Annotated in this window: 39 protein-coding genes and 2 pseudogenes (2 of these 41 running past the window's edge); 20 read left to right on the top strand and 21 right to left on the bottom strand. The window is 72.2% G+C overall.

Going from position 1 to position 57,671, the window contains the following annotated elements:
- Positions 1 to 601: the beginning of a dTDP-4-dehydro-6-deoxyglucose aminotransferase gene (locus AB0L74_RS21540; RefSeq protein ID WP_365654530.1), read on the bottom strand. Its footprint begins 653 nt before the window's first position; only the first 601 of its 1,254 coding nucleotides appear in the window; the start codon lies at positions 599 to 601; its stop codon lies beyond the left edge, outside the window.
- 421 nt (positions 602 to 1,022) lie between these two features.
- Between AB0L74_RS21540 and AB0L74_RS21535 the strand changes: the two genes are divergently transcribed.
- The 4 genes from AB0L74_RS21535 (at position 1,023) to AB0L74_RS21520 (ending at position 7,318) form a co-directional block, all read left to right on the top strand.
- A complete protein-coding gene (locus tag AB0L74_RS21535; RefSeq protein ID WP_365654577.1) occupies positions 1,023 to 2,240 on the top strand; it encodes a cytochrome P450 in 1,218 nt (405 codons plus the stop codon).
- A complete protein-coding gene (locus AB0L74_RS21530) occupies positions 2,237 to 3,247 on the top strand; it encodes a thiamine pyrophosphate-dependent dehydrogenase E1 component subunit alpha (protein ID WP_365654527.1) in 1,011 nt (336 codons plus the stop codon). Before AB0L74_RS21535 ends, AB0L74_RS21530 begins: the two co-directional genes overlap by 4 nt.
- Before the next feature lie 17 nt (positions 3,248 to 3,264).
- A complete protein-coding gene (locus AB0L74_RS21525) occupies positions 3,265 to 4,299 on the top strand; it encodes a transketolase C-terminal domain-containing protein (protein ID WP_365654524.1) in 1,035 nt (344 codons plus the stop codon).
- Positions 4,300 to 4,531: 232 nt separating this feature from the next.
- Positions 4,532 to 7,318, top strand: a complete 2,787-nt coding sequence (locus AB0L74_RS21520) for an AAA family ATPase (RefSeq protein ID WP_365654521.1) — start codon at positions 4,532 to 4,534, stop codon at positions 7,316 to 7,318.
- Between the two features lie 476 nt (positions 7,319 to 7,794).
- Here AB0L74_RS21520 and AB0L74_RS21515 read toward each other — a convergent pair whose 3' ends face one another.
- Positions 7,795 to 8,391: a hypothetical protein gene (locus AB0L74_RS21515; protein ID WP_365654518.1), complete on the bottom strand. Its 597-nt coding sequence runs from the start codon at positions 8,389 to 8,391 to the stop codon at positions 7,795 to 7,797.
- A 217-nt stretch (positions 8,392 to 8,608) separates the two neighbouring features.
- Here AB0L74_RS21515 and AB0L74_RS21510 point away from each other — a divergent pair, with 217 nt between their 5' ends.
- The 3 genes from AB0L74_RS21510 (at position 8,609) to AB0L74_RS21500 (ending at position 10,047) form a co-directional block, all read left to right on the top strand.
- Entirely contained in the window at positions 8,609 to 9,274 is a 666-nt protein-coding gene (locus AB0L74_RS21510; protein ID WP_365654515.1) for a hypothetical protein, read from the top strand.
- Between the two features lie 16 nt (positions 9,275 to 9,290).
- Entirely contained in the window at positions 9,291 to 9,737 is a 447-nt protein-coding gene (locus AB0L74_RS21505) for a hypothetical protein (protein ID WP_365654513.1), read from the top strand.
- 70 nt (positions 9,738 to 9,807) lie between these two features.
- On the top strand, positions 9,808 to 10,047 hold the full coding sequence (locus AB0L74_RS21500; protein ID WP_365654510.1) for a hypothetical protein: 240 nt from the start codon (positions 9,808 to 9,810) through the stop codon (positions 10,045 to 10,047).
- A gap of 79 nt (positions 10,048 to 10,126) precedes the next feature.
- On the opposite strand, the gene AB0L74_RS21495 is transcribed toward AB0L74_RS21500, so the two are convergent.
- From AB0L74_RS21495 to AB0L74_RS21485, 3 genes are all read right to left on the bottom strand, one after another.
- A complete protein-coding gene (locus AB0L74_RS21495) occupies positions 10,127 to 11,662 on the bottom strand; it encodes a non-reducing end alpha-L-arabinofuranosidase family hydrolase (RefSeq protein ID WP_365654574.1) in 1,536 nt (511 codons plus the stop codon).
- Positions 11,663 to 11,888: 226 nt separating this feature from the next.
- On the bottom strand, positions 11,889 to 13,163 hold the full coding sequence (locus AB0L74_RS21490) for a glycoside hydrolase family 6 protein (RefSeq protein ID WP_365654507.1): 1,275 nt from the start codon (positions 13,161 to 13,163) through the stop codon (positions 11,889 to 11,891).
- A gap of 87 nt (positions 13,164 to 13,250) precedes the next feature.
- The gene (locus tag AB0L74_RS21485; protein WP_365654505.1) at positions 13,251 to 14,216 is read right to left on the bottom strand and encodes a glycoside hydrolase family 6 protein; all 966 of its coding nucleotides are present in this window, start codon (positions 14,214 to 14,216) and stop codon (positions 13,251 to 13,253) included.
- A 372-nt stretch (positions 14,217 to 14,588) separates the two neighbouring features.
- Between AB0L74_RS21485 and AB0L74_RS21480 the strand changes: the two genes are divergently transcribed.
- Positions 14,589 to 15,602 carry a LacI family DNA-binding transcriptional regulator gene (locus tag AB0L74_RS21480; protein ID WP_365654502.1) on the top strand — a complete coding sequence of 338 codons (1,014 nt, stop codon included), beginning with the start codon at positions 14,589 to 14,591 and terminating at the stop codon, positions 15,600 to 15,602.
- 50 nt (positions 15,603 to 15,652) lie between these two features.
- Here AB0L74_RS21480 and AB0L74_RS21475 read toward each other — a convergent pair.
- Both AB0L74_RS21475 and AB0L74_RS21470 read right to left on the bottom strand, forming a co-directional pair.
- Positions 15,653 to 15,807: pseudogene (locus AB0L74_RS21475) on the bottom strand (endo-1,4-beta-xylanase); the annotation flags it as partial.
- Positions 15,806 to 17,416 carry a glycoside hydrolase 43 family protein gene (locus AB0L74_RS21470; protein WP_365654571.1) on the bottom strand — a complete coding sequence of 537 codons (1,611 nt, stop codon included), beginning with the start codon at positions 17,414 to 17,416 and terminating at the stop codon, positions 15,806 to 15,808. The pseudogene AB0L74_RS21475 and the gene AB0L74_RS21470, both read right to left, overlap by 2 nt.
- A gap of 367 nt (positions 17,417 to 17,783) precedes the next feature.
- Between AB0L74_RS21470 and AB0L74_RS21465 the strand changes: the two genes are divergently transcribed.
- On the top strand, positions 17,784 to 19,430 hold the full coding sequence (locus AB0L74_RS21465) for an RICIN domain-containing protein (RefSeq protein ID WP_365654499.1): 1,647 nt from the start codon (positions 17,784 to 17,786) through the stop codon (positions 19,428 to 19,430).
- 24 nt (positions 19,431 to 19,454) lie between these two features.
- Positions 19,455 to 19,630 (top strand): annotated as a pseudogene (locus tag AB0L74_RS21460) (response regulator transcription factor); the annotation flags it as partial.
- A 101-nt stretch (positions 19,631 to 19,731) separates the two neighbouring features.
- On the opposite strand, the gene AB0L74_RS21455 reads toward AB0L74_RS21460, so the two are convergent.
- The 7 genes from AB0L74_RS21455 to AB0L74_RS21425 all read right to left on the bottom strand — a co-directional run bounded on the left by AB0L74_RS21455 (position 19,732) and on the right by AB0L74_RS21425 (position 29,856).
- Positions 19,732 to 19,938, bottom strand: coding sequence for a hypothetical protein (locus AB0L74_RS21455; RefSeq protein ID WP_365654580.1), 207 nt, complete (start codon positions 19,936 to 19,938; stop codon positions 19,732 to 19,734).
- 436 nt (positions 19,939 to 20,374) lie between these two features.
- Positions 20,375 to 20,902, bottom strand: a complete 528-nt coding sequence (locus AB0L74_RS21450) for a hypothetical protein (RefSeq protein WP_365654496.1) — start codon at positions 20,900 to 20,902, stop codon at positions 20,375 to 20,377.
- Between the two features lie 60 nt (positions 20,903 to 20,962).
- Positions 20,963 to 22,594 carry a hypothetical protein gene (locus AB0L74_RS21445; RefSeq protein ID WP_365654493.1) on the bottom strand — a complete coding sequence of 544 codons (1,632 nt, stop codon included), beginning with the start codon at positions 22,592 to 22,594 and terminating at the stop codon, positions 20,963 to 20,965.
- Positions 22,595 to 22,992: 398 nt separating this feature from the next.
- Positions 22,993 to 25,695 carry a molybdopterin-dependent oxidoreductase gene (locus tag AB0L74_RS21440; protein ID WP_365654491.1) on the bottom strand — a complete coding sequence of 901 codons (2,703 nt, stop codon included), beginning with the start codon at positions 25,693 to 25,695 and terminating at the stop codon, positions 22,993 to 22,995.
- A gap of 4 nt (positions 25,696 to 25,699) precedes the next feature.
- A complete protein-coding gene (locus AB0L74_RS21435) occupies positions 25,700 to 25,978 on the bottom strand; it encodes a hypothetical protein (protein ID WP_365654488.1) in 279 nt (92 codons plus the stop codon).
- Positions 25,975 to 26,523 carry an FAD binding domain-containing protein gene (locus AB0L74_RS21430; protein WP_365654485.1) on the bottom strand — a complete coding sequence of 183 codons (549 nt, stop codon included), beginning with the start codon at positions 26,521 to 26,523 and terminating at the stop codon, positions 25,975 to 25,977. Before AB0L74_RS21430 ends, AB0L74_RS21435 begins: the two co-directional genes overlap by 4 nt.
- A gap of 174 nt (positions 26,524 to 26,697) precedes the next feature.
- The gene (locus AB0L74_RS21425) at positions 26,698 to 29,856 is read right to left on the bottom strand and encodes an amidohydrolase family protein (protein WP_365654482.1); all 3,159 of its coding nucleotides are present in this window, start codon (positions 29,854 to 29,856) and stop codon (positions 26,698 to 26,700) included.
- A 547-nt stretch (positions 29,857 to 30,403) separates the two neighbouring features.
- On the opposite strand from AB0L74_RS21425, the gene AB0L74_RS21420 reads away from it, so the two are divergent.
- The 4 genes from AB0L74_RS21420 to AB0L74_RS21405 all read left to right on the top strand — a co-directional run bounded on the left by AB0L74_RS21420 (position 30,404) and on the right by AB0L74_RS21405 (position 41,810).
- On the top strand, positions 30,404 to 31,411 hold the full coding sequence (locus AB0L74_RS21420; RefSeq protein WP_365654479.1) for a short-chain dehydrogenase/reductase: 1,008 nt from the start codon (positions 30,404 to 30,406) through the stop codon (positions 31,409 to 31,411).
- Between the two features lie 367 nt (positions 31,412 to 31,778).
- Positions 31,779 to 39,311 carry an SDR family NAD(P)-dependent oxidoreductase gene (locus AB0L74_RS21415; protein WP_365654474.1) on the top strand — a complete coding sequence of 2,511 codons (7,533 nt, stop codon included), beginning with the start codon at positions 31,779 to 31,781 and terminating at the stop codon, positions 39,309 to 39,311.
- The gene (locus AB0L74_RS21410; protein WP_365654471.1) at positions 39,308 to 40,681 is read left to right on the top strand and encodes a hypothetical protein; all 1,374 of its coding nucleotides are present in this window, start codon (positions 39,308 to 39,310) and stop codon (positions 40,679 to 40,681) included. Before AB0L74_RS21415 ends, AB0L74_RS21410 begins: the two co-directional genes overlap by 4 nt.
- A gap of 22 nt (positions 40,682 to 40,703) precedes the next feature.
- Complete coding sequence (locus AB0L74_RS21405) at positions 40,704 to 41,810, top strand: diiron oxygenase (protein WP_365654468.1); 1,107 nt, start codon at positions 40,704 to 40,706, stop codon at positions 41,808 to 41,810.
- Between the two features lie 197 nt (positions 41,811 to 42,007).
- Here the strand turns inward: AB0L74_RS21405 and AB0L74_RS21400 are convergent, their stop codons facing one another.
- Positions 42,008 to 43,462, bottom strand: coding sequence for an amino acid permease (locus AB0L74_RS21400; protein ID WP_365654464.1), 1,455 nt, complete (start codon positions 43,460 to 43,462; stop codon positions 42,008 to 42,010).
- Between the two features lie 147 nt (positions 43,463 to 43,609).
- Here AB0L74_RS21400 and AB0L74_RS21395 point away from each other — a divergent pair, with 147 nt between their 5' ends.
- The gene (locus AB0L74_RS21395; protein ID WP_365654462.1) at positions 43,610 to 44,455 is read left to right on the top strand and encodes an IclR family transcriptional regulator; all 846 of its coding nucleotides are present in this window, start codon (positions 43,610 to 43,612) and stop codon (positions 44,453 to 44,455) included.
- A gap of 2 nt (positions 44,456 to 44,457) precedes the next feature.
- On the opposite strand, the gene hutC is transcribed toward AB0L74_RS21395, so the two are convergent.
- On the bottom strand, positions 44,458 to 45,207 hold the full coding sequence (gene hutC / locus AB0L74_RS21390) for a histidine utilization repressor (RefSeq protein ID WP_365654568.1): 750 nt from the start codon (positions 45,205 to 45,207) through the stop codon (positions 44,458 to 44,460).
- A gap of 224 nt (positions 45,208 to 45,431) precedes the next feature.
- Between hutC and hutU the strand changes: the two genes are divergently transcribed.
- A complete protein-coding gene (hutU, locus tag AB0L74_RS21385) occupies positions 45,432 to 47,114 on the top strand; it encodes a urocanate hydratase (protein WP_365654459.1) in 1,683 nt (560 codons plus the stop codon).
- The gene (gene hutG / locus AB0L74_RS21380) at positions 47,111 to 48,097 is read left to right on the top strand and encodes a formimidoylglutamase (RefSeq protein ID WP_365654456.1); all 987 of its coding nucleotides are present in this window, start codon (positions 47,111 to 47,113) and stop codon (positions 48,095 to 48,097) included. Before hutU ends, hutG begins: the two co-directional genes overlap by 4 nt.
- Before the next feature lie 390 nt (positions 48,098 to 48,487).
- On the opposite strand, the gene hutH is transcribed toward hutG, so the two are convergent.
- The gene (hutH, locus tag AB0L74_RS21375; RefSeq protein WP_365654453.1) at positions 48,488 to 50,023 is read right to left on the bottom strand and encodes a histidine ammonia-lyase; all 1,536 of its coding nucleotides are present in this window, start codon (positions 50,021 to 50,023) and stop codon (positions 48,488 to 48,490) included.
- A gap of 128 nt (positions 50,024 to 50,151) precedes the next feature.
- On the opposite strand from hutH, the gene AB0L74_RS21370 reads away from it, so the two are divergent.
- From AB0L74_RS21370 to AB0L74_RS21360, 3 genes are all read left to right on the top strand, one after another.
- A complete protein-coding gene (locus tag AB0L74_RS21370; protein WP_365654450.1) occupies positions 50,152 to 50,925 on the top strand; it encodes an IclR family transcriptional regulator in 774 nt (257 codons plus the stop codon).
- Between the two features lie 182 nt (positions 50,926 to 51,107).
- Complete coding sequence (locus tag AB0L74_RS21365; RefSeq protein WP_365654447.1) at positions 51,108 to 51,689, top strand: sugar O-acetyltransferase; 582 nt, start codon at positions 51,108 to 51,110, stop codon at positions 51,687 to 51,689.
- 10 nt (positions 51,690 to 51,699) lie between these two features.
- Entirely contained in the window at positions 51,700 to 52,251 is a 552-nt protein-coding gene (locus AB0L74_RS21360) for a TetR family transcriptional regulator (RefSeq protein WP_365654444.1), read from the top strand.
- Positions 52,252 to 52,477: 226 nt separating this feature from the next.
- On the opposite strand, the gene AB0L74_RS21355 is transcribed toward AB0L74_RS21360, so the two are convergent.
- The 4 genes from AB0L74_RS21355 to AB0L74_RS21340 form a co-directional block, all read right to left on the bottom strand.
- Entirely contained in the window at positions 52,478 to 53,065 is a 588-nt protein-coding gene (locus AB0L74_RS21355; protein WP_365654442.1) for a hypothetical protein, read from the bottom strand.
- A gap of 158 nt (positions 53,066 to 53,223) precedes the next feature.
- Positions 53,224 to 54,858 carry a ribosomal protection-like ABC-F family protein gene (gene abc-f, locus AB0L74_RS21350; RefSeq protein WP_365654439.1) on the bottom strand — a complete coding sequence of 545 codons (1,635 nt, stop codon included), beginning with the start codon at positions 54,856 to 54,858 and terminating at the stop codon, positions 53,224 to 53,226.
- Positions 54,859 to 55,305: 447 nt separating this feature from the next.
- On the bottom strand, positions 55,306 to 56,538 hold the full coding sequence (locus tag AB0L74_RS21345; RefSeq protein WP_365654436.1) for a cytochrome P450: 1,233 nt from the start codon (positions 56,536 to 56,538) through the stop codon (positions 55,306 to 55,308).
- Positions 56,539 to 56,801: 263 nt separating this feature from the next.
- Positions 56,802 to 57,671, bottom strand: the 3' portion of a protein-coding gene (locus AB0L74_RS21340; protein WP_365654433.1) for a family 43 glycosylhydrolase. The gene runs 624 nt beyond the window's last position; 870 of the gene's 1,494 nt are visible here — the last part of the coding sequence; the start codon falls outside the window, past its right edge; the stop codon is at positions 56,802 to 56,804.

The raw sequence follows: 57,671 nt of genomic DNA, 5'->3' as shown, positions 1-57,671 counted from the left end.
GTTTGGTGGCGTGGAAGCTGAAGACCTCGGCGTCGCCCAGGCTGCCCAGGGGTCTGCCGTCCACCGAGCAGCCCACGGCGTGCGCGGCGTCGAAGAACAGCGGCAGCCCGTGCGTGTCGGCGACCTTCCGCAGTGCGTCGGCCGCGCAGGGACGGCCCCACAGATGGACGCCGAGCAGTGCGGAGGTACGTGGAGTCACGGCGCCGGCGGCGCACTCCGGGTCGAGATTGCCGGTGTCCGGGTCGATGTCCGCGAAGACCGGGGTGAGGCCGAGCCACCTGACCGCGTGCGGGGTGGCGACGAAGGTCATCGACGGCATGATCACTTCACCGGCCAGGCCCGCGGCGTGCATCAGCAGCTGGAACCCCACCGTGGCGTTGCAGGTGGCCACGGCATGCCGTACGCCTGCCAGCTCGGCCACCCGCTGCTCGAACTCCTGCACCAACGGGCCGCCGTTGGACAGCCACTGGTTGTCCAGGGCCCGGCCGAGCCGCTCGAAGAGCTTCTGCCGGTCGATGTGGTTGGGCCGCCCCACTTGGAGCGGCCGGGGGAAAGCGGCAGGACCACCGAAGAACGCGAGGTCGTCTAATGCGGTTTTCACGGAAGTTCCCTCCGGGCCACCGTCACGAATCCATTCACCGCTCCGGGAAACCCGAATGAGGTCGCCGTGCTCCACCGTGACGTCATGACGTGGTGGTCGATTTCGGTGGGACTCTAATCCGCCTCCAACGGACCGACAAGAGAGCGAAGTGTGCTCTAGGTCACACCTTGTCTTGAGGTATTCCCTCGAAGGTCAACTTGTGGTGATGCTTGAAAGCCCCGGGTAATACGAGAGTTACCGGCCGAACTTCTGGGACTTCCCCGTCGAACGAGTGCCGGGCCCCGCGGGAAGTTTCGCACCGGTTCCCCTGCGCAGCCGCACCGGTTCCTCATCCGTGGCCGCCGGTTCCCCCGACAGGAGTGTGCAAGTGAAAGATCGTGAGGGTGTGGTGACGCCCGCCCCGCTGCTCGATCTGGCCGCCATGGGCCACGAGTTCCTGGCCGACCCCTATCCGACGTACGCACGGTTGCGCGCCGAGGGCCCGGTGCACCGGGTGCGCACCACGGACGGCGAGGAGGTATGGCTGGTCGTCGGCTACGAGCAGGCGCGCGCCGTGCTCACCGACCCCCGATTCAGCAAGGACTGGCGGAACTCCACGGCCTCGCTGACCGCAGCCGAGGACATGGTCAACAGCAGCATGCTGGATTCCGACCCGCCCCGGCACACACGACTGCGCAAGCTGGTGGCACGTGCCTTCACGATGCGGCGGATAGAGGGCATGCGCCCGCGTGTCCAGCAGATCGTCGACGGACTCATGGACGCCATGCTGGCCAGTCCGGACGGCCGCGCCGATCTGGTGAAGGCCCTGGCCTGGCCCCTCCCGATCACCGTGATCTGTGAACTCCTCGGCGTACCCGAGCAGGACCGCTCCGCCTTCCGCGGCTGGACCGACTCGTTCGTCTCCCCCGAGGGCCCTGGCGAGGCGGACAAGGCCCTGGCGGAGATGGCCGGCTACCTCAGCGCGCTCATCGAGGCCAAGCGCGGGGCGCCCGGCGGCGACCTGCTCAGCGCGCTGGTCCGCACCAGCGACGAGGACGGCTCCGTGCTCTCCCCCGATGAGCTGCTCAGCATGGCCTTCGTCCTGCTGATCGCCGGACACGAGACCACGGTCAACCTGATCAGCAACGGTATGCAGGCCCTGCTGCGCAACCCGGAGCAACTCGCCGCCCTGCGCGAGGACATGACACTGCTCGACGGCGCGGTGGAGGAGATGCTGCGCTACGACGGCCCGGTGGAGAGCGCGACCCTCCGGTTCCCGACCGAGCCCGTGGACCTGGGCGGGACCGTCGTCCCGGCCGGTGTCTCGGTCATGGTCGTCCTCGCCGACGCCGACCGTGATCCGGCGCGCTTCCCCGACCCGCACCGCTTCGACATCCGCCGGGACGCCCGCGGCCACGTCGCCTTCGGCTACGGCATCCACTACTGCATCGGCGCCCCGCTGGCCCGGATGGAGGCCAAGATCGCCGTCCGGGCGGTCCTGGAACGCTGCCCGGACCTCGCCCTGGACGTCGCCCCGGAGGAGCTGACCTGGTTCCCCAACATGATGATCCGCGGCACCAAGACGCTGCCCGTCCGCTGGACCCCGGCGTATGCCGCCGGCGAACCGGCGCTGACGGCCGTCGCGCAGGGAACCGCATGAACCGCGCGCGGCTGCTGCACGACATGGTGCGCATCAGGTGTGCCGAGGAGATCATCGGCGACGTATACCGTGACGAACAGGAGATGCGTACCCCCGTGCACTTCTCCATCGGCCAGGAGGCCACTGCCGTCGGGGTGTGCGCGGCGCTGCGGCGCGAGGACGTCGTCTACGGCGGCCACCGGTGTCACGCTCAGTACCTGGCGAAGGGCGGCGACCTCACCGCCATGGTCGCCGAACTGTACGGTCGGCGGACCGGCTGTGCGGCGGGCCGGGGCGGCTCGGTCCATCTCACCGATCCCGAGGCGGGGTTCGCCGCCTCGTCGGCCATCCTCGGTGAGATGATCGCGGTGGCCACCGGTGCCGCCTGGGCGTTCGCGGAAGCCGTCGGCCGGGCCGGCCGGCAGCCGGCCGGCGAGCGCCCGGACGCCGAGGGCGGGCCGCGGGTGGCGGTCACCTTCTTCGGCGACGGTGCCTCGGAGGAAGGCGTCTTCCACGAGTCGCTGAACTTCGCGGCCCTGCACCGCCTCCCGGTGATCTACGTGTGCGAGAACAACCGGTACTCCCTCTCCTCCGACCTGACCAGCCGCCAGCCGGCCGGACACAGCATCACCGAGCGCGCCCGGGGCTACGGCATCACAGCCCGGCGCCTCGACGGCAACGACGTGTTCGCCGTACACGAGGCCGCGCTGGAGGCGGTCCGCCACTGCCGCGCGGGCGACGGGCCGTACTTCCTGGAACTGGACACCTACCGCTGGCGCGAACACGTCGGGCCGAACCGGGACCACGAGCAGGGCGTCCGCCCCGCCGACGAGGTGGAGTCCTGGATGCGGCGCTGCCCTGTCCGCCGCGCCGCCGAGGCCCTGCGCGCCACCGACCCCGGCATCGACGCCCGTGTCGAGGACTGGCGGCACCGGGCACGCCGCGAGACGTACGCGGCGATCGACGCGGCGAAGGCCGCCCCGTTCCCCGACGTGGCGGACCTGCTCACCGGAACGTACGGAACCTGACGGAAAGTGACCGCGGCATGCGCAAGCTCACGTATCACCAGGCCATCAGCGAAGCGACGGTCCAGGCGATGGAGGCCGACCCTTCCATAGTGGTCGCCGGCCAGAGTGTGGATGACCACAAGGGTGTGTACGGAACCACCAGGGAGGCGTACGCCCGCTTCGGGGCCGGCCGGGTGCGTGACATCCCCAACGGCGAGAACGCCTTCGCGGGCATCGCCGTCGGCGCCGCGACCATGGGTATGCGCCCCCTGGTGGTGCACACCCGCGCCGACTTCATGTTCCTGGCCATGGACGGCATCTTCAACCTGGCCGCCAAGTGGCGCTACATGTACGGCAACCGGGGCGGCGCCCCCGTCGTCATGCGGGGCGTCGTCGGCCGTGGCTGGGGCCAGGGCGCCACCCACTCGCAGAGCCTTCAGTCCCTGTTCGGGCACTTCCCCGGCCTGTACGTCGCCACCCCCGCCTCGCCCGTGGACGCCAAGGGGCTCCTGATCAGCGCGCTGCGCTCGGACGACCCGGTCGTCCTGCTGGAGAACCGCGGTCTGTACGAGGTGACGGGCGAGGTCCCCGAGGAACCCTTCACCGTGCCCTTCGGCAAGGGCCGGATCGTCCGCCCAGGGACGGACGTCACCGTCGTCGCCTCCTCGCTGATGGTCCACGAGGCCGAGCGCGCCGCCGACCTGCTGGCGGTGAGGGGAGTGAACATCGAGGTGGTGGACGTCCGCAGCATCCGGCCACTGGACGACGCGCTGATCCTCGAATCGGTCGCCCGCACCGGACGCCTCGTGGTCGCGGACACCAGCTGGGCACGGTACGGTCTGGCCGCCGAGGTCGCGGCCGTGGTGGCGGAGCATGATCCCGGCATGCTCAAGGCCCCGGTCCGCCGGGTCGCCCTCGCCGACTGCCCGGCCCCGGTCTCCTGGCCGCTGGAGGAGGCGTTCAACCCCCAAGCCGGGGCCGTCGCCGGGGCCTGCCTGGAACTTCTCGGCCAGGCCTCCGCGGCGGCGCCGGACCTGCCCAGTGCCTTGGAGGGATTCATCGGCCCGTACTGAAGCCCTCACCGGTCCCCCGACCCCGCAGCAGCACCGCCCCGAACCGGCGCGCACCCCCTGTTCCCGATCTTCCGGAAAACTCCCCATCGGCCGGAAAGCGCATGAGCCAGTCACGTTGAGTGCCTGCCCCCTCGCGCGCCGAAGCGGCCGGACCAGCCTCCTCCGGGTTAGTTAGAGTGATCACAGGGACACCGAAGGGACCGTTACCCGAATGAGTGGGGGGTGCGCTGAAGTGGATCTGGTCGAGCGCGATGAGGAACTGGCCCGCGTGGGGGCCTTACTTGACGCGTCCGCCGCCGGTTGCGGGCCACTGGTCCTGATCTCGGGACCGGCCGGCACCGGCAAGACAGAACTCCTGCGGGAGATACGGAGACTCGCGGCCGACCGGGAAGTCACCGTGTGGACGGCCCACGCGCCGCCGCATGAGAGCAACCCGCCACTGGGCGTGCTGGGCCAGCTGCTGAGAAGCGCCGAACGGCGCGGGACCGACACCTCGGCCGTGAGCGGCCTGCTGGACGCCGCCGCACAGCGGACCGAGGCCGGGGGCTCACCGCTGCGGGCCGACGAGACGCACGCACTGCACGACTGGCTGAGAGCCGCCGCCCGCCATACGCCTCTGCTCATCGCGGTGGACGACCTGACGCAGGCCGACACCGCTTCCCTGCGGTTCCTCCAGGAATGTGCCGCCCACGCCGACCACGACGGAGTGGGCTTCGTCTTCACCGAGCGCCCCTCGCGGCGCGCCGACTACCGGGCCTTCCGCGCCGAGTTGCTGCGCCAGCCACGCTGCCTGAACATGTGGCTCGCCGGACTGCCTCCCAGCGGGGTCGAGCGCATCCTCACCGGCCACTACGGACCCGAGAACGCCAGGCGGCTGGCACCCTCGTACCACGCGGCGACCGGCGGCAATCCCTTACTCGTCCGCGCCCTCGTCCAGGACCGGCAAGCGGCCAGCATCATCACCGATTCCCTCCCACTCCTGTCAGGGGACGGGCCGGCGCCGGGGGACTCCTTCGCCCAGGCCGTCCTCGACTGTCTGCGTCGCAGCGACGACGGCACCCTGGAGATCGCCCGCTGGCTCGCTGTCCTCCAGCAGGCGGACCGCTCCCTGCTGGAGCGGCTGGCCGGTGCGAGCGCGCAGGCCGTCGAACGCAAGCTCCAGGAACTGGCCGCCATAGGTCTGCTGAGCGGCGACGGCACTCTTCGCCACCCCGCGATGGGCGAGGCCGCTCTCCAGGACCTGACGACGGCGGACCGCAACGAGATGCACCGGCGCGCCGCCGAGCAACTGCACCACGACGGGGCGGACGGCGAGACCGTGGCCCGGCACCTGCTCGCGGGCGACACCACCAGCGAGCCCTGGATGCTGCCCCTGCTCGAACGCAGCGCCCAGCAGGCCCTGTTCGACGACCGTCTCGAGGACGCCTTCCGGTTCCTGGAACTCGCCGTGCGCTCGAGCACCGACAACGGTCAGCTGACCCGCCTCGTGCCGCACCTGGTGGCGGCCTCCTGGCGGATGGACCCGGACACGACCACGCGGGCGCTCGCCCTCTTCGACGGGCTGCTCAACAGCGACATGGTCCCGAGCCACCCCGCGCTGGCCCTGATCCGCTGTCTGGTCTGGTACGGGCGGCTGCCGGAGGCCGCCGAGGCACTGTCCAAACTCCGCGCAGGCAACGACGCCGAGGACATCGAACTGCGCATGACCCGCATGTGGCTCGCGGGCCTGTGCCCCCCGCTGCTCGAGTCGCTCCCGCCCGAGCCCGAGGCGACGGGCAGCGGGCCGGTCCCGGTACGGCTCGTCGCACGCCTCACCGCGCTCCAGGCGCAGTCCAGGGTGCTTCAGCACGGTCCCGATCAGGCATCCGTCTCCCAGGCCGAACAAATCCTCCAGGGCAGCAGGCTGTCGGAGGAGACATACGAGGCGGTGGAAGCGGCCCTGCTCACCCTCGTCTACGCCGACCGCCTCGACCGCGCCCTCGTCTGGGCGGACGGCCTGCTGGCCAGTGCCGCGGAACGGCGGTCCCCGGGCTGGGAGGCGGTCTTCGCCTCCGTCCGCGCCGTGATCGCGTACCGCTGCGGAGACCTTCCCACCGCACGGGAGCGGGCCGAATTCGCGCTGTCCCACGCGCAGCCGGAGAGCTGGGGGCTGACCGTGGGCATGCCACTCTCGGTACTGCTGCTCGCCTGCACCGAGGCGGGCACGTACGAACAGGCGGAACGGGTACTGAGGCAGCCCGTGCCGGACACCATGTTCGAGTCCCGCCCCGGCATGGAATACATGCACGCACGAGGCCGCTACTGGCTGGCGACGGGACGGTTGCACGCGGCGCTCGGGGAGTTCATGCTCTGCGGCGAGGTGCTGGGCAGCTGGCACCTGGACCAGCCCGCGATCGTTCCCTGGCGGACCTCCGCCGCCGAGGTCTACCTCCGGCTCGGCAACCGCCAGAAGGCCCGGGCGCTGGCCGAGGCCCAGCTCGCCCTGCTCCGGCCCGGGCGCTCCCGCACCCAGGGCCTGACGCTCCGCGTGCTGGCCGCCGCGGTGGGCGGACAACAGGCGGAACGTTTCCTCGCCGAGGCCGTCGACATACTGCACGAGAGCGGCGACCGGCTGGAGCACGCCCGTGCGCTGGCCGCGATGAGCCGCCACCAACAGGCCCAGGGGGATAACGACCGGGCGAGAATGACCGCGCGGCTGGCCAGCGACATGGCCTGGGCCTGCGGGGCGTACCCGCTGGCCGAGGAGAGCCTGCCCGGCCTCGGCCAGCACAAGGTCAAGGCCGTGCCGCCCGATCTGGAGCTGCCCGGCGGGGGAGCCGTCGCCCTGCTGTCGGACTCCGAGCGCAGGGTCGCCGCACTGGCGGTGCGAGGTCTGACCAACCGGCAGATAGCGCGTCGGCTGTGCGTCACGGTGAGCACGGTCGAGCAGCATCTCACCCGTGTCTACCGGAAGTTGAATGTGACCCGGCGGGCGGATCTCCCGGTGAGCCTCGCGCAGGACCAGTCCGACACCGCGTGACCGGCCGGGGCCCGGCGGCCGGTCAGGGTCCTCGGGTCCCGCCGGCCGGACTGCCGGCAGGCGCGGCTGACTCCACCAGGACAGGTGGGCCTGCTCCTGCGGGCCGGTGTGGCGGCCTCGGTTCCACGTGACACCGAAGCCCGGGCCTTCCAGGCCACCATGCGCCACGCCCGCCTGGAGCCGGAGGCCCACAAGGCCGTTCCCGGAGCACGGGAGCGGCTGAGAACGCCGGTGACCGCAGCCGCGGTCCTGCTCCACTGGACGGGATGTGCGGGGACGGCCGGACACGGCGGGGCGGGCTGCGTTCGACCCGGCCTGGTCTCGCGTCCGGAGCCCCCTGTCTGGCGGCACGGGGCGCTACGCCGCGGACCGAGAAAGCTTCCGAACGCGGCCACCCGCCCGCCGCCGCGCCCTCGGACGGCCCCGATGCGCGGAAGCCGCGGTCCACCGTGAGGCGACCCTACTGATCGCGGTCCTCAGGGAGCCGCCGGGAAGCGGTGCGGACGGGAACGCCTCAGGGCCTGGCAGGCGTCGATCCCGCGCTGGACTCCCGCTCGCCAGATCTCACCGGTGGTGGTGACGCGGGCGGCGAGCAGGCGGTATGTCTCCAGGGCGCACTCGTGCCCGGCAGGCGCCCGGTGGTGACGCGATACGCCCCGCGGGTGCCGGTCCCGCCAGTCCAGGAGGGCGGCGAGGGCGTCGGCCGACGTGTGCCAGCACGCGGCCCGGACCTGGTGCACCAGATCGGCCGGAAGCCGCAACGACAGCTTCTCGGGAAAGCCTCCGTCCGGTGAACCGGGCCACCGCCCCGGGCCGCGGGCCTCTTCCGGGTAGTCCGGCCAGGAGTGGTCCCACCCCCGCGCTTGCAGTTCCCGCCGCACACCGAGGGTCACCAACCGGTCCGCGGAGTCCAGGAGCTCTCCGCGTTCACGGGCCCGGGACACCTCACGGCGCCGCGTGGCGCGCACGGCCGCGGCTTCACGGGGGCCGAGGCCGGCCAGGTCCCACCGCTCGTCGTCGGCGAGCTCCCGGTACCGGCACTTCTCGTCGCTCAGCAGCTGACGAATCCTCACCCGAGTGCCGTACGGCAAACGCACCGTCACAGGGACAGTTCCCTCTCCACGCACAGGGCTCATTATGGCGCACTTAGCTTGCAATTTATTGATGACCAAGGCGGGTGCGCCGGGCGGACGTTGCTACGAGATGCCGACTCCTCGCGGCGCGGTGACGATATAGAAGCGGCCGTCCTTCCGGGCGCCGCGAGGTCCACAGGAAAGCGAGGACGGAGAGATGACGAGACCTCCTCTGGTCGTGCGGGAGCGGACGGAGCTTCTGCTCGATGAAGACGCGCGGGCACAGTGGCAAGAGCTGGAAAACGACCCGCAGCTGCGACTGGCCGAGCTGCGGAGCGCCAGTGCGGCGTCCGTGGAGTTCGACGCGCCGGTGACAATCGAGAGTGCCTTCGGCCTGGTTTATGAGGCCGACTTCGAGCGCCCGGTGACCGATCCGGACAGCGGGCAGAGCGTGTCGCAGTATTCCGCGCGCATGCTGTTCGCCGGTCTGTCGAGTCCCGACGAGAGGCCGATGGGTCTCATATTCGCCGACGCCTCTCCCTATCCCGCGGCGGAGGCCACCGCCTCGGGGCGGGGGAGGAAGGTGCGGTCCCTTGTCGTACCCGAGGGAGGGGACTGGCAGCTCGCCGAGGAGAGCGTTCTCGACGAGAGCGGGAACCTCGTGGACGCGGACGGCTTCTGGGACGCGTTCAGGAGCTGTATCGGCGGCTGCGGCACCACCTGCCTGGCCTCGCTGGGAGGGTGCCTCCCCCTGGGCGCCCTGCCCGCGATCGTCGCGTGCCTCGCGGCCACCTGCGGGTACTGCGCGGCCAAGTGCGCGGCCTGCGTGGCGTGCGACTGCGGATGGCTCTGCAGACCCATCGTCGGCTGCTGTCACCAGTGACACGGGAGGCCGTGACGTGAAAGCCGTCGTCCACTGGCTGGCCGTGCCGGTCGTACAGCGGGCGGAAAGCGACAGACCGCCCGTGCTGAAGTACGAGGCACCCGAGGGGGTCGTCGTCCGCGACCGTGGGACCGCGTACGTCGGGACCATCGACGAGGAGGCCGCCCAGCGACTCCTCGCACACCCGGATGTCGAGATCCTGAGCGCGGAGGAAAAGCGGCGCGTCGAACTCGTTCCGGGGATGCCCGTGCCCTGGGAAAGCCTCGAACGTCAGATCCTTTCTCTCGGCACCGACCATTGGCGCAGAGGAGTGATCGGCCTGGGCGACGTGGTATCCGCCCTTACGCGCCGAGCACGCATTCCCGAGTGCGGAGGCTGTGCCCGGCGGCGGAAGGGACTCAACCGGATCACCGTGTGGGGCTGGTGGCGCAACCGAAAGCTCCGCTTCCAGCCCGAAGGGTGACCTTTTCGAGCGGCGCCTCGCTGAGAAAGGGCGAGGCGCCACTCTCTCACACTGGTGAAGGAGTACCACCATGACCTCCGACTACGAAGCGCAGATTCCCGCCGACACAGTCATGACCCTTGAAGAAGGGATCGCGCTCAAGGAACGGACCGCGACTTTGGAGGACGCGAGCCGGTGGCGCTGGATGGGCAATTACGCCGATGCGGTCACCGCCGCCGCGGTCGCGAACCAGAACCCGCCCCAGGGAGCTGGAGAAGCCGTGTTCTCCGTCAACAACAGCGGCCAGATCGCCACGTGGCTTTTCTTCTAGCCGCGACGCCCGGAAAGTGACGAGCCCCGCCGGTGTCGAGTCCACCGGCGGGGCGGGCGATTTCTCGGCCAGGATTCGGTCAGCAGGTGGAGTTGGTCTGGGTGAGCAGGCCCATGCGCCAGGGCAGGCGGAGGTAGTCTCCGCCGGCGCTGGGGTCCATGCCCTGGTAGACGTACTGCATCCGGCACGGGTTGATGGTCAGGGTCTGGTCGTTGGAGGCGCGGACGAGTTCCCCGTGGCTGATGTCCTGGGTCCAGGCGCCGCCGGGGAAGGTGACGTTGGCGCGGCCGGCGAAGGGTTCGTTCTCCGTGGCGGCCAGGGGTGTCCAGGTGCCGGTGAGACTGGTGGAGGTGTAGGAGCGGAAGTAGCGCCGGCCGGTGGAGCCGATGGACTCCTGGATGAGCAGGTACTGGTTCTGGCCCGCGACCTTGTAGACGTTGGTCGCCTCGAAGAGGTTGAACTTGGTGTCCGACAGCACTATTCGCGTGTTCCCGAAGCCGTTCGGGAAGTTCGCCAGGCTGGTCTGGGCGCGGTAGATGTGGCCGTTGTCGTCGCTGAAGAACAGGTGGCAGTCGGCCGTGTCGCAGATGACCCAGAAGTCGATCCAGGTGCCGTCGCCCTTGTTCTGGGTGACGATGGGCGGCTCCTGGGAGATGAAGGTGCGCGGCGCGGACCAGGAGCGCGGGTCTGCCGGGTTGGTGCTGGTCGAGTAGGTGGGCGGACCGGTCTGGTAGACCATGTACCACAGGTTCTGCGGCGCGAAGTAGAACACCTGCGGGGCGGCCCGGTAGCCGGGGCCGATGGCCGAGGCGGTGTCGAGGTAGGTGTGCGGCGCGGCGGCGGCCTGGGACCAGTCGGAGAAGTTGAACTGGACCAGGCCCCAGCCGGAGGGGCTGGCGGTCGTCGCGTACGTCAGCCACTGGTTGTTGTGCCGCACCACGGAGAAGTCCTTGATCGCCAGCGCCTGCGGGTGCTGGGCGTCGGGCTTGGGGCCGGCCAGGACGCCACTGGACGACCAGCGGAACGTCGACGGCAGTGAACCGCTGCCGGAACCGCTGCCGACGCGGACCAGCCGCCACTGCTGGTTGGCCCCGCCCCAGTCGGCGTACTGCACGATCTTGGCGCCGTCCGCGGTGGAGGCGCCCTGCACCTCGACGGCCTTGCCGCTGTTGCGGTTGACCAGCCGGACGTGACCGTCCGGTGAATCGGCCAGCCGGAACTGCTGGTTGGTGCCGTTGAGATCACTCCACTGCACGATGTCCGCTCCGTCGGCGGTGGAGTAGTTGTAGACGTCCAGTACCTTGCCGGAGTGCTGCGCCTTGAGCCGGTAGTAGCCGCCGCCCGAGTCGACGAACTGGAACTTCTGGTGGGCGCTGTCGGTGCGGGTCCACTGCTGGACGGCCGCGCCGTTGCCGGTGTCCGCGCCCGAGACGTCGAGTGCCTTGCCGCTGTCCCGGTTGACCAGCACGTACCACGCGTTGGGATCCACGGTGGCCGCCTGCGCCGTCCCGGCGGCACCGAGCGCGGACAAGAGCGCCGCCAGCAGAGCGGTCACCGCGGAGAGCACCGCTGTTCGTCTGCCGTGTCTCCACCCTCGTGCGTATGTCATGGGCATGCCAGTCATGGACTCTCCCTCGCTGAGTGCTGTGTGAGCGGTCGGGCGACAGGCCCGTGGTGCGGAGCCGACCCGTGGACGCTGTCGGGGGCGCTCCTCTTGAACGAGATATCGAACGATGGTCGAAAGGCGGGGGATGCGAGGCCCAGGGTGATCACGTGCACCACGGCCGCGATGTCGTGGGCCGGTCCCGGTATGGCGGGACCGGCCCATCCCCCGGCTGAGGTCAGCGGTTGAATGTCAGGCGGGGCGACGCGTTGCGGGCCAGCGTGTGGGCCTGCTGGGGCCACCAGGTACCGGCCGGCGGGTCGACGACGCCGTACTCGGGGTCGATCGTCCCGCCGGTGTTGCGTGTGCAGCTGCCGTCGGACTCACCGGGAATCTTGATCCACAGGTAGGCGTCGACGAGGGGGACGCCGGTGCCGGCGGTGGGGCGCGGGCCGAGACCACGGCCGGGCGCGTTGCACCAGGCCTCCGGATCCCCGCTGTACTTGCCCGGCTCCGGGGTCCAGGCGCCCAGACCGTTGCGGCTGGTGTCGATCACGAAGTGATGCAGCGCCTCGGCCGGCGGGGTGCCCACGTTCTGGTCGAACCAGGCGTCGGTCCACCGCCAGGTGGCGGGGTCGGCGGAGGAGACAGCGTTGCCGGGGGCGCCGTCGTTGGGAGCGGCGGACGAGTAGTACTGGCCGGCGCACCGCTCGGCGTGACCGCGCGCCTCCTCAGGCCCCCGGGTGGCGAACCACATGCACTTCGCCACCCAGGTGCCGTACCTGGTGTTGTGGTCGGTGGGGTGGGTGTTGGACACGTTCAGGGCGAAGCCGTCGCCGTACCGGATCCCGGCGTCCAGCAGCCGCCGCGCCATCTCGCCGACGGGGCGCCACTGGACGTTCCCCGCGTCCAGGTAGACCGCCGTGCGGGGCTGGGCCTTCAGGGTCCTGACGGCGTATGCGAGGTCGGCGATCCGGGCGGCCGTGAGTTCACCGCCCGGATCCACGGCGGGCCCGCAGTCCCTGGGGAGGAGGGCCGTGCCGTCCGGTTCGACGACGACCACCGCCTTGCCCTTCCCGATGCCGGCGGCGAAGGCGTCGATCCACTGCCGGTAGGCGGCGGAGGACGCGGCTCCGCCGCTGGAGTACTGCGTGCAGTCCCGGCCCGGGACGTTGTAGGCGACCAGGACGGGCGTGCGGTTGACGGCCCCGGCCCGCTGGACGAGCCTGCTCACCTTGGAGCGCACCTCGCCGGGCGTGCCCTCGGTGAACCACGCGGCCTGCGGCCAGCTCGCGAGCTTGGCCATGCGCGTGGCGTTCTCTGTGTCGCCGTTCCCGAGGTCCACGAGAGCCTGCTTCGCGGCCTTGCTGTGCGGATCCACGTAGAACTTCGTGGCCGGGGTGATCACGTCCTGCGTGGGTGTGGCCTGTGCCTGCGTCGCGGTGACAGCGACGCAGGCGGTGAGGGCCGCGACGAGGGCGGCCGCGCGGCGCCGTAGGCTGCGTGAACTCATGGGTGCTTCCTGGTCGAAGAGAGGGGCGAGGGAGCCCCGCCGCCCCGGCGGACTGCCGGTCGCCCGGGCGGGCGGCTAAGCCCTGGGTCAGTAGCCGTAGATCATCTTGTAGGCGACCTCGGGGAGGAACTGTCCGGCCGTGGAGCCGGCTCCGACGCCGCAGTTGCCGTCCGACTCGCCCGGGGTCTTGATCCACAGCAGCATCTCGGCGCCTCCGCCCGTCTGGGTGGGCGTGCCGATGCGGCGGCCCGAGGGGTTGCACCACTGCCCGTTGGAGCCGTTGCCGTTGCGGCTGGTGTCCACGACGAACGGCTTGGTGTAGCCGTAGCGGGCGCCGAGTTCCCTGTTGACGGCGTTGCCGTAGGCGGTGTTCTCGGCGGTGGTGAAGTAGTTGGAGACGTTGAGCGAGAAGCCGTGAGCCTGGCGGAGGCCGGCTTCGTGGAGGCGCCGGGCCATGGTCGCCGCGTCGGCCCAGCCGGGGTTTCCGGCGTCCATGTAGACCCAGGTGTTGGGGGCCTGGCGGTTGAACTGGGCGAGGGCGCCCGCGAGCATGCTCTCGCGTTCGTCGATCTGCGCCTGGTTCATACAGCCGTAGTCCCCGAGGGAGTCCGGTTCGAGGATGACGAGGGCCGGGCGGTTGGCGATCCCGCCGGCGAACTGGGCGATCCAGTCGGCGTAGGCGGACGGCGAAGCGGCCCCGCCCGCGGAGTGCCCGCCGCAGTAGTCGCGGTGGTAGATGTTGTAGGCGACGAGGATGGGCAGCTTGTCCCGGCTGTCCGCCGCCCCGACGTAGGCACCCGTGGCGGTGCCGATGGTGCCGCTCCAGGAGCCGAACCAGCGGGCCATCGGCGTGTTGGCGATGGAGGCGTTGATCGCGGCGGCCCGGCCGTCGCCGGGGTTGGCGGCCGCCCACCTCTTCGCGCTGGAGTCGGGGTCCACGTAGAACCCACTGGTCATGGTGGTCGGGTCGGCCGCGTGGGCGGACGGTGCGACGGCGAGCGCCAGCGGCAGAGCGAAGAGCGCTGCGGTCAGGGCGCGGAGTCTGCGGCGCATGACTGAACCTCGTTTTCCTGGCAGGGATGCGTCGCACGCTCTCGGCCCGAGCATGCGACGCGCTGAGGAAGTGCGGGGGTACGGCTCTTTCTGGGAGCGTTCCCACTGGAAGCGCTCCCAACGGCGCGGCACAACCGTTGGGGTGTGGTCGGTATGGTGTGACGGGGCAGTTGAGCTGTCAAGGGTTAACGCGAGCCGCCTTCGCGTCTTCAGCGTGCAAGGGGAGTGCGGGACTCCTGAGACTGGAAGCGCTCCCAGTCCTCCGGCCCTGAGCGCTCCCGGCCGTCGCCCGGTCGTCCACCAGCGGGTGGCAGCGGCGTGGGCCGAGGTGAGACGCTGCCCGTCCGGTCGCGAGGGAAGGGCTCATGGTTCATGGCAGAAGATGCGCCGCGTCGGCGGCCGACGCTCGACGAGGTGGCCGAACGCGCCGGTGTCTCCCGCTCCGTGGCCTCCCGCGCCCTCAACAACGCTCCGCATGTCAGCCGCGCCAAGCGCGAGGCGGTCGAACGGGCCGTCCGGCAACTCGGTTACGTACCCAATCCGACCGCCCGGGCTCTGGCCACTCGTCAGTCAGGAGCGGCCGCCCTGGTCGTCTCGGGAGAGGATCCGTCCATCTTCGCCGATCCGTTCTTCGCCCAGGTGATCGTGGGGGCGTCGGCCGCCCTGGAGGAGGCCGACCTGCATCTGATGCTGTGCCTGGCCGCTTCCGACCGGGGCCGTAAGAGGGTCGGGGAGCTGATTCGGTCCAAGGGCGCGGACGGCGTCATGCTGATGGCCGTGCGCGAGGACGATCCGCTGGCACCGCTGGCCGAGGAGGCGCAGATGCCCGTCGTGTTCGGCGGGCGCCCGGTTGGTCCGGTCCCCCGCTGGTACGTGGACGTCGACAACGTCGGCGGAGCGCGCGAGGCGACGGAGCACCTGCTCTCGCGCGGCCGCAGGCGCGTGGCCGCGATCTGCGGGCGGCTGGACACCGAGGCCGGGCGTGCCCGGTACCGCGGCTACCGTGACGCCATGCTGGGGGCCGGTCTGGATCCGTTCCCGCCGCAGGAGGGGGACTTCACCGAACCCAGCGGAGCCGCCGCCATGTCCGTACTGCTGGCGAACCACCCCGATGTGGACGGGGTGTTCGCCGCCAACGACAACATGGCGGCGGGAGCGCTGCGCACGTTGCGGGAGGCCGGCCGGCGGGTGCCCGCCGACGTCGCCGTGGTCGGTTTCGACGACCTGACCGTGGCCCGGATCGCCGATCCGCCGCTCACCACCGTCCATCAGCCCATAGAGGCTTTCGGACGGGAGATGGCGCGCATGCTCGTGGCGCTCGTCAACGGGCAGGACCCCACCCCGCTGATCCTCCCCACCCGTCTGGTCGTCCGCTCCAGCGCCTGACGGCCTAGGGTCTGTCGTTGGATCACGCCGGGCTCGCGGGGTCTGGCACCGCGCCAGGAGTCGCCGCCGCGGATACCCCAGACGGTGATGTCCGTGCGGCGTGTGACGTTCGTGCGGGCGCTGACCGCGTTGGCGTACGCGGTCGGCGACGCCCGGCGGTGTCCGGCTCGGTGATCTGGACGTCGACACCGGGGGCGGCGACGTCAGGGCGTGGACAGCTCGAACCGGGTGACGCGGACGGAGCCGCCGAGTGCCTTGGTGGCGTGGTTGAAGAGGGCGAACCGGTAGCCCATGAAGAACCGCCAGTCGTTGCCCATGGAGAAGGCGGGTCCGAGGCGGGTGAAGGTGGTGCCGTCGGTGCTGTAGGAGAAGGTCCCCGGACGTGCCGCGCCGGGGCGGATGTCCGCGCTCGCGCGCAGCCAGATCCGGCCGCCGGAGACGGTCGCGCTCGCGACCTCGGTGCCCGTGCCGGTGGTGTTCCAGTTGCTGTCCATGGTCAGCCCGCTGACCATCACCACCCGTGTGGCGCCGCCCTCGCGCTTGACGCCGATCCAGGCGGAGGAGTCACGCAGCAGCGCGAGTCCGGCCCGGTCGCCGTCCCGCATCGCGGAGTGGTCGAGCTGGACCGTGGCGGTGGAGGCGGGCCCCTGGATGCGGTGCGTAAGGGTGTTCCGGGCCCAGTAGAGGTCGTTGGTGACGGTCGCGGTCCGCAGGGTCAGGCCGTTGCCGACCGACCACTTGGTGTTGTCCGGGTTGTGGTTCCACTCCCATCTCGGTTTCAGGGTGGTGCCGTCGAAGGTGTCGACGCCGGTCATGGGGGTGACCTGGCGGGGCGGAGGGGGCACGACCGGACTGGGGTACGAGGTGCCCCACGCGCCGTCGACCAGGTTCACGACGGGCCAGCCGTCCGCGGTCCAGGTGACCGGGGCCAGGGCAGGCATCCGGCCACCGGGGTACGCGTCCACGAAGGCCAGGTAGTACCAGGCGCCGCTCTGTGTCTGCACCAGCCCGCCCTGGTGCGGGACGCCGCCGCCGGGGATCGGCCCGCGCAGGTCCAGGAGCACCTGCCGCATCGTGTACGGACCGAAGGGACCGCTCGACGACTTCAGGATGTACTGGCCGTTCGCGGGGCGGGTGAGGAAGATGTAGTACTGCCCGTTGATCTTGTAGAAGCGGGCGCCCTCGAGGGTGCCGACGCTCGACGGTGTCGTGAACACCTGCTGGGTGCGGACCTGGGTGCGGGCGTCGGGCGAGAGCTGGGCCACGCTGATGGTGGTGTTCCCGTATGCCACGTACAGGGAGTCATCGCTGTCGACGAGCAGCCCCGCGTCGTAGTACGGCGTGCCGATCGTCGTGTGCCGGCTCCACGGCCCTTCGACGGCGGCGGCGGTGTAGACGTAGGTTCTGGCGAAGTCGATCTGACCGAGCCAGTAGAAGGTCCTGTTGCTCGGGCGGTAGGCCAGCGACGACGCCCAGATGCCCCGGACGTAGCCGCGGGCACCGTTCAGGTCGTACTTGGCGCCGAAGTCGAGGACGGGCACCGAGTGACCGGCGATCTCCCAGTTCACCAGGTCGTACGAGCGTAAGACGGGCGCGCCCGGCGAGTAGTGCATGGTCGAGGCGGAGGCGTAGTAGGTGCCGCCGACGCGGATGACGTCGATGTCCGCGAAGTCCTGCCAGATGACCGGGTTCGTGTACGTCGCGGCGGCCGCGTGGGCGGGCCCGTGGGGAAGGAAGGCTCCGGCGGCCAGGCCGGTGGTGGCCGCCAGCGCTCGGCGACGGGAGAGATGTTGATGCGCCCATGACATGTTCATGGTGGTGTTCTCCTCGGCTTCGTCGGTGCGGAGCGGCTCCATTGCGTTCGAAATATCGAATATGGATCGACGTGTCGAGCATTCTGGATGATAGGAGGCCGGTGAGCCCCGTCAATACCTGGCGCAGAGTTCGTCTGTCACATCGAAACATTCGAGAAGATCGATGCCGGGTTGCTGCACGTCAACGGCCAGATGGCGCAGATGGGCCGCCCTGCGGCCTCGCCGGACGCTGGGGTGAGCCGCCCCCGTCGGCGGTGTTGACATGGTCGGACGCCTCTCTAGTATCCGTGGGGCGCATGAACTTTCCGAATGGCACCCGAAATTTCGAACGTCTCTCTGTCTCTTTCCGTGTTCGAAGGAGCCTCTGGTGCTCAGACGATCGGGCGGACGACTGCTCCGCCTCCTCGCGGCCGCCGCGCTCACGGCCACCGCGTCCGTGACGGCCTCTGCCCACTCCAGCGCCTCGGCCGCGCCCGGCAGTCCGGCGCTCACCCCACCGCTCGGGTGGAACAGCTGGAACAGCTTCGGGTGCGGGATCACCGAGGCCCAGGTCCGCCAGGCCGCCGACGCGATGGTGTCCTCGGGCATGCGGGACGCCGGCTACCGGTATGTGGTGGTCGACGACTGCTGGTTCGATCCCCAGCGCGACGCGTCCGGCAACCTGCGGGCGCACCCGACCAAGTTCCCGAGCGGGATGAAGGCGCTCGGGGACTACATCCACAGCAAGGGCCTGAAGTTCGGAATCTACCAGGCGCCGGGCGAACGCACCTGCGCGCAGGCCGTGGGCAACTACCCCGGAGCCACGGGCAGCAAGGGCCACGAGGTCCAGGACGCCGCCACGTTCGCCTCGTGGGGTGTCGACTACCTCAAATACGACTGGTGCTCCCCGAGCGGTACCCGTGACGAGCAGGTCGCGCGCTTCACGCTGATGCGCGACGCCCTGCGCGCCACCGGGCGGCCGATCGTCTACAGCATCAACCCCAACAGCCTGCACGCCATCACCGGTGCCACCTACGACTGGGGCGGGGTCGCCGACCTGTGGCGGACGACCGAGGACCTGCTCGACATCTGGCAGAACGGCAACACCAACAGCTACCCGATGGGCGTCGGCAACGTCCTGGACGTCACCGCGCCGCTGGCGGCGCAGTCGGGCCCGGGGCACTGGAACGACCCCGACATGCTCGTCGTCGGCCGCCCCGGGCTGTCGCTGACCGAGTCCCGGTCCCACTTCGCCCTGTGGGCCCTGCTGGGCGCCCCGCTGATGGCCGGCAACGACATCCGCACCATGTCCGCCGACGTGAGCGCGATCCTGCGCAACCCGCGACTGCTGGCGGTGAACCAGGATCCGCTGGGCGCGGGCGGGCGCAGGGTGCGCGACGACGGTGACACCGAGGTGTTCGCCAAACCCCTGTCGGACGGTTCGGTCGCGGTGGGGCTGTTCAACCGGGGAGGCGGCACCGCGACCGTCACCACGACGGCCGCGCAAGTGGGCCTGTCCGGCGGACCGTTCACCCTCACCGACCTGTGGACCGGCGGCACGTCGAGTACATCGGGGCAGATCTCGGCGAGCGTCCCCGCGCATGGCGTGGCCGTGTTCCGGGTCTCCGGCGGCAGCCCGCTGGCCGCCACCACCTCGCGCCTGCGGGGCACCGCGTCCGGCCGCTGCGTGGACGTGGACAACGCCTCCACCGCCGCCGGCGCCACGGTACTGGTCTGGGACTGCCACACGGCCGCGAACCAGTTGTGGACCACCTGGGCCGGCGGCGAGATCCGCGTCTTCGGCGACAAGTGCCTGGACGCCTATGACCGGGGCACCGCCAACGGCACCCGTGTCATCACCTGGCCCTGCAACGGCCAGAACAACCAGAAGTGGACCGTCGGCTCCGACGGGTCGATCCGCAACGTCCACGCCGGGCTGTGCCTCGACGTCAGCGGGGCCGGCACCGCCAACGGAACTCCGCTGATCCTGTGGACGTGCAACGGTCAGGCCAACCAGAAGTGGACCCGGGCCTGAGGACGTGCTGTCCGGGCTTCAGGCGTGCGCGTCCTGAGCGTGGAGGCGGAGCCCTGCCCGGCCGCGGCCGACCGTGACGGCTGCGGCCGGAGGGGAAAGCCGCCGGCAGGGCGGGCGACGGCGACTCCGCTCTGGGACTGCTCGGCGTCAGCTCCTGCGACCTCGCGGTCCTCGATCGCGGTATCCCCGGGCCCTTTGGCGGTCTCCTCGTCACGGTCCGGCTTCCCGGCACGCCGTCGGCGAAAGGCGGCGGCTATCCCTTCCAAGCGGGCGGCCGTGCCCGGGTGGCGTGCCGCGGAGGTCAGGAGGGCCACGCCCGCAGGGCCAGCTCCACCGTTTCCCGGAGTCGCCCGCGGGGCACACCACTCACCGCCTGGACGGCCACCCCGTGAGCGACGGCGAAGACGTAGCGCGCCAGAGCCGCGGGGTCGGTGTCGGCCGGCAGGCCGCCCTCGTCCCGGGCGGCCTGGAACCGCTCCCGGACCCGCTTATCGGCCTGTTCCGCCATTCGACGGGCAGCTTGTGCGCCGCTTCACCGGGCTGACCGGACGCGCCAGGGCGCCCTGCACGTCCGGGACGCGTGCGTGTCATCACCCTGAACGAGAGGCAAGATCCAGAGCACGTCTGCGAGCGGGCTCGCAAGCTGTTGCGAGCGATCGCCGACAGGGGGGCCGAACACAGCTGATCGCTGCGGGCTCAACGTCAGGCTGGCAAGGTTCCTTGTCGTAGAGCCCGTGCGCGGCGTTCCTTCTGTCCCGCGTCCTCGGACTGCTGCGGCCGTCAGCGATAACTGGCCAGACACCTGCCCCCGATCGTGACGGCGGCCAGCACCGCCAGGAGGACGGCTGTGATGCGCAGCCTCCGCTCCAGGGACCTGGCGCGCCTTAGGCGATAGCTCAGCTCCGCCGAGCGATCCCACCGTTGTTGCTCCGCCTCCCAACTGCTCATGCCAGCATTCCGGTGATCGTCCCGGCGGCTACCGCGGTGGCGGTCTGCGCACCCACGGATCCTGCGGCCTGGGCAGCGAGCGAGGCGAGCCTTCGCAGTCGCCCATGCCCCACCCCGCTGGTGGCCTGGATCTCTTCCTCGGCCAGGGCGGCTTCCACGGACAGTTCGCCTGCCTCACGCCGCAACAGCGCGAGCGCCTGCACCAGTTCGGGCGTGGCTTCGACGAACCGCTCCGCCTGGTGGGTGGCCCGGGCATCAGGACCGGCGGCCGCCGCGCCCCCGGTCATCCGTCCGATGGCGATGCCGCCCGGGAGCGGGGGTAGGACGGGGAAGGGCAAGGCGCCCCCGTTGGCGGGCCGACCGATCTGCCTGCCGGAATCCTCGGCCTCCGCGCGCGGCCCTGCCGCGACGGCTCCACCGGTGAGCTCCCCGATGACGAGGCCGCCCGGTGACTCCGCACCCGGCAAAGCCTCGTCGGTGTCCGCGTCGAGGTTTGTGCCCGTGGCCCTGTCCTGCTCGCTCACGTTCCCGCTCACACTGCCTCCCTGCTCTGTGTTCCGGCCGACGTACGCCTCGTCGCGCCTTCAGACACGGGCCCCCGCCCGGCGCGGTGCGCCGACGGTTTTCGCGCGGACGTTGCGGGCTCGGGCGCCTCGCCCGGCCGCCACCGCGCCCCCGCTCATCGTCCCGATGAAAATGCCGCCGTTGCTCACATGGATGACTTGCTGCTCCAGTTGCCCGGTGTCGTAGCCCTTCTCGCGCAGTGTTCGGATTGCCCCGTTCTTGATGCGCTCCACAAGCGCTGCGAGGTAGCGGTTGACGTCCATCTCCAGAATCGGTGACTCCTTGTACGCGGCGGCGAGTTCGCGTACCGAGCCCGAAGCCCCCTGAGACGGAGTGTCCCAGCCGTGCCGGCGCTCCAAACGTCGCCTCAGTGAGACCCTCATGTCCTCAACTGAGCTCGCGAGCGAGAAGATGGCGGTGAGTCCGGAGGCCGGAGCCGTGAGCAGGGCTCGTACCACCGACGACACCGGAAGGTCAGGGCCCTGATCGGCGATCGCGTCGACGAGCTCGAACACCGGCTGCAAAGGATCCATGACGTAGAGGAAGACCTCCAGCGTCAGTGACTTGCCCTGGACGTAGACCCGTACCAAAGCAGTAACGGCGACCTGTTGCTCCCATGCGGAGATCCGGGCCCGCAGGTAGTACCGCCGAGCCTCGCCGCCTTCTTCGACCGCCTCGCGGAGGTGCCTCTCAGCAGCCTCCTGCTCGTGATCGACCAAGGCCCTCGGCGGCCTTGCCGGCAGGTAGACAAGGTCGTCGATCTGCACTTCTTTGAGACGGTCCACCTGCGGGCGGGAGCCGGTGTCCTTGCGGAGTTCCTCCAGCTCGTCCCGAACGACACCCAGCACATCGGCGGCGGTGAGCGGTTCGGGAACGGCGCCCGGCTTGTGCTTCAGGTCTGTCACCATGGGCATGCGTTCCGAAGCGGCCCGGCCCAGACCGGTAAACCCCTGGTCCACGTCGTACAGGACGATCTTCGAGTCCTGTTCCCTTTTGATGGCTTTCCCGACGTCCTGGAGCCATGCGGGCCCTTTCAGCCTCTCCGGATGCCGTTGCCCGAAGGTATTGGCGTGGAACTGATCGCGCATCATGCACTCGATGGTGCGGCGGTGTACCCACACGGGGGTGGCCAGCAGCAAGGGGAATGCCACCGCCACCCAGTGGGCGGGATTCTTCCAGACACCGAGGAATGCTGACGCCCAGTACGCGGCCAGCAGGTATGCGGGGCCGATCACGGTGAACAGGAACCGGGCGGAGTGTCTGGATGCCTGGCCGCTCGCCTCGTACACACTCCTTGTCCGCCCCGAGCTCCTTCCTGCCAACCACAGCAGCAAGGACACGCAGGTGTAGTTGAACACCCAGAAGTTCTCGCCCAGTTTACAATGGAACTCACCCCGGAACCATTCGGAGGGAAGCGGGGAGATGTAGCCGTAGAAGGCCATGCCCGGCTTCACGTCCTCCTTGTCGCAGGTGAAAGGCGCATCGAAGAGAAGTAGATCTGCCAGGGCGAAGAGCACCCACGTCACAGCGACCCAGGCACCTGTTGTCCGCTCAAGTCTTTCGGCCTGCCTTGCGTGGGCCAGTACCGCGAAGACGTCAACACCGGCTGTCGGCGCAAGTGCTTTTTCGTCGTGTTTGACGAGTAGGTTCACGACCTGGCGCCGGAAGCGAGCGGAGAGATAGGTCCCTGCGCAGAGGAGGCGGGTGGTCTCGGTATCGGAGCATCGGCCGGGGGAGCGATCCGGCTCGCCGAGAGGACGCGGGGCGGAAGGTAATTGGTCAGGAACCACCAAGGTGACGCGCTCCCTGTCTGAGGACAAGTCGACTTGTGGGTAGCCGAAGACTGCCAACAATAGGTTACGCGTGCCGTACAAAGGTGCCCGATTCACTGATCCTTCGCCAACCTCACGTGAGCCCGCGGTGATCGGCTGTGTTCGGCCCTCCTGTCGGCGATCGCTCGGAAAAGCTTGCGGGCCGCTCGAAAAGGTGCTCGACCGCTGTGATGCCCGGCTTGTCACCGTCGGCGCCGCGGGCTGGTGAGGACACGGCCTCAGGTATCACCGGTTCCGAGGGCCGCCCATACGGCGTCGGGGCGCAGCGGCAGGGTGGTGAAGCGGACGCCGGCGGCGTCGCGCACGGCGTTGGCGAGGGCCGCGGCCACGGAGTTGAACGGCAGTTCACTCATCGGTTTGGGCATCGCGGGCTCGTCCTGGTCGCGGGGGCGGAGGAGGTGAACCTCGGTCGGCGGCACCTCGCCGAAGTGAGGGACGAGGTAGGTCCGGAGGCCGGTGGTGGTGATGCGGCCCTCCGCGTCGGTGGGCAGTTCCTCCCGGAGCGCGGTGCCGACCCCTTGGACGACGGCTCCCTCGATCTGCCCGCGGCACTGGGCGGCGTCCATCACGGTGCCGGCGTCGGCCACGTGCACGCTGTCGAGGATGCGTACCAAGCCCGTGTCGGGGGCGACTTCGACACGGAACCACTGCGCGCTGAACGCCAGGCACGGCACCGCGTCGTCCGCGGAGACGGTGGCGACGGCGCGGAGCCGGGTGCCCGCCGGGTGCCCGCCGGTGTGTGCCGAGGGGAGCGGGGGGAGAGGCGGCTCGCCGCGGCAGGCCGTGTCCGCGCTCGTCCGGCCGGAGCCGGCAGTGGGCCGGCCAGAGGCCGGCGTCGGGTCGTCCCGCTGCCTGGCCAGTGCCCGGCACGCCTGGGCGACGGCCTGGCCGGTCAGCACGATGCCGGTGGAACCGAAGCCGCCGCTGTGGTGGTCGAGCAGCTCGGTGTCGGCACCGGTCAGGTGGACACGGTCCGGTGCGGTGCGCAGGGCCTGGGCGGCGATGCGGCGCAGAACCGTCGCGGTGCCGCTGCCGAACTCCGGGACCGCCGTGGTCAGCTCGTAGTGCCCGTCGGCCCGCAGCGTGACCGCCGCTTGGGCGATGTGCCCGTCCGCGGGAACGGTGTACAGGGTGGCGACGGCGAGACCCTCCCCGATGAGGCGGCGTGGCCCGCTGTGCTCGGGGCGGGTGCGCAGGCGGCGGGCACGGGCCCGGCCGAGGGTTTCCAGGCAGCGGCCGAGGCCGGTGTCCATGACCGGGTGCCGGCCGGCCGTGCCGGGGAACGCCGCCTGTTCGCCGGGGCGGAGGTAGGCCCGTTCCCGGATGGTCAGGGGGTCGAGGCGCAGGCGGTGGGCGAGTTCGTCGAGGGCGGATTCGACGGCGAAGGTGAGCTGGCCGGCGCCGTAGCCGCGGAAGGCTCCCGCGGGCACGTTGTGGGTGCGCACGCAGTAGCCGTCCACGGTCACGTTCGGGCAGCGGTAGTGGGCGAAGGCCTCGGTGCAGGCGACCTGGAGGACGGACGGCCCGTGGTTGCCGTAGGCGCCGGTGTCGCAGACGATGCGCAGCTTGATCGCGGTGAGGGTGCCGTCGCGGCGTGCGCCGAGCGTGACGCGGACGTGGAAGGGGTGGCGGGTGGTGGTGGCGGTCAGTTCCTCGGTGCGGGTGTTCTCCAGCTGTACGGCGCTCCCGGTGCGCAGGGCGGCGAGCAACGCTATGTCCTCGGTCTGCACGTCCTGTCCCCGCCCGAAGGAACCCCCGAGGCGTCCGGCGGTGGCGCGCAGGCGGCCCGGGTCGAGTCCGAAGACCTCGCACAGACGCCGGCGGACCAGATGCGGGGCCTGGGTGGCGCAGCGCAGGTGGAGGCGGCCGTCCGGCTCGGCCCATGCCCGGCTGGCGTGGCATTCCATGGCGGTGTGCTGCACCCGCTGCGTGCGGAAGGTGTCTTCATGGACGATGTCGGCCTCGGCCAGACCCCGTCCGGTGTCTCCGACGGTCCCGTGGAACTCGCCGGCGACGTTGCCGAGCTCGTGTACCCGGACCGCGTCCGGGCGCAGGGCCTGCTCGGGATCGGTCACGGCGGGCAGCACCCGGTAGGTGACGCGGACCAGCCGGGACGCCCGCGCGGCGGTGGCGGGGCTGTCGGCGACGACGGCGGCGACGCGCTGTCCGGCATGGCGTACGACGTCGTCCAGGACACGGGTGTCGGCGGGGTCGTCGTCGGTGTTCTCGTGCAGGGCGGTGGAGAAACGGGTGCGGGGCGCGTCGCGGTGGGTGAGCACGGCGCGGACACCGGGTACGGCCCGTGCGGCGGCGGTGTCGATGTCCAGGACTCGGGCGTGCCGGTGCGGGGAGTGCACGAGCGCGACGTGCAGCAGACCGGCCGGCTCGGGATGGTCCAGGCAGAACCGCGCCGCGCCGGTGACGACGGAGGGGGCGGCGGGGTCCGCTGGGACCGGCGGAGGTGCGGGCGAATCCCCGTGACGGGTGTGTGCGGCCCGCACCGCCTCGCCGATGGGCCGGTAACCGGTGCACCGGCACAAGTTGCCCTTCAGCGACTGCGACAGGTCGGCCAGCTGCTCCGGGGACAGTGCGGCGGCGGTCATGACGAATCCCGGTGTGCAGTAGCCGCACTGGTACGCCCTCGCCCGGGCGAACGCCTCCTGCACAGGGTGCGGCCGGCCGCCGTCGCCGGCCAGGCCCCCGGCGGTGGTGACGGTGCGTCCGTCGGCGCGGTGGGCCGGGTAGAGGCAGCTGTGCACGGCCAGTCCGTCCACGTGCACGGTGCAGGCTCCGCAGTCGCCCGTATCGCAGCCCTTCTTCACCCCGGTACAGCCCCGCTCGCGCAGATAGGTGCGCAGGCACTGCCCCGGCCGCGGTGGCTCGTGACCTTCCTGTCCATCGATGCGCACGGCGAAGGACATGGGGCTACCGCTCCTCTGCCAGCTCGCGCCGGACCTCTTGTGCCAGGTGCTCGGCCAGGTGCCGGCGCCAGTCCGCCCGACCTTGGGCATCCTCGAACAGCAGGTCGGATGTGAGCGCCTCCCGTAGCGCACGCCGCAGTTCGCCGGCGGACGGCACGCGGCTGAAGGAGACGGTGACCGGTCGCGTGGTGGCCGCCGTGACGGTGACGGCCAGCCGCCCGGCCACCGGATCGCGCGTACCGGTCACCAGGGCGGCCGACTTGCCCCACGGATGGGTACTCACCCTGCGCACCGTGCTGGGCCGCGCCATGCGGCGGCGGGCAGTTCGACCGCGCGCAGCAGCTCGCCGGGACGCAGCACCGTGACGCCGGCACCGGTCACGAACTCCGCCGCGGGAACCGTGCGTTCCCGTCCGTCGAGTCCCCGCACCCGGCATGTCCCGCGCAGCGCCACGGCCAGCGAGATCATCGGACCGGCCGGCAGAGCCGTGCACAGGTTTCCGCCCACGGTCGCGGTGTTCCACACCTTGAAGGAGGAGGAGAACGCCCGGCAGCAGCGGGCGACCAGGGCCCGGCCCGTCGGCCAGGGCCCGTCCGGCGCCTCGGCGAACGACAGCAGCTCGGCGATGGTGCACGTGGCCGCCACCTCGACGCCCTCCTCGGTCACCGTCAACGGCTGCCAGCCCCAGGTGCACAGATCGCGTAGCCGCCGCAGATGCGGCCCGGGCTCGGCGAACAGCGCCGTGCCGCCCGCCAGCCAAGCGTCCCCCGGGCGCCATGGCAGGAAGCTGCGGCCGTCGACGACCTCCCGCACGCTCGTCAGGTCCACCGTGGTCTGCTCCCCGCAAGGCATCCGGCCGGTACCGGCCGTCGGCACTAGGTTTCCCTTCGCGCGGTGGGAGCACATGGGCCCGATCGGGTGAGGCGGGTCTCGGGCACGGCGCCGGAGCGGTCACATGGTGCGGACTAGGTGTGCTGTCCGGACAGCACACCTAGTCCGCGCCTAGTCCGGGCCGTGGCAGCAGGAGCCGAGCTGGAGGGTGCGGGCGACGCCGAGCCAGGTGGTGTCCTGGGGCGGGCGGTGGCCGCGGGCCTGGTGGATGCCGGTGAGGTCGCTTGTCCGGTGGGCGACGCCGTCGCGCAGGACCAGTGTGGTGTCGACCAGGACGGTGAAGTCGGTGAAAGGGTCGCCGTCGACGACCGTGAGGTCGGCGATCTTGCCTGCCTGGACGGTGCCGAGGTCGGCGTCGAGTCCGAAGAGCCGGGCGGGGACAATGGTGGCGCAGCGCAGTGACTGTGCGGCGGAGAAACCGTGAGCGCGCAGGGCGCGCAGGGCCAGGTGCAGTGACAGCCCGACCGGAACGAGCGGGGAGTCGGTGCCCAGCGCGAGCCGCGCGCCGCGGGCGGCCAGCCGCCGGTAGTTGGCCATCTCGGTGCTCAGCGCCCGCCGCTGTGCCGCCGTGGGCGGGGCCGCGGCGCGATCACGGACCGTGGCGACGTCCCAGGGAGGCATCAGGTTCCGCACGCGCGGGTCCTCGGCCAGGCCGGGATCGGTGCCGAGGAGGAACTGGGCGGTGAACGGCGTGATGATCAGGCTGAAGAGGCCGTCGGCGTACTGCTCGACCAGGTCCTGGTGGATGCGGCCCAGCGGGGTGGTGGCGTGCCCGTACGGCAGGCGCTGGGTGGCTTGCAGGTGGGTCGTCAGGTCCTGGCCCGCCGCGCGGCCGGGGGAGCACAGATGGCTGCCGCAGGGCACGCCCAGCCGGTGGGCGGCTTCGGCGGCCCGCGCCATCACACGGCCCGAGGCGCGCACGTAGGTCTTGACGAAGTCGACGTCCAGGGCGGTCGCCCGTCGCAGGGTGCGCTCGACGCCCGCCCGGGTGCGGTGGGCGCGGCCCATGCTGTAGGCGGTGCGGGAGCCGTCGATGAGTTCCGCGCAGGCCAGGTGGCGCGGGCCGAGGCTGTGTCCGGCCGCGGCCGATTCCCGCAGCCGGACGGACTCGTACAGGGAGCCGCCCAGGCAGGCGGTGGTGGTGATGCCGTAGGCGAGTGCGGTGAGGTTCTGCCGGGCGCCGTAGACGGCGGTGTAGGGGTGGGTGTGGCTGTCGAGCAGGCCCGGGATGACGGTCTGGTCGGAGGCGTCGATGCTGTGATGGGCGGGGCGGCGTGCCTGGTGCGGTTCGACCGCGGTGATCCGGTTGCCGTGGACGAGGATGTCGACGTTCTGGCGTGGGCTGTCGCCGGTGGCGTCCCAGAGCTGCCCGGCGTGGATCCGCAGCTTCCCGGCGGGGCCGCCGGCCGGTCCGCGCCGCGTGACCAGGAGCGGCGTGGGCAGGCCGCGTGTCCGGGCCGGCGCGGCGGTGTCGTCCAGGTCGAGCAGGCGCAGTCGTCCGCAGGACAGGTACAGCAGCGTGCGCGAGTCGCCGGCCCAGCTGGGGTGGTCGGCGGGTTCGTCGGTGAGGCGCCTGGCCGGTCCCGCGGGCGTGCCCTCGGCGGTGACGGGCAGGATCCACAGGGCCGACTCGGCGACCAGGGCCATCCACCGGCCGTCGGGTGACCAGACGGGTCCGGCGGCCACGCGGTCGGAGAGCGACTGGTGCTCGGCGGGCAGGTGGCGCCGCTCGCCGCCGGTGAGGGTGTCGACGACACGGATGAGGTGGTAGCCCTCCCGGAACCGGTGGTTGAGACGGTTGCGGTCGCAGAAGGCGACGTACCGGCCGTCCGGCGACCAGGTGGGCGCGCCGGGCGGCCCGTCGGTGGCCAGCGGGCGGACCAGCACGCGCTCCTGCCCGGTCGCCAAGTCCCGCACGAGCAGGTTTCCCGCGATGTCCCGGCAGGCCAGGCGGGAGCCGTCCGGTGACAGCGCCGGGTGCAGCCGGCCGTCCCCGGCGACCAGCTCGTCCGCGCCGTCCGCCAGACGCAGCCGGCGCACCGCGACCAGCCCGTCCCGGTCGGTGCAGTACAGCAGGCTGCGCCCGTCCGGCGCCCAGGCGGGCATCTGCACCTCGTGCACCGGTGCGGCCTGGAGCAGCTTGCGGGGTTCACCGCCGAGGGGCAGCAGCCACAGCGCGTTGAGGGCCGCGAACGCGGCCTGCCGGCCGTCCGGCGACAGGGCCGGCAGATGAATGCCCTGGACGGGGACGCGGTCGTCGGCGACGACGCGGGCCCTGGGGCGCCGGCGGCGCCGTGAGGTAGACGTACGGGCGGTGAACGGGATGTCCCGTGTGGCGTTCGTACCCATCGTACGGATACGGATCCGGCCGTCGGCCACGTACAGCAGCTCGTTCTCGTTCAGCCAGCACGGCGGGGCCGCCGCCAGGTCCTCGTCGCGCGTCACGGGCTGGCCGTCCACCATCAGCGTGGCCCGCTCGGCCGGCAACGAGGGGGAGCCGCTGGTTCCCGTCAGGTGCAGGTACGCGATCCTTCCCCGCGGTGACACGGACGGGCAGAGCAGCCGGCCCTCCGTCACCGTGCGCAGCACCGTCGTCTCACCTCCGGCCACGGACACGCGGACCAGCGCCAGGCCGCCGTCACCGGTGCCGTCCGCCCGGTGGGCGGCCCGTACACAGACCAGCGACCGCCCGTCCGGCCACCACACCGGATCGAAGTCGTCGAAGGCTCCGCCCGTCACCCGTGTCAGGTGACCGCCGCCGACGTCCAGGGTCCACAGGCCGTAGGCACCGCCGCTCACGGAGCTGCCGCCCCGCTCGGAGGAGAACGCCAGACGGGACCCGTCCGGCGACCAGGCGACCCCGCGGTCGTCCCAGGGGCCGTCGGTCAGCTGCCGCAGCCCGCCACCGTCGCTGCGCAGCGACCACAGGTGGAAGCCCCCGCCGCGATACCCGCAGACGGCGACCGTCCCGCCGTCCGGAGACAGGGCCGGACGCGTCGCCTCCAGCGACCAGCCCGTCAGCTGCCGGGCCGTCCCGCCGTCCCGCGGAACGCGCCACAACACGCCCTGCACTTCGGCGATCAGCGTCCGGCCGCCGCGGCAGGCCGTGACCGATCCTCCGGTCAGCTCGTGGTACGTCAGAACCGGCGCCTCCTGTCCGGAGCCCGTCGTATCGCCGTCCCCGGCGCGTACGACGGCCGGGGCCGGCCCGATGGCCACGCCGGCGGCCGAGTGGAGAAAACCGCGACGGCTGACGAAGCCGGAACTCATGGCGGTCCGCCCTCCTGCGTTTCCCGTCCTGATCGGGTCCGGCGCCGGCCCTCCATGCCTCCGTGCTGGCCTGCCGCCGTCCCGGCCGGTTACCGGCGCCGACAGCGCACGCCTAGGAGCGCACTTCCCACTCACGGGCCCCGGAGGTGATGTGTTTCCCCGGTCCGGAACCGGGAAACCTCCGACGCCCCGGACCCGGTGAGCCGAAAGGGGCGGGCCTCGGTTCCGGCCCGGGTGGCCGGGCAGCTGGGCGTCGTCGCGGTGACCCCGGGCGGCGGTATGCGGCGGCAGCCGAACCCCGGCGGAGTCGAAAGGCCGTTCGTGACCTGCGAGGCGTAGGGCCGTTGACAGGACAGGCTCCCGTCCGAGCCCGGGTGGAGCACACACCCCCTTCCCTCGTGAGGAGCGCATCAGCCCAGGCATCCGCCGCTTCCCGGGCGGCGCCGAGTCCGGCCCCAGCCGCCCGGCCGCCTCCACGGCCGCCCCGTGCGCCACCACGCGCACGTGGGCCACCCCGCAGGTCCCGCTCGATACGAGGAGGTCGTCCGTGCGCCACTACTCGCTCTCCGGCAGAACGGTACTCATCACCGGCGCCGCCGGTGGCATCGGAACAGCGTGTGCGCGAGCACTGCACGCCCGGGGGGCGAGCCTGGTGCTGGCCGGCCGCGACGCCTCCTCGGTCGCGACGCTGGCGCGCGAACTGGGCGGGGACAGAGCGCTGGCCCTGAGCGTGGACGTGACGGACCGGCCGGCACTGGACGACGCGGTGGCCCGTACCGTGGACCGCTTCGGCCGGCTCGACGTCGTCTTCGCCAACGCGGGAGCCGCCCCCGCGCGACCCGCCACCGTCGCCACCGTCGATCCCGCGGCCTTCGAGCACATCGTCGAGGTGAATCTGCTGGGCGTCTGGCGCACCGTGCGAGCCGCACTGCCCCAGGTCATCGCCCATCGAGGCCATGTCCTGGTCAACGCGTCCGTCTACGCCTACGTCAACGGGGCCGTGAACGCCGCCTACGCCGCCTCCAAGGCCGGTGTCGAGCAGCTCACCCGTGCTCTGCGAGTGGAGCTGAGCCCTCATGGGGCGACCGCCGGTGTCCTCTTCCCCGGGTGGGTGGAGACCGAGATGACCCGACTGGCCTTCGGGGGAGACGAACTGGCGACCAGGATGCGCGAAGTCGGCTTTCCCCGTCCCCTGGCCGCCGCCATCCCCGCGGAGGCCGTCGCGAGGCGGGTGGTGAAGGGGATCGAGCGGCGCAGCGCGAGTATCACGGTTCCCCGTCGCTGGCAGCCGGTCGGGGTCCTGCGCGGCGTGGTCAATCCCCTCTGCGACCGCCTCCTGATCCGCGACCCCGGACTCCGGTCGCTCCTACGGGCACTGGAGGGCAAAGCCCGCGACGCCGCCCCCTCGGGTGACGCACCGGACCCCGACGGCGGGTCGGCACCGGCGGGGTCCCGCGCGGCCGCCCCGCACCCACCCGTTCCGGAGCCGAAGCGCCCCTGCCCTCCCACCGATCCGACACCTCCGGAGTCGGGCCGCCCCGAACCACAGCGGTGACACGCCGTATCCGCCGTGCCGGACCGGACGATGGAAAAGCGCGCCGGCTCGGCAGACGACGCGCCGGCGGGCAACCCGGTGCGCCGGTGCCCCGTGGCGCGCCGTCCCGCCGAGGCGGAGACACGGTGACCGCGGCCCGCACCGCATCGCCGCTTGCGCCGCCATAGCGCATACGTCCTTGCGCTGGGGCGGAGCCGACCGGGATGTCACCCGGAAAGGTGGTGGTAGGGATCGTTCGAGTGAACGGGCTCCTGATGCACCGGCCGAGGACTGGAGACTCCCAGTGGTCTTCTGCCGTCGTGCAGAACTTCCGACTTTCCGACTTTCCGACGTTCCGAATCTCCGACCATGTATCGCGAGGAGCTCCATGGCCGAGCTGGCTGAAGCCGTCGCAGTGATCGGCACCGCTTGCCGACTGCCGGGTGGCATCAACGACCTGGACGGTCTCTGGACCGCTTTGGCCAAGGGAGAGGACCTGGTCGGGGAGGTCCCACCGGACCGGTTCGACGCGGCGGACTTCCTGGACGGCGGCCGGCGCCGGCCCGGGCGTTCCTACACCGTGGCCGGCGGCTTCCTGCCGGACATCCGGGGCTTCGACTGCGGGTACTTCCGCGGCATCTCCCCGCGAGAAGCACAGCACATGGATCCGCAGCAAAGGCTGCTGCTGGAACTGGCGGTCGAGGCGCTGGACGACGCCGGTGTGGACCCGGCGACCTGCGCCGGATCCGACGGCGCGGTCTTCGTCGGCTGCTCCAGCCACGACTTCGGCCGTCTCGCGCAGGCCAGGCCCGCCATGGGCGACGTCCACTCGATGACGGGCCTCGCCCTGGCCAACACCGCCAACCGCGTCTCGCACCTGCTGGACTGGCACGGGGAGAGCTTCGCGCTCGACACCGCCTGCTCCTCCGCGCTGACCGCGGTCCACCGGGCGTACGAGCACCTGTGCGCCGGCCGCACGCGACTGGCCCTGGCCGGCGGCGTCAACGTTCTGCTGGACCCCCGTGTGTTCGCCGGGTTCTCCGCCGCGTCGATGCTGTCGCCCACGGGCCGGTGCCGGGCCTTCTCCGCGGACGCGGACGGCTACGTCCGTTCCGAGGGCGGCGGCCTGCTGCTGCTCAAACGGCTGCCCGACGCCCTGGCCGACGGCGACCGCGTCCACGCGGTCATCCTCGGCAGCGGCGCCAACAACGACGGCCGCACCCCGGGCATCGCCCTGCCCAACGGCAAGGCGCAGCAGAGCCTTCTGACGGCCACCTACGCCGCGGCGTCGGTGCATCCGGACCGTCTCGTCTACCTGGAAGCCCACGGGACGGGCACCGCGATCGGCGACCCCACCGAGTGCGAGGCCATCGGCCGCGCACTCGGATGCCGGCGCACCACCGGCCCGCTGCCCATCGGCTCGGTGAAGACCAACCTGGGGCACCTGGAACCGGCCTCCGGGGTGCCCGGCCTGCTGAAGGCCATCCTGGTGCTGCGGCACGGCCTGGTGCCGCCCACCCTGCACGCCGAGCCGCTCAACCCGCGCATCGGCTTCGCCGACCTCAACCTCGTCCCCACCATCCGGCCGCACCGCGTGCAGGTGTCCCCCGACGCGGTGGTCGGTGTCAACTCCTTCGGCTTCGGCGGCGCCAACGCCCATGTGCTGCTCGGCCCCGCCCCGTCCGCTCCCGCCGGGCCGGCGGCGGCCGCGGGACCGCTGCCCGTCATGGTCACCGCCCGCGGCCGGAGCGCCCTCGCCGAGGCGTGCGACCGGCTGGCCGGAAGACTCGAGGAAGCCGACCCGGCCGCCTTCTACGGCATCGCCCACACCACGACACGCCGCCGGGCCCGGCACGACCACCGCACCGTGGTCCTGGCCGAGACCGGGCGGGAGGCGGCGTCCGCGCTGGCCGCGGCCGCCCGCGGGGAACGCCCGGCGCCCGCGTCCGCCACGGCCAGGACGGTGGCGCGCGGCCGTGTGGCGTTCGCGTTCTCCGGGAACGGGGCGCAGTGGCCCGGCATGGGAGCCGAGTTGCTGCGCGCCGAACCGGCCTTCCGGCGGGCCGTGGAGCGCGTCGCGGGCGTACTCGACGAACTGCTGGGATGGCCGGTCGTCGACGCGATGGCGGCGGGCGACGCCGAGCGGCTGAAGTCCACCGAGGTGGCGCAGCCGTTGCTCTTCGCCTACCAGCTCGGGGTCGTCGAGGCACTCCGCGCACACGGTGTGCGGCCGCAGGCCGTCGTCGGTCACAGCGTCGGGGAGATCGCCGCGGCCTGCGTGGCCGGAGCGCTCGACCTGACGACCGCCGCCCGGGTGGTCGCCGCGCGGAGCCGCGCCCAGGAGGCCACGGCCGGCTCGGGACGCATGGCTGCCGTCGGTCTGTCCGAGGAGGAACTGACGGCCGAACTCGCGCGCTACGACGGACGGCTGGAACTGGCCGGTGTCAACAGCGGGAGCGACACCACGGTCGCGGGACGGGCCGCCGACGTGGCCCTCCTCGGCGAACGCCTCCAGGAACGCGGGGTCTTCGCGCGCGAACTGGATCTCGACTACGCGTTTCACAGCGCCGCCATGGACCCGGTCAGGGAGACTCTGCTCACCGCTCTGGCGGGCCTGTCGTCCACGGAGCCCACGGTGCCGTTCGCCTCCACGGTGACCGGCCGCCTGCTGGACGACGGCCCGCTGGACGCCGCGTACTGGTGGCGCAACATCCGCGAGCCGGTGCGGTTCGCCCCGGCCGTCGAGGCGCTGGCCGCCGAGGGCTTCGACGTGTTCGTCGAGATCGGCCCGCACTCCGTTCTCGGCCCCTACCTGCGCCGGCTGACCCAGGGCGGCTCCTCGCCCGCCGCGGTGGTGAAGACCGGCTCCCGGCGAGCCGACGGCCCGGCGGCCCTGCGGGGAACCGTCGCCCACCTGCTGGCCGCGGGCGCCGCGGTCGACACCGAGGCGCACTTCCCCCGGCCGGTACCTCCGGTGGAGCTGCCCGCCTATCCGTGGCAGCGGGAGCGGTACTGGGTCGCCGAGCCCACCTGGTGGTCCGGCATCGCCAGCGACGGTGTGCCCCTGCACCCGCTGCTCGGCCAGCGCGCCGTCACGGCCGGGCCCGCCTGGCACGGCGTACTGAACACGGTCCGCAGCCCCTGGCTGTCCGAGCACCGGGTCGGCCGGACCACCGTGCTTCCGGCCACCGGATACCTGGAAGCCGCCCTCGCGGCCGGTCGTCAGCTCCTCGACACCACCGCTCTGGAAGTGACCGACCTCGCCCTCACCAGCGCCTGCGTCCTGCCCGGCGACGACAGCACCGACGACCTGCTGCTCCAGACCGGCCTGGAACCGCGGACCGGGACCGTGACCATCGCCAGCCGCACCGGAGCGGACGCGCCCTGGCGGCACCACGCGCAGGGACGGGTACGCCGCCTCCTGCGGCCCGAGCCCGCCTCCCTCGACCTGGCCGCACTGCGCGGCCGGCTCCACCCCGACCCGCTGCCCGCCGCCGCGCACTACCAGGGCCTGGCCGACAGCGGCATCACGCACGGTCCCGCCTTCCAGGTCCTCACCGAGTTCCGGCTCGGGGAGGGGGAACTGCTCGCCTCCTACCGCACCGATCAGAGCGCGGACGGCTACCTCGCCCACCCGGTGGTGACCGACGGCGCCCTCCAGGCCGGAGCCCCGCTGCTGGCCGCGCTGACGGGGAACGCGCTCTTCCTGCCCGCCCAGCTGACGGCCGTACGCCTGTGGCACCCGCCGGCGTCCGAAGGCCACCTGCACCTGCGGCTCACCACGGCGACCAGCCGGGAAGCCGTCTGGGACGTGTCGCTGACGGACCGGGACGGCCGGGTCTGCATGGAGTTCGAAGGCTGCCGGCTGCGCCGGTTCGACCAGCACGGCGGCACCCCCGCCACGGTGCGGGAACTCGTCCTCCGGGCGGCGCCACGGGGCGCCGCCGCCCCGGTGCGGCTGCCCGCTCCCGACGAGCTGATGGCACAGACGGCCGCCGCCCGGGCGCGCCTGCGCGCCCGCATCGACGACCGCTACGAGGAGGTGACGGCCCGCACCGGCGAGATCGCGGCGCTGTTCGCCCGGCGCGCCGTCGAGACACTGCTCCCGGGCAGGACCGAGTTCGGCCTCGACGACCTGTGCGAAGCCGGTGCGCTGCCGAAGTACCGGCCCTACCTGAGCCGGCTGGCCAGGACCATGTGCGCGTTCGGCCTCGCCGAGCAGGCCGCCCCCGACCGCTGGCGGCTGACCGGGCAGACGGCCGCCGCCGGCCCGCTGGACCGGATCCGTCCCCTTCTCGCCGACCTGCCCGACGCACTGACCCTGACCCTGCCGGGGCTGCGCTGCGGGCTGCGGCTCGCCCGCCTGCTGAGGGGAGAGGACGATCCCCGCGAGGTCCTCTTCGGCGAGGCCGACCAGCACTTCCTCACCCAGCTCTACGGCAGCGCACCCCACCTGCGCCTGCACAACGCCTACGCCGGGAAGCTGCTGGGCGCGATGGCCGGGCACTGGCCCGCCGACCGGCCGCTGCGCATCCTCGAAGTGGGCGCCGGCACCGGCGGCATGACCGGTGCGCTGCTGCCCGTCCTGCCCCCCGAGCGCACCCGCTACCTGTTCACCGACCGCTCGGCCGGCTTCCTGGCGAAGGCGAAGGCCCGCTTCGCCGCGTACGACTTCGTCGAGTACGCCACCTTCGATCTCGACCGCGACCCCGCCGAGCAGGGCCTGCACACCAACCAGTTCGACGTGGTGGTCGCCGCCAACGCGCTGCACACCGCCAAGGACCTGGCCGCCTCCGTCGACCGGCTCGCCGCGCTGCTCGCCGACCACGGCGTGCTGCTGGCCCTGGAGAGCCACGACAGCGACTGGGTGTCCACCTTCTTCGGCGTGCTGGACGACTACTGGGACTACACGGACACCGACCTGCGGCAGGACTCGCCCCTGCTGACCCGTGCGCAGTGGAAGGCGCTGCTCGGCGCGCACGGATTCGACGCCGTGGCCTGCACCGGGGAGGCACCGGACGGGGAGCGCGCGAGCGACTCGGTGATCCTCGCCCGGCGCGCGACCGCACCCGCGTCCACCTGCCCGCCGCCCGCCACGGCACCGCGGCCGGCCGGCCGGTGGCTGGTGGCGACGGCCGCCCCCGACACACTCTCCGGGCAACCAGTGCCCCGGCAGGCAACGTCCGCCCCGTCGCGACGCCCGGCACGTCCTCTCGCCGCACCGGCCGAAAGCACCAGTACCTCCAGTACGAGGACTTCCGGCCGGCACACCGAGAGCACGCACCGGACGCCGCTCCTTGACGGGCAGACGTCGCCTGCCGCGGCACTGGCCGAGGCACTCGGCACCCGGCCCCTGCCGCTCGACGGTACGGACTGGGCCGCGACCGTGCCGTCCGGGCCGGACGCCTCCGTGCACCTGGCCCTGCTGCTGGACGACGCCGGCCCGGCGTCCGACCCGGCCGCCGCCCTCACCCGTGCCGCCTGCCGCATCCGGGACGTGGCGGCCGCCCTCGGCACCTGCCGGGAAGCCTCGCTGTGGCTCGTCCTGCCCCCGACCGGTCTCTTCCCGGCCCCCGAACGCCCCCAGGTGCCCGAGGCCGCCGCCCTGTGGGCGCTCGGCCGCACCGTCGCCAGCGAGTACCCCGCGATCGAGGTGCGGATGATCTCGCTGGAGCGCTCGGAAGACGCCGGCCGGGACACGGCGCGGCTGCTCGCCGAGCTGCACGACCCCGGGGCCGAACGCGAGATCGTCCTGACCGGCGCCGGCCGCTTCGTCCCCCGGTTCACCACGGCCGCGCCCCCGGTGCGCCGGCAGACCGGCGGATACCGGCTGAGCCTGCGCGACCCCGGCATGGCCCACCGCCTGGTCTGGGAACCGCGGGACGCCCCCGTCCCCGCGTCCGGCGAGGTGCTGATCGCCGTACGGGCCGCCGCCCTGAACTACCGCGACGTGATGCTCGCCACCGGGCTGATCCCGGACGACCAGCCGGTACCCGGCCTCCAGGGCCCCGCGCTGGGTCTGGAGGGCGCCGGTGAAGTGGTCGCCGTCGGAGCGGGAGTGACCGGCCTCGCCCCCGGGGACCGCGTCTTCGGCAGCGGAGCCGGCTGGTTCGCCTCGCACGTCGTCGTCCGGGCCGAGCAGGTGGGCCGGATCCCGGAACGGATGTCCTTCGCCGAGGCGGCCACCCTGCCCGCGGTCTTCCTCACCGTCCAGTACGGGCTGGGGCGGCTGGCCCGCCTGCGCGCCGGAGAGCGGGTGCTGGTCCACGGCGCGGCCGGCGGCGTGGGCCTGGCCGCCCTGCAGTACGCGTGGTCGGTGGGCGCCGAGGTCATCGCGACCGCGGGCAGCCCGGCCAAGCGCGACCTGCTGCGGATGCTCGGGGTGCGGCACGTCCTGAACTCACGGGACCTGCGCTTCGCCGAGGACGTCCGTGAGCTGACCGGCGGCCGCGGCGTCGACGTGGTGCTGAACTCCCTCGCGGGCGAGGCCATCGCACGCGGCCTGGAATGCCTGAGCCCCGGCGGCCGGTTCGTCGAACTCGGCAAGCGCGACCTCTACGCCAACACGCCCGTGCTCCTCGGCCCCTTCCGGCGCAACATCGCCTACTTCGGCGTCGACGTGGCGACCCTTCCCCAGCAGCTGCCGCAGGTCGCGGCCGAGGAGTTCACCGAACTGTGCCGCCGGGTCGCCGACGGCCGCTACCGGCCGCTGCCCCACCAGGTCCACTCCGCCGACGCGGTGACCGAGGCGTTCCGCTCCCTGCGCCACTCCAGACACCTGGGCAAGATCGTCATCGAACTGGGCGAGCCGGTCCCCGTGGAACAGCCGGTGCCGCCGGCGGACCTGGACGCCACCGGCACCTATCTGGTCACCGGTGGCCTGAGCGGACTCGGGGCGGCGCTGGCGGAGCACCTGGTGCGCCGGGGAGCCCGGCACCTGCTCCTGGCCGGCCGGCGCGGCGCGGACTCTCCCGAGGCACCGGCGCTGCTGAAGCGGCTCACGGAGGCCGGGGCACGGGTGACGGCGCTCGCCGCCGACGTGGCCGACCGCGAGGCGATGCGGCAGGCGATCTCCGACGCGGACGACGCCGGGCACCCGGTGCGGGGCGTCCTGCACGCGGCGATGGTCCTCGACGACGCCCCGCTCGCCCAGCTGACGGCCGAACGCTTCGACGCCGTCCTGCACCCCAAGGTGCGCGGTGCCGCCATACTGGCCGACCTCACCCTCGGCCGCGAGCTGGACTTCTTCCACATGTGCTCCTCGGTGGCCACCCTCGGCGGCAACAAACTCCAGAGCGCCTACGTCGCCGCCAACGCCTATCTGGAGGCCCTGGCCCGGCAGCGGCGCGCCCACGGTCTGGCGGGCACCGCACAGGTTCTGGGCGGCATCGCCGAGACCGGCTTCGTCGTCCGGACCGGTTTCGAACAGACGCTGCACCGCATGGGGTTCGGCTCGGTCACGCCGGCGGAGATCTGGCAGGCGTTCGAGAGGCAGCTCGGACACGGGCCCGGCGTCGGGGTGTTCGGCCGGATCGACTGGGAGACGATGGGACAGCTGCTCGCCGGGCTGAACCGGCCGGCCTTCGCCGCCTGTCGGCAGGCCGCCGGCCGGGCGGGGATGAGCCGTGCCGAGGCCCTGCGCTCCCGGCTCGCGGCGCTCTCCGAGGAGGAGGCGGCGAAGGCGGTCTGCGAGGAACTGGCGGGCCTGGTCGCCGAGGTGGCGCAGACCACCCCCGAGCGCGTCGACCGCACCTGCAAACTGGACCAGCTGGGACTCGACTCGCTCATGGTCGTCGAACTCTCCGTCGCCGTGGACCGCGCGCTGGGATGCAACATCCCCGCGCTGGAACTGATGGCGGCGAGCTGCCTCGACGATCTCGCACGCCGTGCCCTGCCGGTGATCACCGGAGGCACCCGGTGACCGGCCTCCCGGACCGCCCGGCGGTCAGGCTCGACGAACTGCCGTGGTGGCGGCCGCTGGTGGTGCAGGTCGCCGGGCGGCCCCACCCGGACGACACCGCGCTGGGCGTCTTCGTCCGCCAGCTCACCGCGGCTTTCGAAGAACAGGGACACGCCGTCGTCGAGGCGTCGCACGGCGACGTCGACCTGCTGCTGATCGTCACACACATCCCCACCGGACCGCAGGCCCTGCCCGACCGGGTGCCCGAGCAGAGCCCTCCGCTGAGCGCCCGGACATGCGGCGAACTCGGGCTGCGCGTGGGCTCGCGCCAGACGGTGGTGATCGCCCAGGTCCCCGAGCACCTGGGCGGCCTGCGGCACACCGAGGCGGTCGAGACAGGGCGGACGATCATGGCGCGGACCGCGTCCCCCCGCGTGGTCCTGGTCAACCGCGACGGGCGGGAAGCCACCTTGTTCACCCTGGAGGGAGGCCATCCCACCGAGACCGGGCGGCTGGCCGACCGGATCCGCGACCGGCTGGTCACCGCCGCCTGCGCACGGGACGTCGGCGACCGCTACGACGTGGTCCGCGACGCCCTGCCCGCCACCGCCTGGGCCGCCTGCCCGGCACCGGGACACCTGGCGGCGGCCGGGCGGCGGATGGGCCGGCTCGGCCTGCTCCCCGAACCGGTAGGCATCGACCGCTACGTCTCCGACGGCCTCGCCTCGCTGTACCGCGAGTACCTCGGCTGGAAGCGCCTCAGCGAGGGCATGCTGTTCCTGTACGACCCCGGTCTGGACGCCGTCGTGGTCACCGCCTCCGGCAGCTGGGACGTCGACAAGCGGAACCTGCGCGAGGACGAGGTCACCGTGCTCCACCCCCGAAGCCGCGGTGACCGTCTGCGGGTCCTCGCCCCGGAGGGCATCGACCCCAAGGGACCGTCGGTGGAGGCATGGGAGGTGTGCGCCCTGCTGTCCTCCGTGCCCACCGTCCGTCTCGGGCGGTCGGCGACCGGGCAGTGGGTCCTGGACCCCGGCGGCGAACGCACGGCCCCGCTCATCCGCGGCGGCGTCCACGCCCACGTGGGAGTCAGCCGGGCCGACGCCGCGGTCATCGAGTCGGTCCCGCCCCACCGGGAGCTGTACCCGTACGGCTTCGGCTGCGGGACCGACCTGATGGCCGACGTGGCGGCCGACACCATCGCCCGGTCGCACGCCGTCAACGACGCCGCCGATCCCCGGCTGTACGTCCGCTGGCCGATGCTCTACCACGGCGAGATGGCGGTGGAACTGTGGAAGCCCGGCCTCCCCGAACGCCCGTTGCAGGGACTGCTGGACGCCTACGCCCACGCCGTCCGCTACACCCCCGACCACGTCGACCAGCCGCTGTAGCACCGGACGGAGGACAGCGCCCATGACCTCTCCCGCCCCGACCCCGTCCGTTTCCGGTCACTGGACCGTGCCCGCCGGCGCGGCCAGCACCTTCTCCTGGGAGTACGACGACGGCCGCGACCGGCTGCTCGCCCTCTACCAGCGCGGCAAGGACCGGCAGTGGGACGCCGTACGCCGGATCGACTGGCATCTCGACGTGGATCCGGCCGACCCCCTGGGCACCCCCGACGAGGCCCTTCCGCTGTACGGCACTCCGTACTGGGAACGCCTGGGACCCGAGCGGCGGAGCGAGCTGCGGCGGCACTTCGCCGCCTGGCAGTTCAGCCAGTTCCTGCACGGCGAGCAGGGCGCCATGATCTGCTCGGCCCGCATCGTGGAGACCACGCCCGGCCTCGACGCCAAGTTCTTCGCGGCGACCCAGACCATGGACGAGGCCCGCCACGTCGAGATCTTCTCCCGCTTCCTGCGCGAGAAGATCGGCCTGAGCTACCCGGTCGACGACAGTCTGCGCACGCTGCTGGACGAGACGCTGCGCGACTCCCGCTGGGACATGCCGTACCTGGGCATGCAGGTCCTGGTCGAAGGGCTGGCGCTGGCGGCGTTCGGGCTGCTGCGAGACACCACCCGCCGGCCGCTGCCCCGGCGCCTGCTCGCCTACGTCATGCAGGACGAGGCCCGCCACGTGGCCTTCGGCCGCATGGCCCTGAGGGACCACTACCGCGGCCTGTCCGCGAACGAACTGGCCGAGCGCGAGGAGTTCGTCATCGAGGGCTGCCATCTGATGCGGAACCGGTTGCGCGGCACCGAAGTGCTGGAGAACTTCGGTGTGCCCCCTGTCGCGGCCGTCCGCGTCGCGGAGGAGAGCGGCTACCTCCACGTCTTCCGCCGGGCGTTGTTCTCCCGGATCGCGCCCTGCGTCCGGGACATCGGGCTGTGGAGTCCCGAGGTGCGGGAGGCGTTCACCGACCTGTGCGACGGGGACGTACGGGGGAGCGACCTGGACCGGCTGATGCGCCAGGACGACGAGATCGCCGAGGCACTGGACGCGGAGCGGTTCGCCGCCGAGGAGACGGCGCGCGCCGCGGAGATCACCGAGATGATCGACCTGGGAGAGGACGCGAGCCGGTAGGCGCCGGCGCGTCCGCGCGGCGCACGCGGCCGCCACCGCCCGGCGCCGGCGCACCAGTCGGCGCGAGGGCACCGGCACCGCGCCCGGCCGTGAGACCGGTGCGAGGGCGCGCCCTCGGCGTCCTCCTCTCCCGGCGCGGCGAGTTCCGTCCGGATACAGGAACCGGATACAGGAAGGGGGAGGGCCGTCGGCGGCCGTCAGCGCGGTGCGCCGGCCGGTCCCTCCAGCCCGGCCGGATCTCCGTCCGGCATCCCGGCCACCTGCTCCTTCGTCGCGGCCACCGGCCGCGGGCCGGGACGGCGCGGCCGGACCCAGAGGGCGTGGACGCCCGCGAGGAGGGCCAGCCACACGGCGCCGACGACCAGGGCGACCCGTGTGCTCTCGTGGAAGCCGAGCAACACCATGACCGCGGCCATGAAGACGATGGCGGCGATCTGGCCGTAGGGCCAGAAGGGGGCGGGGAACTTCAGGGACGCCGCCTCGGCGGCGGACATCGCCCTCCGTGCCCTCACATGGGTGAGCAGGATCATCAGCCACACCCAGACGGTGGCGAACGTCGCGATCGAGGAGATGACCAGAAAGATCCGGCCGGGCATGAGGACGTTCATCAGCACGCCGAGCAGCAGGGCCCCGATCATGACGAGGGTGGTCACCCACGGCACGCCGTTGCGGGTGACCCGCAGCATCACCGCGGGACCCTGCCGCCGCTCCGCCAGGCCGAACATCGTGCGGCCCGCGGCGAAGATGTCGCTGTTGATCGCCGACAGGGCGGCGGTCAGCACGACCAGGTTCAGCACGGCGGCCGCCGACTTGAGCCCGACACCGGCGAAGATCTCGACGAAGGGGCTGCCGGAGGAGTCGATGTCCTGCCAGGGCGTGATCGACATGATCACCGCGAGCGTCAGGACGTAGAAGAGGATGATCCGCAGCGGGATCGAGTTGACCGCGCTCGGGATGGTCTTCTCCGGGGACTGAGCCTCACCCGCCGTGACACCGATGATCTCCGTGCCGCCGAAGGCGAACATCACGACGGCGAAGGAGAGGACGAAACCGTCGATGCCGTTCGCGAAGAAGCCCCCGTTGCTCCACAGGTTCGACAGACCGACGTGACCGTCGCCGTCGCCGAGGCCGAAGGCGATTACGCAGACGCCGGCGGCAATCATCGCGACGATCGCGACGATCTTGACCAGGGAGAGCCAGAACTCCAGCTCGCCGAAGACCTTCACGCTGACGAGGTTGAGCGCGCCGATGAGGAGCACGGCGGCCAGCACCCAGATCCAGCGCGGCACGCCGGGGAACCAGAAACCCATGTAGACGCCGACCGCGGTGATGTCCGCCACGCAGACGATGACCATTTCGAAGGCGTACGTCCAGCCCGTGGTGAACCCGGCGAGCGGACCGAGGTGCCGGGTCGCGTACTCGCCGAAGGATCCGGCGCTCGGGGAGGCCACGGCCATCTCGCCGAGGGACCGCAACACGAGGAAGACGGCGGCCCCGCCGACCAGATAGGCCAGGAGGACCGCGGGGCCGCCGGCCTTGATGGACTCGGAGGAGCCGTAGAAGAGCCCCGTGCCGATGGCGGAGCCGAGGGCGATGAAGCGGATGTGCCGGGAACGGAGCCCTCTGCTCAGGCCGGCGGTGTCGGTACGCAAAACGAGTGTCTCCCTCTTCGGGGTGTGCGCCGGAAGGCAGGACGGAGCCAGGCCCGTCTCGGCTGCGCCGGTCCGTCGTCCGAACTCCCGGCGGCGGACGGCTGCCTGTATATTCCTGCCTATACAGGAGCGTCAAGAGGTGGCCCGATGAGTGAACGCGAGTCGACGCCGGGCGGGTCGTCGTCATCGAGCGCGTCACCGGCGGTCGGCCGGGCGCTGGACATGCTGGTGTATCTCGCCGGGCGCCCCGGACTGGTGCGGGCCGCGACGCTCGCCCGGGACCTGGGCATTCCGCGCTCGTCGGCGTACCACATCCTCACCGTCCTGGCCGACCGCGGCTTCGTCACCTACGTGCCGGCGGAGCGCGCGTACGGGCTGGGCGTCACCTCCTTCGAGGTGGGCTCCGCCTATCTGCGCCACGAGCCCCTGGAGCGGCTCGCCCAGCCCATCCTGCGCACCCTCGCGAGCCGTCTCGGCCAGACGGTGCACCTGGGGATCCTGCACGGCGCGGAGACGGTCTACCTGCTCAAGGAACGGCCGCCCGCGGGCCGGGCCGGTGACATCGACATCGCCCTGGTCACCGACATCGGCGTACGCCTGCCGGCCCACCTCACGGCCAACGGGCGCGCCATCCTCGCCCACACCTCCGAGGCACAGCTGCGGGCGCTCTTCCCCCGGCCCGGCGACCTGACCACCCGCACGGGCAGGGGGCCGCGGACGCTGCCGGGGCTGATCGGCGAGCTGGCCCGGGAGCGGGAGCGCGGCTGGTCACAGGAGGTCGAACTGGTCACCCAGGGGTTCTGCTCGATGGGAGTGGCGGCCTTCGACCACAACGGGCGGCCCGTCGCGGCGATCAGCAGCACCTGGCGCCGCCACCACTGCCGGCACGACACGGACGAGGTGCGGAACATCCTGCGGCGGGGCGCCGCGCGGCTGACCGCCGCCGTCTCGGGCCACGCGCCGCCGCGGGGGACGGGAGCGGCGGCCGCCTGACGTCAGTGCGTGGCGAACGCGCCCTCGAGACGGTACCGGGAGCCGGGGTGCAGCAGCCGCGCGATGCTGACCAGCGCGTCCCGCGACCAGGTGCGGCGGTGGATCAGCAGGCACGGCTCGGACGGCGCGATGCCGAGGATCGCGCACTCCTCCGGCGAGGCCAGCACCGCTTCGACGATGTGCTCCCCCCTGCCCAGCGGCGCGACCTTGGACAGGAACGCGAACGGCGTCTGCCGGGTGAAGTCCTGCTCCAGATAGCCGGGCGCGAAGGCCGGATTGACGTAGCGGTCCTCCAGCTGGAGCGCCACGCCGTCCTCGTAGTGCACCACCCGTGAGTGGAAGACCGGCCGTCCCTCGCCGAGACCGAGGTGCGTGCCGGTCTTCTCGTCGGCCCGCTCCTCGCGCACGGACAGCACCCGCGCCTCGTACCGGTGGCCCCGGCGGCCCACCTCCTCGGCGATGTTGTGCACCTCCAGCAGCGCGGAGCTGGCCTTTGCCGGGGCGACGAAGCTGCCCACCCCCATGACCCGCCGGATGACGCCCTCGGCGGCCAGCTCGCGCAGGGCACGGTTGACCGTCATACGGGACAGGCCGAGCGCCTCGACGAACTGACTCTCCGACGGCAGGGCGTCGTCCGCACGCCAGTGGCCGTCCGCGATCTGCCGGGCGACGAGGTCCTTGACGCGCTGGTAGGCCGGAGCGGTACCGGCCGTGCGCCGCTCGTACAGCCGGCCGAGCTCCGCTGGATCCACGACCAAGCCGCCCACCGTCCTCGCCATCCGCTCCACTGCCGCCTCGTACCCGACCCGAATCCTAAGGGAGAGCCTCTCCGGGCCCTCCTCCCGAAGGGGCCCGGTGTCACGGGAGGCGGGGAAGGGTCTCGGATCCGAGAAAGGCGGGGGGCGCCGCTGGCTCCGCGTCCGCCGCTGCCGTGTCATGGCGGGGCAACTGCTCGATCCCTCTGTGAGGAGTGCACATGACCAGCGTTTCCGAAGCACCGGGCGCCGTCCGGGCCCCGCGCGGCACCGAACTGAACTGCCTCGGCTGGCAGCAGGAAGCCGCCCTGCGGATGCTCATGAACAACCTCGACCCCGAGGTCGCCGAGCACCCCGAGGACCTCGTCGTCTACGGCGGCACCGGCAAGGCCGCCCGCAACCGCGAGGCGTACGACGCCATCGTCCGTACGCTGAAGACGCTCAAGGACGACGAGACGCTGCTGGTGCAGTCCGGCAAGCCCGTCGGCGTGATGCGCACCAGCGAGTGGGCGCCGCGCGTGCTGCTGGCCAACTCCAACCTGGTCGGGGACTGGGCCAACTGGGAGGAGTTCCGCTCGCTGGAGGCGCGGGGCCTGATGATGTACGGCCAGATGACGGCCGGTTCCTGGATCTACATCGGCAGCCAGGGCATCCTCCAGGGCACCTACGAGACCTTCGGCGCCGTCGCCCGCAAGAAGTTCGGCGGCAGCCTGGCCGGCACCATCACCCTCACCGCCGGCCTCGGCGGCATGGGCGGCGCCCAGCCGCTGGCCGTCACCATGAACGACGGCGTGGCCCTCTGCGTCGACGTCGACCCGACGCGCATCGAGCGCCGCATCGCCCACCGCTACCTCGACGTCGCCGCCGACGACCTGGACCACGCCCTCCGCCTCGCCGTCGAGGCCCGCGACGCCCGCAGGCCGCTCTCCATCGGCCTGCTCGGCAACGCCGCCGAGGTCTTCCCCGAACTGCTGCGGCGGGGCGCGCCCATCGACATCGTCACCGACCAGACCAGCGCCCACGACCCGCTGTCCTACCTCCCCGTCGGCGTGAGCGTCGAGGAGTGGCACGAGCAGGCCCGCAAGGACCCCGAGGGCTTCACCGAGCGCTCCCGCGCGTCCATGGCCAAGCACGTCGAGGCCATGGTCGGCTTCCTCGACGCCGGCGCCGAGGTCTTCGACTACGGCAACTCGATCCGCGACGAGGCCCGCAAGGCCGGCTACCAGCGGGCGTTCGACTTCCCCGGCTTCGTGCCCGCCCACATCCGGCCGCTGTTCGAGGAGGGCCTCGGCCCCTTCCGCTGGGCCGCCCTCTCCGGCGACCCGAAGGACATCGAGGCCACCGACAAGGCCATCATGGAGCTCTTCCCGGAGAACGAGCACCTGCACCGCTGGCTGAAGATGGCCGGCGAGCGGGTGGCGTTCGAGGGCCTGCCCGCCCGGATCTGCTGGCTGGGCTACGGCGAGCGGCACCGCGCCGGTCTGCGCTTCAACGAGATGGTCGCCTCCGGCGAACTGTCCGCCCCCATCGTCATCGGCCGCGACCACCTCGACTCCGGCTCCGTCGCCTCGCCCTACCGCGAGACCGAGTCGATGCTCGACGGCTCCGACGCCATCGCCGACTGGCCCCTGCTCAACGCCCTGGTGAACACCGCCTCCGGTGCCTCCTGGGTCTCCATCCACCACGGCGGCGGCGTCGGCATGGGCCGCTCCATCCACGCCGGCCAGGTCTGCGTCGCCGACGGCACCGAACTCGCCGCCCGCAAGCTCGCCCGCGTCCTGACCAACGACCCGGGCATGGGCGTCATCCGGCACGTCGACGCCGGGTACGAGCACGCCGCCTCGGTGGCCAGGGAGCGCGGCGTGCGCATCCCGATGACGGAGACCGAGGACGGCGCGGCGTGAGTGTCGTGACCCATCAGGAAGCCCCGCACCCGCGCACGGACGTCCCCGCCACACCGTGGACCGGGCGGGACGACGGCCCCGGTGCCGAGAACCTGCGCTGGCACCACGCCGTTCACCTCGATCCGGAGCGGGCGGCGCCGGGAGACGTCGCCTTCGTCGGCTTCCGCAGCGACGAGGGCGTACGCCGCAACAAGGGCCGGCCGGGCGCCGCGGCCGGCCCGGACGCCCTGCGCCGCGCCCTCGCGTCGATGGCCCTGCCCCAGCCGCTGCGCGCGCTCGACGTCGGCGACGTCGAGGTCGCCGGGGACGGCGAGGACGCCCTGGAAGCGGGGCAGCAGCGCCTGGGAGGTGTGGTCGCCGCGCTCGTCGACCGCGGTCACCCGGTGTTCGTGCTGGGCGGCGGCCACGAGGTCGCGTACGGCAGCTACAGCGGACTGGAGCGGACGCGGGCGCTGCGGGAGGGCGGCCGTCCGGGGGTGCTGAACCTCGACGCGCACTTCGACCTGCGCGACGACATCCGGCCCAGCTCCGGCACGCCCTTCCTCCAGATCGCGCAGAGCGCGGAGCGGCACGGCCGGGACGTCAACTACTGGGTGCTGGGCGTCAGCCAGCCGAGCAACACCCAGCGGCTGTTCCACACCGCGGACAGGCTCGGCGTGCGCTATCTGCCGGACACCGAGTGCGGCCCGCTGGACCTGGCGCGCACCGAGGCGTTCGTCGACGAGTTCCTCGCGAGCTGCGACCTCGTGCATCTGAGCATCGACCTCGACGTGCTCCCCGCCGCGGTCGCGCCGGGCGTCAGCGCCCCCGCCGCCTACGGGGTGCCGATGGACGTCATCGAGCGCGTCTGCCACCGGGTGGCGGCCAGCGGCAAGCTGGCGGTCTGCGACATCGCCGAGCTGAACCCCCGGTTCGACGTGGACCAGCGCACGGCCCGCGCCGGCGCCCGCCTGATCCACCGCATGGCGACCGCCCGGATGTGACACCCCCGGCGGGCGGCGCCCGCCCCCGAACAGGTCGCCAGGCCGCGCGAGCGACGAAAGCCGCGGCCTGGCGACCGCGGCTTTTCTCGACGACGGCACGGGCCGCCCGGTCCGGCGGCCCGTGCCGTCGCCCCGGCGCGCCGTTCCATCACGCCGAGGTCGATGGCCGGCCCGCCGAGCGGCCTCGCGCTCCGTAACGGCGTCACCGGAGAAGGCGAGGGGCTCGCGTGACGCCGCCCCTGCCCCGGTGACGCCACCCGCGGCGGACCCTCACCGGGGCCGCCGCGACCGGGGGACACGGCGCGCCCGAACGCGTCCGGCATCCGGCCGGGGACGGCCGCGCCCTCCCGGGCCCGCGCGGGCCCGGGAGGGCGGGGGAGGACGGTTCGGTCAGACCAGCGGGCCGGTGACCGCCTCCGCGGCGGCCACGGCGCGGCCGGAGGTGACGTACTGGACGGTCGCCTCGATCTCGGGGGCGAGCCAGCGGTCCGTGCCGGGTCCGTCGACCGTCTCGCGCAGCCCGTCGCGCACCGCCGCCGTGGCCGGTCCCGGCGTCAGCGGGGCCCGCAGGTCGAGGGCGCGGGCGGCGGTGTAGAGCTCCACGGCGAGGACGCGGCCGAGTCCGTCGAGGGCGCGGCGCAGCTTGCGGGCGGCGGACCAGCCCATGGAGACGTGGTCCTCCTGCATGGCGCTGGAGGGGATCGAGTCGACGGAGGCCGGTACGGCGAGCCGCTTGAGCTCGGAGACGATCGCGGCCTGCGTGTACTGCGCGATCATATGGCCGGAGTCGACACCGGGGTCGTCGGCCAGGAAGGCGTTGAGGCCGCGGTTGCGGGCGGGGTCGAGGAACCGGTCCGTGCGGCGCTCGGAGATCGAGGCGACGTCGGCGACCGAGATGGCCAGGAAGTCGAGCACGGCGGCGACCGGGGCGCCGTGGAAGTTGCCGTTGCTCTCCACCCGTCCGTCGAGGGTGACGACGGGGTTGTCGACGGCGCTGGCCAGCTCACGGGAGGCGACCAGCTCGGCGTGGGCGAGGGTGTCGCGGGCCGTGCCATGGACCTGCGGCGTGCAGCGCAGCGAGTACGCGTCCTGGACGCGGGTGCACTCCGGGCCCTTGTGGCTGGCGACGATCGCCGAGTCGGCGAGCAGGGAGCGCAGATTGGCGGCGCTGTCCGCCTGGCCCGGGTGCGGGCGCAGCGCCTGCAAGTCGGCGGCGAACACGGCGTCGGTGCCGAGCTGGCCCTCGACGCTCATCGCGGCGGCGATGTCGGCCGTGCGCAGCAGGCGGCGCAGGTCGTGGGCGGCGAGGACGAGCATGCCGAGCATGCCGTCGGTGCCGTTGATGAGGGCGAGGCCCTCCTTCTCCTCCAGGACGACCGGGGTGATGCCCGCCTCGGCGAGCGCCTCGGCGGCGGGCTTGCGCACGCCGTCGGCGGTGCGCACCTCGCCCTCGCCCATGACGGCCAGCGCGCAGTGCGCGAGGGGGGCCAGGTCGCCGGAGCAGCCGAGGGAGCCGTACTCGTGGACGACCGGGGTGATGCCGGCGTTCAGCAGCGCGGCGTAGGCCTTAGCGGTCTGTGTCCGTACGCCCGTACGGCCCGTGGCGAGGGTGGACAGGCGCAGGAGCATCAGCGCGCGGACGACCTCACGCTCCACCTCGGGACCCGAGCCCGCGGCGTGGGAACGCACCAGGCTGCGCTGGAGCTGGGCGCGCAGCTCGGTGGGGATGTGGCGGGTGGCCAGTGCCCCGAAACCGGTCGAGACGCCGTAGTGGGGCTTGGCGTCGTCGGCGAGGGCTTGGACGACCTCGCGACTGCGGGCGATTTCCTTCAGCGCCTCCGGGGCGAGGGCCACGGGGGTCCCGAGACGGGCAACGGACACGACTTCGCCGGCGGAGAGCGGGCCGACACCAACAACAACGGTCATGCTTCTATGAAGCCGCAGGCCGGCCGCGTCCGCGAGATCATCCGCACGGGAAGTGTCTGGTATCCCAGACGAGTCAGTCTGGGATACCAGACACTGGGTTTACGCCTCCACTGGTCTACGCTCGGCCCATGAGTATCGTCCCGGCCGCCGCCCAGGTGCTGGCCGTGCTGCGCTACCTGGCGCGGCAGGCCGCTCCCGTGCCCGCGGCCGCCATCAGCCGCGATGTGGGTCTGCCCCGTTCGACGACGTACCACCTGCTCGACACCCTCGCCGCGGACGGGTTCGTCGTCCACCTGCCGGAGGAGCGGCGTTACGGCCTCGGCGTCAGCGCCTTCGAACTGGCCTCCGGGTATCAGCGCCAGGCGCCGTTCCAGCGGCTGGCGCGGGCGCCGCTGGCGATGCTCGTGGACCGCACCGGGCACAACGCGAACCTCGCCGTGCTGCACGGCCGTGAGGTCATCTACGTCATCGAGGAGCGTGCCCCGGGCCGGCCGCCGCTGGTCAGCGAGGTGGGGGTGCGGCTGCCGGCCCACCTGACCGCCAGCGGCCGGGCGGTGCTGGCCCTGCTGCCGCCCGCGCAGGTGCGCGCCATCTTCCCGGACCGGTCGGCGTTCGTGCAGCGGCACGGCGTGGGTCCCACGTCGCTGACGGCACTGCGCGGTCTGCTGGCCCAGGTGCGGCGCCGCGGCTACGCGACGGAGGAGGGCGAGGTGACCCCGGGTCTGTCCTCCGTCGCCGCGCCCGTGCTGGACCACCACGCCCACCCGATCGCCGGGGTCTCCGTCACCTTCCCCGGTGAGTCGGCCGACGAGGCGGAACGCGACCGGATCGCGGGGCACGTGGCGCAGACGGCCCGGGAGCTGACCCGCCGGGTGGGCGGCGTCACCCCGGCGCGGCGCTGACGGACCTCCGGGCCGGTCGCGGTCCGGTCCTCGGCACCAGCACATGACCAGTGGGACTTCGGCCGTTCACCTCGGTGGCCAGAACGCGGACGGGCGTCCCGCCGCGTCCCGGCCGATCGCCTCGGCCGGCGACCGGGCGAGAAGCGTACGATCGTACGCTCTTCGCGTGTACGATCCTGCGCATGCCGACGGACTACTTCGCGGATGACCCCCGTACGAACCTGGAGCGCATGCTGGCGGGCGACCTCTACATCGCCGACGACCCCGAGATCGCCCGGCGCCACCAGAACGCCGTACGCCTGGCCGCCCGCTACCAGGCCGTCTACGCCGAGGACGCGGAGGCCGCTCGGCCGCTCCTCGCCGAACTGCTCGGCTCGCTGGGCGACGAGGCGCATGTGCGGCCGCCGCTGTACGTCGACTACGGCAGCAACATCACGATCGGCGCGCGCACCTTCGTCAACTACCACCTCACCGCACTGGACGTCGCGACCATCACCATCGGCGAGGACTGCCAGATCGGTCCCAACGTCCAGCTGCTCACCCCCACCCACCCCCTGGAGCCGCGACCGCGGCGGGACAAGCTGGAGGCCGCCCGGCCGATCGTCATCGGCGACAACGTCTGGCTCGGCGGCGGCGCCATCGTCCTGCCCGGCGTGACCATCGGCGACAACTCCGTCATCGGCGCGGGCGCCGTCGTCACCAAGGACATCCCCGCGAACGTCGTCGCCGTCGGCAACCCGGCCCGGCCGGTCCGGGACCTGTGACGGTACCGCCATGGCCACCGGGCACACCGACCCTCAGCGCCGCGCGCGCATCGTCGCCGCCACCCTCGACCTCATCGCCGAGGAGGGCGTCGCGGGTGTCTCCCACCGCAAGATCGCCGCACGCGCGGACGTGCCGCTGGGGTCGATGACCTACCACTTCGACGGCATCGACGACCTGCTCCGCGAGGCGTTCCGCCACTTCACCGGGCACATCGTCGCCCTGTTCGACGCGTATCTCGCACCCGCGGCCGACCCCGACCAGGCCAGAGCCGCGGTGGCCGACCTCATCCACACACTGTCCGGGGGGAGCGGGCGCGACCTCGTCCTGACCCAGGAGCTGTACACCCTCGCCGCCCGCCGGCCCGCCTACCGGGAACTCACCCAGGAATGGATGGCACACAGCCGCACCCACCTGGAAAGACACTTCGACCCCGGCACCGCCCGTCAGCTGGACGCCCTCATCGAGGGCCTGACACTGCACCGCGCCCTGGCCCAGGAACCCCACGACCGCGCCCTCACCCTGGAGGCCGTCACCCGCATCACCGGCGGCGACAGGCTCTAGCTGTGCTGTCCCGGGACGCTGGTGACACGCGTGCTGGGTGCTTGAACGGGTGAGGGCCTTCTGGGTCCGGTGTGGATGGCGGCATCCACCACCTTCGAGCGGGTGCTCACACCTGCCTTGCCGAACCGCCGGAAGGGGTCTCTCGCGCCCCGCGTGGTGTGCCGCGCCGCACGGGGGAGGACGGCGTGTCCGAACGTACGGCGTACCGCCCGCGGGACGAGCGGAGTCAGCCGGCGTCGCCCGCCGGGGCCGTGTCGTCTTCCCGGTCGTCCGGCTTCACGAGGGTGTACATCACGGAACCCTCCTCCTTCTGGCGCCGGATGCGCCCCTTGGCGACCAGGGATTCCAGGGTGTTCCGTACCACCTGGGGTGTCGGGTTGCGGTCCGGGTGCTTCTCCAGGAGCTCCTCCCGCAGGTCCTTCGCCAGGCGAGGCTCGTCGTACTGGGCGAGAAGGGCCGCCAAGAGGTCACCGAGCAGAGGCTGGCGGGTCTTCCCCTTCGCACCCTTTTTCGCCGTGCCGCGCGCGGGAGCGGCCTTGGCCGCCGCCGAACGCCGCGAAGTGGCTTTGCCGGGCGTCCGCTTCGCCTTCGCGGCGACGGGTTCGTCCCGCGCCTGCTCGGGCAGACGCGGTGTGTCCGCGAAGCCCTTGTACTGCTCCGCGAGGTTCAGGATGTCCGACAGGAGGGCTTCCTCCTGCTTCAACACCGCGATCTTCTCCGCCAGTTCCTGCTGAAGTCGACGGTTCTTCTCCAGGTCCGACGCGGCCTGTTCTACGTACCGCGCGCGCAGTGTGGCGGGTGATTCGGTGGTCACGGCCGTTCACTCCCTTGATATGGATGTTGTCGCGCATGGTACACATGTCGAGGGCCGTGCAGATAAGTGTCGACGCCGGACGGTTCGCCGGACGTTTCTCTCTTCGCCCGAGAGCGGACCACCGTCCCGCGTGACAGGTGTCTGCACATGTCGGCGGGTCAGGCCGTGAGGGGTCCGGTCTCCTTGAGGGTTCCGTCGGCGAGCCTCAGCCAGCGGTCGACCCCGATCGCGGCGAGGAACCGCTCGTCGTGACTGATCACCATGAAGGCGCCCTGGTAGGAGTTGAGCGCGCTTTCCAGCTGGCCCGCGCTGACCAGGTCGAGGTTGTTGGTCGGTTCGTCGAGCAGCAGCAGATGAGGGGCCGGTTCGGCGCACAGCACGCAGGCCAGGGTGGCGCGCAGTCGTTCCCCGCCGGAGAGCACCCCGGCGGGGAGGTGCGCCCTGGGGCCCCGGAAGAGGAAGCGGGCGAGCAGGTTCATCCGCTCCGCCTCGGGCCGCTCCGGTGCGAAGGCGGCGAAGTTCTCCGCCACGGTGCGGTCCAGGTCCAGCAGGTCCAGGCGCTGGGAGAGGTAGGCGATGCGGCCGTCGTTGCGCTTGACCTCCCCGCTGTCCGGGGCGAGATCACCGGTGATCAGACGCATCAGGGTGGTCTTGCCGGCGCCGTTGGGCCCGGTCAGCGCGATGCGTTCGGGGCCCCGGACGGTCAGGTCGACGCCGCCCTCCGCGAAGACCGGGCTGCCGCCGAGGCGGACCTGCATCCCCTCGCCGAGGAAGAGGTTGCGCCCGGCGGGCACCCGGGTGCCGGGCAGCTCCAGGGTGAGGCGCTGCTCCTCGCGCAGTGCGCGTCCGGCCTCGTCGAGCCGGGCCTTGGCCTCGCTGACCCGGGCCGCGTGCGTCTGGCCGGCCCGGCCCGCGGACTCCTGCGCGCCCCGCTTCATGGCGCCGGCGAAGATCCTGGGCAGGCCCGCGTTCTTGAGGTTGCGGGCCGCGTTGCTCGCGCGGCGCTCGGCGCGTTCGCGGGCCTGCTGCATCTCCCGCTTCTCCCGCTTCAGTTCCTGCTCGGCGTTGCGGACGTTCTTCTCGGCGGCCTCCTGTTCGGCGCGCACGGCCTCTTCGTACTCGGTGAAGTTGCCGCCGTACCAGCGCAGTTCGTCGCCGGTGAGTTCGGCGATGCGTTCCATGCGGTCGAGCAGCGCGCGGTCGTGGCTGACCAGCAGCAGGCAGCCGTTGAAGTCCGTGAGCACGTCGTAGAGCTGGTGCCGGGCCTCCAGGTCGAGGTTGTTGGTGGGCTCGTCGAGCAGCAGCACGTCGGGGCGCTTGAGCAGTTGGGCGGCGAGTCCGAGGGAGACGACCTGCCCGCCGCTGAGTGTGCTCAGGCTGCGGTCCAGGGCGAGGCCGGCCAGGCCGAGACGGTCGAGCTGGGCGCGGGTGCGCTCCTCGATGTCCCAGTCGTCGCCGATGGTGGTGAAGTGCTCCTCGCTGACGTCGCCGGACTCGACGGCGTCCAGGGCGCGGATCACCGCGGCGACGCCGAGCACCTCGGCGACGGTGAGATCGCCGGTCAGGGGGAGGCTCTGCGGGAGGTAGCCCAGCGTCCCGTCGACCGACACCGAGCCGGTGGCGGGCCTGAGTTCCCCGGCGATCAGCTTGAGCAGCGTGCTCTTGCCGGAGCCGTTGGGGGCGACCAGGCCCGTACGGCCGCTGGTCACGGTGAAGGAGAGATCGCGGAAGACCGGGGTGTCGTCGGGCCAGGCGAAGGAGAGGTTCGAGCAGACGATGGCGGTGTCGGACATGGAGGTGACCTCGAAGGATCGAGGGCAGACAGAGCTCTGCCCTGGGCAGTGTGGGAAAGGGGACGACGAACGGGCCACCTCGGCAGTGCTCCTGAGCACCGGCCGGCGGCCTGTCAGATCCGGGTCTCACCCGGAGATGTCGTCTTCACCTGCCACGACTGCCGCTCCTCGATCACAGGGGTCGGGTCACTGGTATCTTAGCAGACGTTTCTCCTGTCCGGTGCCGGCCGGTCCGTCCGCACGGGCGGTCGTCCGGGTTCATACGTGTGTGTGCGCCGGACGTGTCGCGCGGGGACCGCCCAGCCCGCCCTGGACGTCGTTCACGTTCCGCTCCGCCGCCCGCTGCCCCACGGCCGTGCCGTCGCCGTGCGAGCCGCGGGGCGCGGACGCGCCGCCGGTGCGAGGGCACGCCCGGGTGCGGGCCGCCGCGGCCGCGGGCGCGTACCGTCAGGCGGCGCGGTAGCGCACGGGAAGGGACAGGACGCCGCGGATGATTCCCGAGCCGATCCACTCGAGGGAGTCCACCGGGGCGGCGAGTTCCAGTTCGGGGAGGCGGGAGAGCAGGGTGCGCAGGGCGATGGCCGTCTCCAGCCGGGCGAGGGGGGCGCCCAGGCAGTAGTGGATGCCGTGTCCGAAGGCCAGGTGACGGGGGCTCGGCCGGGTCACGTCCAGCAGGGTGGGGTCGGTGCCCACGGTCTGCGGGGCGTCGTGCCCGGCCGATCCGAGAGCGACGACGATCATGCCGCCGCGGGGGATCGGCACGCCGCCCAGCGTCAGATCCTGCGCGGCGTAGCGGCTGGTGGAACGCTCGACCGAGGTGTCGTAGCGCAAGAACTCCTCCACCGCGCCGGGCATCAGCTCGGGCCGTTCGCGCAGCAGCCCGAGCTGGTCGGGGTGTCGCAGCAGGGCCAGCACGGCGTTGCCCAGCAGGTTCACCGTGCTCTCGTGGCCGGCGACGACCAGCATCATGGCCGTGCCCACCAGCTCCTCCTCGGAGAGCCTGCCGTCCTCCTCGTCGCGCACGGCGACCAGGGCGGACAGCAGGTCGTCCTGGGGGTGGCGTCGTTTGTCCGCGATGAGGCCGGCCAGCAGCCCGTGGAGGCCGGCCAGGGCCGGGCGGTGCTCGGGCGAGGCCACTTGGAGTGCCCGAGCCGACCAGCGGCGGAAGTCCAGGTGGTGCTCCCGCGGGATGCCGAGGAGTTCGGCGATGACCGTGGCGGGCAGCGGGGCGTTGAACGCCTCGACGAGGTCGAGTTCGCCCGACGGCGGCATGGCGTCGATCAGGTCGTGGGCGATCCGCTCGATGCGGGGCGCCAGTTCGGCGGTACGGCGTGGTGTGAAGGCGGCCGAGGCCAGCCGGCGCAGACGGGTGTGCTCGGGCGGGTCGGCCTCCATCATCTGCGCCCCCAGTCCGACCTTGGGCTGGTGGAGGACGTAACCGGCGGCGGCCAGGGCCTCGGCGGCGGGGGTGGCGTCCTTGAGCAGGGCGGGGTGGGTCAGCGCCTCCCGGGCCAGGTCGTGACCGACGACCACCCAGCCTTTCAGGCCCAGGTGGAACTCGGCCGGGTGGATGGGGCCGGACTGCCGCAGCCGGGCGTACCGGGCGGGGGCGTCCGCCTTGAAGGCGGGATCGATGACCACTCTGCCGTTCTCGTACGGGCATCGCTCGGGGGTGCTCATGGTGCGTCTCTCCCGTTTCCGGCGGTCTCGTGCCCTCCGTGGTGTACCAGGGGGCACGGTGCGTCGTCAGGCGAACGAGCCGGGCCCCCTGGAAGTTCGGCTCTCCGCGCGCAATCCCTCGCGGACCGTCCGTCGGCGGAACCGGGCCGGGCCCGCCGTGCCACCCGACGGGCCGACGCCTGGCCACCACGTCTGACCGGAAGGCGTGTCCCGGTCGGCCGATTGTCCGTCCGCCGGGCAGCGCGCGCGAGGAGAGCGCGTGGTCAGCTCGGGGTGTCGCGGCCCGGGTGCGCCGAGTAGGACACTTCTTCGAGTGCCACCTCCCCGTCGACCAACTCGACGCCCAGCATCCGGCCGGTGAATCCTCCGGCCACCTCCGTGGAGAGGTAGCGTCCGTCGAAGGTACCCAGGACGTCGCAGGTACCTCCGTCGTCCACCACGGCGAGTTCGACGAGGTCGGGTTCGCGGGGTTCGCCGTGCGCCGTGGACCGGTCGGAGTCACGGACGGTGATGCGCAGGGTGACGGTCCGTCCGGCAGGGCGGGGCATCCGGGCGGCCGCACTGACGGCGGGGCCGATCGCGACCGTCGCCTCGACGCCGTCCGCGCCGGCGGTCAGCCCGTACCAGTGGTCGCTGTCGATCCGGACCAGGAAGCGGCCGGTGCCGGACGAGGTGTCCAGCCGCGCCTGCGCCGTCCACTGGCTGTCCCTGGCGCGCGTCAGCAGGAGCGCCGGCGCCCGAGGCGGCCGCGGCGGACGTACGAGGACGAGGCGGCCGCGGCCCTCCCAGCGCGCGAAGGCGGCGGGGAAGGTGCCGGGGGCGACCCAGCGGGGATCCAGTTCGGGACTCTCGAACCGGTCCGCGAAGGAGTGGTCCTGCGGTGTCACCGGGAACCGCCGCTCGTTCACGACCGGCCAGCCGTCGGCCCAGTCCACCCCGGCGAGGAAGGTCTCGCGTCCGTTGACGTGGAACTTGGGGGTCCAGCCGCGGGGCCGCACGCCCAGGTAGACCATGGCCCAGGACCCGTCGGCCAGTTCCACGAGGTCGGCGTGCCCGGTGTTCTGCACCGGGTGGTCCGTGCTGCGGTGCGTCAGGATCGGGTTGTGGGGCGCCGCCTCGAAGGGTCCGTCGAG

It is taken from the genome of Streptomyces sp. NPDC052020 (assembly GCF_040680575.1).
Lineage (GTDB): Bacteria > Actinomycetota > Actinomycetes > Streptomycetales > Streptomycetaceae > Streptomyces.
This window is presented reverse-complemented; position numbering and strand designations above follow the sequence as displayed.

Excerpts from the sequence above, each read along its gene's own strand:
- AB0L74_RS21535 (WP_365654577.1), top strand. The coding sequence starts at position 1,023 with ATGGGCCACGAGTTCCTGGCCGACCCCTATCCGACGTACGCACGGTTG.
- AB0L74_RS21530 (WP_365654527.1), top strand. The coding sequence starts at position 2,237 with ATGAACCGCGCGCGGCTGCTGCACGACATGGTGCGCATCAGGTGTGCC.
- AB0L74_RS21525 (WP_365654524.1), top strand. The coding sequence starts at position 3,265 with ATGCGCAAGCTCACGTATCACCAGGCCATCAGCGAAGCGACGGTCCAG.
- AB0L74_RS21510 (WP_365654515.1), top strand. The coding sequence starts at position 8,609 with ATGACGAGACCTCCTCTGGTCGTGCGGGAGCGGACGGAGCTTCTGCTC.
- AB0L74_RS21500 (WP_365654510.1), top strand. The coding sequence starts at position 9,808 with ATGACCTCCGACTACGAAGCGCAGATTCCCGCCGACACAGTCATGACC.
- AB0L74_RS21495 (WP_365654574.1), bottom strand. The coding sequence starts at position 11,662 with ATGCCCATGACATACGCACGAGGGTGGAGACACGGCAGACGAACAGCG.
- AB0L74_RS21490 (WP_365654507.1), bottom strand. The coding sequence starts at position 13,163 with ATGAGTTCACGCAGCCTACGGCGCCGCGCGGCCGCCCTCGTCGCGGCC.
- AB0L74_RS21485 (WP_365654505.1), bottom strand. The coding sequence starts at position 14,216 with ATGCGCCGCAGACTCCGCGCCCTGACCGCAGCGCTCTTCGCTCTGCCG.
- AB0L74_RS21480 (WP_365654502.1), top strand. The coding sequence starts at position 14,589 with ATGGCAGAAGATGCGCCGCGTCGGCGGCCGACGCTCGACGAGGTGGCC.
- AB0L74_RS21470 (WP_365654571.1), bottom strand. The coding sequence starts at position 17,416 with ATGAACATGTCATGGGCGCATCAACATCTCTCCCGTCGCCGAGCGCTG.
- AB0L74_RS21455 (WP_365654580.1), bottom strand. The coding sequence starts at position 19,938 with ATGGCGGAACAGGCCGATAAGCGGGTCCGGGAGCGGTTCCAGGCCGCC.
- AB0L74_RS21440 (WP_365654491.1), bottom strand. The coding sequence starts at position 25,695 with ATGTCCTTCGCCGTGCGCATCGATGGACAGGAAGGTCACGAGCCACCG.
- AB0L74_RS21425 (WP_365654482.1), bottom strand. The coding sequence starts at position 29,856 with ATGAGTTCCGGCTTCGTCAGCCGTCGCGGTTTTCTCCACTCGGCCGCC.
- AB0L74_RS21415 (WP_365654474.1), top strand. The coding sequence starts at position 31,779 with ATGGCCGAGCTGGCTGAAGCCGTCGCAGTGATCGGCACCGCTTGCCGA.
- AB0L74_RS21405 (WP_365654468.1), top strand. The coding sequence starts at position 40,704 with ATGACCTCTCCCGCCCCGACCCCGTCCGTTTCCGGTCACTGGACCGTG.
- AB0L74_RS21395 (WP_365654462.1), top strand. The coding sequence starts at position 43,610 with ATGAGTGAACGCGAGTCGACGCCGGGCGGGTCGTCGTCATCGAGCGCG.
- hutU (WP_365654459.1), top strand. The coding sequence starts at position 45,432 with ATGACCAGCGTTTCCGAAGCACCGGGCGCCGTCCGGGCCCCGCGCGGC.
- hutH (WP_365654453.1), bottom strand. The coding sequence starts at position 50,023 with ATGACCGTTGTTGTTGGTGTCGGCCCGCTCTCCGCCGGCGAAGTCGTG.
- AB0L74_RS21370 (WP_365654450.1), top strand. The coding sequence starts at position 50,152 with ATGAGTATCGTCCCGGCCGCCGCCCAGGTGCTGGCCGTGCTGCGCTAC.
- AB0L74_RS21365 (WP_365654447.1), top strand. The coding sequence starts at position 51,108 with ATGCCGACGGACTACTTCGCGGATGACCCCCGTACGAACCTGGAGCGC.
- AB0L74_RS21360 (WP_365654444.1), top strand. The coding sequence starts at position 51,700 with ATGGCCACCGGGCACACCGACCCTCAGCGCCGCGCGCGCATCGTCGCC.
- abc-f (WP_365654439.1), bottom strand. The coding sequence starts at position 54,858 with ATGTCCGACACCGCCATCGTCTGCTCGAACCTCTCCTTCGCCTGGCCC.
- AB0L74_RS21345 (WP_365654436.1), bottom strand. The coding sequence starts at position 56,538 with ATGAGCACCCCCGAGCGATGCCCGTACGAGAACGGCAGAGTGGTCATC.